At 69.5% G+C, this 56,416-nt stretch carries 53 protein-coding genes, 2 pseudogenes and 2 riboswitches (1 of these 57 cut by a window edge); of the genes and pseudogenes, 37 read left to right on the plus strand and 18 right to left on the minus strand.

Translation table 11 applies throughout. The annotated features are described in order from the left end of the window. Nucleotides 1-2,171 (minus strand): glycogen debranching protein GlgX (gene glgX, locus G5C60_RS08245; RefSeq protein ID WP_165256411.1); only part of this gene is annotated, 2,171 nt, incomplete at its 3' end. A 343-nt stretch (nt 2,172-2,514) separates the two neighbouring features. On the opposite strand from glgX, the gene G5C60_RS08250 reads away from it, so the two are divergent. The 7 genes from G5C60_RS08250 to G5C60_RS08280 all read left to right on the plus strand — a co-directional run bounded on the left by G5C60_RS08250 (nt 2,515) and on the right by G5C60_RS08280 (nt 10,375). Continuing rightward, complete coding sequence (locus G5C60_RS08250; protein ID WP_165256285.1) at nt 2,515-3,747, plus strand: L,D-transpeptidase; 1,233 nt, start codon at nt 2,515-2,517, stop codon at nt 3,745-3,747. Between the two features lie 206 nt (nt 3,748-3,953). Next, entirely contained in the window at nt 3,954-5,222 is a 1,269-nt protein-coding gene (locus tag G5C60_RS08255) for a L,D-transpeptidase (protein ID WP_165256287.1), read from the plus strand. 129 nt (nt 5,223-5,351) lie between these two features. Then, complete coding sequence (locus G5C60_RS08260) at nt 5,352-6,119, plus strand: enoyl-CoA hydratase/isomerase family protein (protein ID WP_165256289.1); 768 nt, start codon at nt 5,352-5,354, stop codon at nt 6,117-6,119. Between the two features lie 388 nt (nt 6,120-6,507). Continuing rightward, nucleotides 6,508-7,011 (plus strand): ATP-binding protein, encoded by a 504-nt coding sequence (locus tag G5C60_RS08265; RefSeq protein WP_165256291.1) that lies wholly within the window; start codon nt 6,508-6,510, stop codon nt 7,009-7,011. Between the two features lie 671 nt (nt 7,012-7,682). Next, nucleotides 7,683-8,450: a polysaccharide deacetylase family protein gene (locus G5C60_RS08270; protein WP_165256293.1), complete on the plus strand. Its 768-nt coding sequence runs from the start codon at nt 7,683-7,685 to the stop codon at nt 8,448-8,450. Then, a complete protein-coding gene (locus G5C60_RS08275; protein ID WP_165256295.1) occupies nt 8,450-9,682 on the plus strand; it encodes a YncE family protein in 1,233 nt (410 codons plus the stop codon). Before G5C60_RS08270 ends, G5C60_RS08275 begins: the two co-directional genes overlap by 1 nt. 90 nt (nt 9,683-9,772) lie before the next feature. Beyond that, nucleotides 9,773-10,375, plus strand: coding sequence for an ADP-ribosyltransferase (locus G5C60_RS08280; protein WP_165256297.1), 603 nt, complete (start codon nt 9,773-9,775; stop codon nt 10,373-10,375). 15 nt (nt 10,376-10,390) lie between these two features. Here G5C60_RS08280 and G5C60_RS08285 read toward each other — a convergent pair whose 3' ends face one another. Then, a complete protein-coding gene (locus G5C60_RS08285; RefSeq protein WP_165256299.1) occupies nt 10,391-11,056 on the minus strand; it encodes a GNAT family N-acetyltransferase in 666 nt (221 codons plus the stop codon). Between the two features lie 56 nt (nt 11,057-11,112). On the opposite strand from G5C60_RS08285, the gene G5C60_RS08290 reads away from it, so the two are divergent. Next, on the plus strand, nt 11,113-12,060 hold the full coding sequence (locus G5C60_RS08290; protein ID WP_165256301.1) for a helix-turn-helix domain-containing protein: 948 nt from the start codon (nt 11,113-11,115) through the stop codon (nt 12,058-12,060). A 55-nt stretch (nt 12,061-12,115) separates the two neighbouring features. Continuing rightward, nucleotides 12,116-12,340, plus strand: coding sequence for an EF-hand domain-containing protein (locus tag G5C60_RS08295; protein ID WP_165256303.1), 225 nt, complete (start codon nt 12,116-12,118; stop codon nt 12,338-12,340). On the opposite strand, the gene G5C60_RS08300 is transcribed toward G5C60_RS08295, so the two are convergent. From G5C60_RS08300 to G5C60_RS08310, 3 genes are all read right to left on the minus strand, one after another. After that, a complete protein-coding gene (locus tag G5C60_RS08300; RefSeq protein WP_165256305.1) occupies nt 12,329-13,573 on the minus strand; it encodes an RNA-guided endonuclease TnpB family protein in 1,245 nt (414 codons plus the stop codon). The two genes, G5C60_RS08295 and G5C60_RS08300, sit on opposite strands and share 12 nt — an antisense overlap. A gap of 252 nt (nt 13,574-13,825) precedes the next feature. Next, the gene (locus G5C60_RS08305; RefSeq protein WP_165256307.1) at nt 13,826-14,272 is read right to left on the minus strand and encodes an NUDIX hydrolase; all 447 of its coding nucleotides are present in this window, start codon (nt 14,270-14,272) and stop codon (nt 13,826-13,828) included. Between the two features lie 169 nt (nt 14,273-14,441). Next, nucleotides 14,442-14,654: a hypothetical protein gene (locus G5C60_RS08310; RefSeq protein ID WP_165256309.1), complete on the minus strand. Its 213-nt coding sequence runs from the start codon at nt 14,652-14,654 to the stop codon at nt 14,442-14,444. A gap of 192 nt (nt 14,655-14,846) precedes the next feature. Between G5C60_RS08310 and G5C60_RS08315 the strand changes: the two are divergent. Both G5C60_RS08315 and G5C60_RS08320 read left to right on the plus strand, forming a co-directional pair. Continuing rightward, nucleotides 14,847-15,591 (plus strand): annotated as a pseudogene (locus tag G5C60_RS08315) (DUF6879 family protein). Nucleotides 15,592-15,601: 10 nt separating this feature from the next. Next, complete coding sequence (locus G5C60_RS08320) at nt 15,602-16,444, plus strand: Scr1 family TA system antitoxin-like transcriptional regulator (RefSeq protein WP_165256311.1); 843 nt, start codon at nt 15,602-15,604, stop codon at nt 16,442-16,444. A gap of 164 nt (nt 16,445-16,608) precedes the next feature. Here the strand turns inward: G5C60_RS08320 and G5C60_RS08325 are convergent, their stop codons facing one another. Next, nucleotides 16,609-17,259, minus strand: coding sequence for a TetR/AcrR family transcriptional regulator (locus G5C60_RS08325; protein ID WP_165256313.1), 651 nt, complete (start codon nt 17,257-17,259; stop codon nt 16,609-16,611). 110 nt (nt 17,260-17,369) lie between these two features. Between G5C60_RS08325 and G5C60_RS08330 the strand changes: the two genes are divergently transcribed. After that, nucleotides 17,370-19,568, plus strand: coding sequence for an MMPL family transporter (locus tag G5C60_RS08330; RefSeq protein ID WP_165256315.1), 2,199 nt, complete (start codon nt 17,370-17,372; stop codon nt 19,566-19,568). 73 nt (nt 19,569-19,641) lie between these two features. On the opposite strand, the pseudogene G5C60_RS51650 reads toward G5C60_RS08330, so the two are convergent. Continuing rightward, nucleotides 19,642-19,982, minus strand: a pseudogene (locus G5C60_RS51650) (helix-turn-helix transcriptional regulator); the annotation flags it as partial. 64 nt (nt 19,983-20,046) lie between these two features. Between G5C60_RS51650 and G5C60_RS51655 the strand changes: the two are divergent. Then, nucleotides 20,047-20,310: a zinc-binding dehydrogenase gene (locus tag G5C60_RS51655; RefSeq protein WP_338145743.1), complete on the plus strand. Its 264-nt coding sequence runs from the start codon at nt 20,047-20,049 to the stop codon at nt 20,308-20,310. On the opposite strand, the gene G5C60_RS08345 is transcribed toward G5C60_RS51655, so the two are convergent. From G5C60_RS08345 to gcvT, 5 genes are all read right to left on the minus strand, one after another. Then, a complete protein-coding gene (locus G5C60_RS08345) occupies nt 20,307-20,864 on the minus strand; it encodes a glycoside hydrolase family 25 protein (protein WP_165256317.1) in 558 nt (185 codons plus the stop codon). The two genes, G5C60_RS51655 and G5C60_RS08345, sit on opposite strands and share 4 nt — an antisense overlap. A gap of 158 nt (nt 20,865-21,022) precedes the next feature. After that, nucleotides 21,023-22,390 (minus strand): L-serine ammonia-lyase, encoded by a 1,368-nt coding sequence (locus G5C60_RS08350; protein ID WP_165256319.1) that lies wholly within the window; start codon nt 22,388-22,390, stop codon nt 21,023-21,025. 129 nt (nt 22,391-22,519) lie between these two features. Next, a complete protein-coding gene (gene glyA / locus G5C60_RS08355; protein WP_165256321.1) occupies nt 22,520-23,782 on the minus strand; it encodes a serine hydroxymethyltransferase in 1,263 nt (420 codons plus the stop codon). Nucleotides 23,783-23,796: 14 nt separating this feature from the next. Next, nucleotides 23,797-24,186 carry a glycine cleavage system protein GcvH gene (gcvH, locus tag G5C60_RS08360; RefSeq protein ID WP_165256323.1) on the minus strand — a complete coding sequence of 130 codons (390 nt, stop codon included), beginning with the start codon at nt 24,184-24,186 and terminating at the stop codon, nt 23,797-23,799. Nucleotides 24,187-24,274: 88 nt separating this feature from the next. Next, nucleotides 24,275-25,402 carry a glycine cleavage system aminomethyltransferase GcvT gene (gene gcvT, locus G5C60_RS08365; RefSeq protein WP_165256325.1) on the minus strand — a complete coding sequence of 376 codons (1,128 nt, stop codon included), beginning with the start codon at nt 25,400-25,402 and terminating at the stop codon, nt 24,275-24,277. 34 nt (nt 25,403-25,436) lie between these two features. Continuing rightward, nucleotides 25,437-25,542: riboswitch (glycine riboswitch) on the minus strand. After that, a riboswitch (glycine riboswitch) is annotated at nt 25,543-25,657 on the minus strand. A 217-nt stretch (nt 25,658-25,874) separates the two neighbouring features. On the opposite strand from gcvT, the gene G5C60_RS08370 reads away from it, so the two are divergent. From G5C60_RS08370 to G5C60_RS08410, 9 genes are all read left to right on the plus strand, one after another. Then, nucleotides 25,875-26,543: an AAA family ATPase gene (locus G5C60_RS08370; RefSeq protein WP_338145738.1), complete on the plus strand. Its 669-nt coding sequence runs from the start codon at nt 25,875-25,877 to the stop codon at nt 26,541-26,543. A gap of 206 nt (nt 26,544-26,749) precedes the next feature. After that, a complete protein-coding gene (locus G5C60_RS08375) occupies nt 26,750-27,535 on the plus strand; it encodes an enhanced serine sensitivity protein SseB (RefSeq protein WP_165256327.1) in 786 nt (261 codons plus the stop codon). 143 nt (nt 27,536-27,678) lie between these two features. Continuing rightward, entirely contained in the window at nt 27,679-28,467 is a 789-nt protein-coding gene (locus G5C60_RS08380) for an enhanced serine sensitivity protein SseB C-terminal domain-containing protein (protein WP_165256329.1), read from the plus strand. 356 nt (nt 28,468-28,823) lie between these two features. Beyond that, on the plus strand, nt 28,824-29,834 hold the full coding sequence (locus tag G5C60_RS08385) for an ABC transporter permease (RefSeq protein WP_165256331.1): 1,011 nt from the start codon (nt 28,824-28,826) through the stop codon (nt 29,832-29,834). Between the two features lie 59 nt (nt 29,835-29,893). Further along, nucleotides 29,894-31,678, plus strand: coding sequence for an ABC transporter substrate-binding protein (locus tag G5C60_RS08390; RefSeq protein ID WP_165256333.1), 1,785 nt, complete (start codon nt 29,894-29,896; stop codon nt 31,676-31,678). Nucleotides 31,679-31,795: 117 nt separating this feature from the next. Then, nucleotides 31,796-32,794 carry an ABC transporter permease subunit gene (locus G5C60_RS08395; protein ID WP_165256417.1) on the plus strand — a complete coding sequence of 333 codons (999 nt, stop codon included), beginning with the start codon at nt 31,796-31,798 and terminating at the stop codon, nt 32,792-32,794. After that, a complete protein-coding gene (locus G5C60_RS08400) occupies nt 32,791-33,888 on the plus strand; it encodes an ABC transporter ATP-binding protein (protein ID WP_165256335.1) in 1,098 nt (365 codons plus the stop codon). The genes G5C60_RS08395 and G5C60_RS08400 overlap by 4 nt, the downstream gene beginning before the upstream one ends. Further along, nucleotides 33,885-35,135, plus strand: a complete 1,251-nt coding sequence (locus G5C60_RS08405; protein ID WP_165256337.1) for an ABC transporter ATP-binding protein — start codon at nt 33,885-33,887, stop codon at nt 35,133-35,135. Before G5C60_RS08400 ends, G5C60_RS08405 begins: the two co-directional genes overlap by 4 nt. Nucleotides 35,136-35,264: 129 nt before the next feature. After that, the gene (locus G5C60_RS08410; protein WP_165256339.1) at nt 35,265-36,116 is read left to right on the plus strand and encodes a thioesterase family protein; all 852 of its coding nucleotides are present in this window, start codon (nt 35,265-35,267) and stop codon (nt 36,114-36,116) included. Here G5C60_RS08410 and G5C60_RS08415 read toward each other — a convergent pair. Then, nucleotides 36,103-36,687: a TIGR03086 family metal-binding protein gene (locus tag G5C60_RS08415; RefSeq protein ID WP_165256341.1), complete on the minus strand. Its 585-nt coding sequence runs from the start codon at nt 36,685-36,687 to the stop codon at nt 36,103-36,105. The two genes, G5C60_RS08410 and G5C60_RS08415, sit on opposite strands and share 14 nt — an antisense overlap. Nucleotides 36,688-36,799: 112 nt before the next feature. Between G5C60_RS08415 and G5C60_RS08420 the strand changes: the two genes are divergently transcribed. Continuing rightward, nucleotides 36,800-37,777 (plus strand): WYL domain-containing protein, encoded by a 978-nt coding sequence (locus G5C60_RS08420; RefSeq protein WP_165256343.1) that lies wholly within the window; start codon nt 36,800-36,802, stop codon nt 37,775-37,777. A gap of 81 nt (nt 37,778-37,858) precedes the next feature. On the opposite strand, the gene G5C60_RS08425 is transcribed toward G5C60_RS08420, so the two are convergent. Next, on the minus strand, nt 37,859-38,476 hold the full coding sequence (locus G5C60_RS08425) for a TetR family transcriptional regulator (protein ID WP_165256345.1): 618 nt from the start codon (nt 38,474-38,476) through the stop codon (nt 37,859-37,861). A gap of 122 nt (nt 38,477-38,598) precedes the next feature. Here G5C60_RS08425 and G5C60_RS08430 point away from each other — a divergent pair, with 122 nt between their 5' ends. The 3 genes from G5C60_RS08430 (at nt 38,599) to G5C60_RS08440 (ending at nt 40,446) form a co-directional block, all read left to right on the plus strand. Beyond that, nucleotides 38,599-38,763: a hypothetical protein gene (locus G5C60_RS08430; protein ID WP_165256347.1), complete on the plus strand. Its 165-nt coding sequence runs from the start codon at nt 38,599-38,601 to the stop codon at nt 38,761-38,763. A gap of 31 nt (nt 38,764-38,794) precedes the next feature. Then, entirely contained in the window at nt 38,795-39,073 is a 279-nt protein-coding gene (locus G5C60_RS08435; RefSeq protein WP_165256349.1) for a DUF4190 domain-containing protein, read from the plus strand. 203 nt (nt 39,074-39,276) lie between these two features. Next, nucleotides 39,277-40,446 carry a cysteine desulfurase family protein gene (locus G5C60_RS08440; RefSeq protein WP_165256351.1) on the plus strand — a complete coding sequence of 390 codons (1,170 nt, stop codon included), beginning with the start codon at nt 39,277-39,279 and terminating at the stop codon, nt 40,444-40,446. A 70-nt stretch (nt 40,447-40,516) separates the two neighbouring features. Here G5C60_RS08440 and G5C60_RS08445 read toward each other — a convergent pair whose 3' ends face one another. Then, entirely contained in the window at nt 40,517-41,236 is a 720-nt protein-coding gene (locus G5C60_RS08445; protein WP_165256353.1) for an N-acetylmuramoyl-L-alanine amidase, read from the minus strand. A 60-nt stretch (nt 41,237-41,296) separates the two neighbouring features. Here G5C60_RS08445 and mnmA point away from each other — a divergent pair, with 60 nt between their 5' ends. Then, nucleotides 41,297-42,427, plus strand: coding sequence for a tRNA 2-thiouridine(34) synthase MnmA (gene mnmA, locus G5C60_RS08450; protein ID WP_165256355.1), 1,131 nt, complete (start codon nt 41,297-41,299; stop codon nt 42,425-42,427). 90 nt (nt 42,428-42,517) lie between these two features. Here mnmA and G5C60_RS08455 read toward each other — a convergent pair whose 3' ends face one another. Continuing rightward, nucleotides 42,518-42,841 (minus strand): DUF427 domain-containing protein, encoded by a 324-nt coding sequence (locus tag G5C60_RS08455; protein WP_165256357.1) that lies wholly within the window; start codon nt 42,839-42,841, stop codon nt 42,518-42,520. 87 nt (nt 42,842-42,928) lie between these two features. Between G5C60_RS08455 and G5C60_RS08460 the strand changes: the two genes are divergently transcribed. From G5C60_RS08460 to gatB, 10 genes are all read left to right on the plus strand, one after another. Continuing rightward, the gene (locus tag G5C60_RS08460) at nt 42,929-43,744 is read left to right on the plus strand and encodes a class I SAM-dependent methyltransferase (protein ID WP_206439239.1); all 816 of its coding nucleotides are present in this window, start codon (nt 42,929-42,931) and stop codon (nt 43,742-43,744) included. After that, nucleotides 43,741-44,280 (plus strand): LOG family protein, encoded by a 540-nt coding sequence (locus G5C60_RS08465; protein WP_165256359.1) that lies wholly within the window; start codon nt 43,741-43,743, stop codon nt 44,278-44,280. The genes G5C60_RS08460 and G5C60_RS08465 overlap by 4 nt, the downstream gene beginning before the upstream one ends. Before the next feature lie 7 nt (nt 44,281-44,287). Then, on the plus strand, nt 44,288-44,986 hold the full coding sequence (locus G5C60_RS08470) for an SDR family oxidoreductase (protein ID WP_165256361.1): 699 nt from the start codon (nt 44,288-44,290) through the stop codon (nt 44,984-44,986). Between the two features lie 61 nt (nt 44,987-45,047). Continuing rightward, nucleotides 45,048-46,067, plus strand: coding sequence for a uroporphyrinogen decarboxylase/cobalamine-independent methonine synthase family protein (locus G5C60_RS08475; protein WP_165256363.1), 1,020 nt, complete (start codon nt 45,048-45,050; stop codon nt 46,065-46,067). Nucleotides 46,068-46,082: 15 nt separating this feature from the next. Further along, a complete protein-coding gene (gene ligA, locus G5C60_RS08480; protein ID WP_338145740.1) occupies nt 46,083-48,299 on the plus strand; it encodes an NAD-dependent DNA ligase LigA in 2,217 nt (738 codons plus the stop codon). A gap of 258 nt (nt 48,300-48,557) precedes the next feature. Further along, nucleotides 48,558-50,810 (plus strand): putative bifunctional diguanylate cyclase/phosphodiesterase, encoded by a 2,253-nt coding sequence (locus G5C60_RS08485; RefSeq protein ID WP_165256365.1) that lies wholly within the window; start codon nt 48,558-48,560, stop codon nt 50,808-50,810. A 199-nt stretch (nt 50,811-51,009) separates the two neighbouring features. After that, on the plus strand, nt 51,010-51,306 hold the full coding sequence (gene gatC / locus G5C60_RS08490; RefSeq protein WP_030258164.1) for an Asp-tRNA(Asn)/Glu-tRNA(Gln) amidotransferase subunit GatC: 297 nt from the start codon (nt 51,010-51,012) through the stop codon (nt 51,304-51,306). Nucleotides 51,307-51,312: 6 nt separating this feature from the next. Further along, nucleotides 51,313-52,818: an Asp-tRNA(Asn)/Glu-tRNA(Gln) amidotransferase subunit GatA gene (gene gatA / locus G5C60_RS08495; RefSeq protein WP_165256367.1), complete on the plus strand. Its 1,506-nt coding sequence runs from the start codon at nt 51,313-51,315 to the stop codon at nt 52,816-52,818. Next, nucleotides 52,815-53,057 carry a hypothetical protein gene (locus G5C60_RS08500; RefSeq protein WP_165256369.1) on the plus strand — a complete coding sequence of 81 codons (243 nt, stop codon included), beginning with the start codon at nt 52,815-52,817 and terminating at the stop codon, nt 53,055-53,057. Before gatA ends, G5C60_RS08500 begins: the two co-directional genes overlap by 4 nt. 15 nt (nt 53,058-53,072) lie before the next feature. Beyond that, complete coding sequence (gatB, locus tag G5C60_RS08505; protein WP_165256371.1) at nt 53,073-54,590, plus strand: Asp-tRNA(Asn)/Glu-tRNA(Gln) amidotransferase subunit GatB; 1,518 nt, start codon at nt 53,073-53,075, stop codon at nt 54,588-54,590. Nucleotides 54,591-54,725: 135 nt separating this feature from the next. Here the strand turns inward: gatB and G5C60_RS08510 are convergent, their stop codons facing one another. Then, nucleotides 54,726-56,111, minus strand: a complete 1,386-nt coding sequence (locus G5C60_RS08510; RefSeq protein WP_165256373.1) for a DHA2 family efflux MFS transporter permease subunit — start codon at nt 56,109-56,111, stop codon at nt 54,726-54,728. Beyond that, on the minus strand, nt 56,108-56,416 hold the 3' portion of the coding sequence (locus G5C60_RS08515) for an NADPH-dependent FMN reductase (protein ID WP_165256375.1). It continues 294 nt past the right edge of the window; the window shows 309 of its 603 coding nt (coding positions 295-603); its start codon lies off the right edge, out of view — the gene reads right to left on this strand; its stop codon occupies nt 56,108-56,110. Before G5C60_RS08515 ends, G5C60_RS08510 begins: the two co-directional genes overlap by 4 nt.

The raw sequence follows: 56,416 nt of genomic DNA on the forward strand, positions 1-56,416 counted from the left end.
GCCCGATGGACCACCCCCGGCGCCTCCCCCTGCTCCTCCCGCGACGTATCCACCACGACCTCGTAACTCTCCGCCCACGGCGCCCCGGGAAGGACGAAGCGAGTAGGCCGATCCCCGGCATGAAGGATCGCGAGAAAACTGTCGTCCGTGATCGGCGCCCCACGCGCGTCCCGGCCAGGGATGTCGCGGCCGGACAAGTACATGCCGAGCGTGGCAGCCGGCGCGTACCAGTCCCCCTCCGTCATCTCCGCCCCCTGCGCCGTGAACCACGCCAAGTCCCGCAAGCCGTCCGTGGACTGGGCCCGCCCGGAGAAGAACGCCCGCCGCCGCAGCACCGGATGCTCATGGCGGAGCGCGATCAGGCGGGACGTCAGGTCGAACAGGGCCCGCCAGCCGGGATCGTCCAGCAGCCCCCAGTCGACCCAGCCGATCTCGTTGTCCTGGCAGTACGCGTTGTTGTTGCCCCGCTGGGTCCGCCCCAGTTCGTCACCCGCGACCAGCATCGGTACGCCCGTGGACAGCAGCAGCGTCGTCAGCAGGTTCCGCAACTGGCGGCGCCGCAGGCCGCGTATGTGGGCGTCGTCCGTCTCCCCCTCCACTCCGCAGTTCCAGGACCGGTTGTCGTCGGTGCCGTCCCGGTTCCCCTCCCCATTGGCCTCGTTGTGCTTGCGCTCGTACGTCACGAGGTCCCGGAGGGTGAAGCCGTCGTGGGCGGTCACGAAGTTCACGGAGGCGTAGGGACGGCGGCCTCCCCAGGCGTACAGGTCGCTGGAGCCCGACAGGCGGTACCCCAGGTCCCGTACATCCGGCAGGGCGCCCCGCCAGAAGTCCCGCACCGCGTTCCGGTAGCGGTCGTTCCACTCCGTCCACAGGGGTGGGAACGCCCCCACCTGATAGCCGCCGGACCCCACGTCCCACGGTTCCGCGATCAGCTTCACGCGCCGCAGGACCGGGTCCTGCGCGATGACGGCGAGGAAGGGGGACAGCATGTCGACGTCGTGCATCGAGCGGGCCAGCGCCGCCGCCAGGTCGAAGCGGAAACCGTCCACCCCCATCTCCGTCACCCAGTAGCGCAGCGAGTCCGTGATCAGGCGCAGGACGTGCGGCTGGACGACGTGCAGGGTGTTGCCGCAGCCCGTGTAGTCCGCGTACCGGCGGGCGTCCTCCTGGAGTCGGTAGTAGCCGCGGTTGTCGATGCCGCGAAGCGACAGCGTCGGGCCCAACTCGCTTGCCTCGGCTGTGTGGTTGTACACCACGTCGAGGATGACCTCGATGCCGGCGGCGTGCAGTGCGCGCACCATGCGCTTGAACTCGCCGACCTGCTGGCCCCTCGTCCCAGAGGCCGCGTAGGCCGCGTGCGGGGCGAAGTAGCCGATGGAGTTGTAGCCCCAGTAGTTCTTCAGTCCCCGCCGCAGCAGATGGTCCTCGTGCGCGAACTGGTGCACGGGCAGGAGCTCGACGGCGGTCACTCCGAGGCGTACGAGATGGTCGATGGCCGCGGGATGCGCCAACCCGGCATACGTGCCCCGCAGTTGCTCGGGAATGTCCGGGTGCAGGCGCGTGAAGCCCCGCACATGCAGCTCGTAGATCACCGAGTCCGCCCACGGCGTCTTCGGGCGGCGGTCGTCCATCCACTCGTCGTCGGCTGCGTCATCGTGGACGACGACGCCCTTCGGGACGTACGGCGCCGAGTCCCGGTCGTCGCGCACGGTGTCGGCGACCTGCTGCTGCGGCCAGTCGCGGACGTGTCCGTACACCTCGGGGGGCAGGCTGAAGTCGCCGTCGACTGCGCGTGCGTACGGGTCGAGGAGGAGCTTGGCGGGGTTCCAGCGGGCGCCGGTCCACGGGTCCCAGCGGCCGTGCACCCGGAAGCCGTACCGCTGCCCGGGCCGCACGCCGGGTACGAAGCCGTGCCAGATCTCGTGGGTCAGTTCGGTGAGCGGCAGCCGCCTCTCGACGCCTTCGTCGCCCGCGTCGTCGAAGAGGCACACCTCGACCGACTCCGCGCCGCCCGCCCACAGCGCGAAGTTGGTGCCCGCGACACCGTCGGGGCCGACCCGGAAGCGCGCCCCCAGCGGGGTCGGGGCCCCGGGCCACACGGGCACGGCAGGCGTCGTACGCGCCGAGCCGTTCAGCACGGCGGACGGCGCCCGGCCTTCGACAGCGGACAGCCCGCTGCCCGAGACGTGCCCCTCCGGAGCGGACAGCCCGTTGCCAGGGACATGCCCCTCCGGAGCAGGCAGCCCGTTGCCAGGGGCCCGCTCCTGCTGACCGGGCAGCCCGGCGCCCGGGGCGCGCCCCTCCTGATCTGCCTCCTGCTCGGGTGCGCTCGACACCTGTTCAACCTCCAGCGGCTCGGTTGAACGGCGCCAAGAAGAGCGTGCAGCGTCCCGGCTGCCGCTCATCGTCGCGTCGTCCTCCCACTGTTCTGCCCAGAGCGGGGCTCGCACTCACGTTTCCCCAGGAAGGGGCACGTCGTTTCCGCAGGAGGGGCACGTCGTTGGGCCCGTCGTGATGGACGCACACAGGCGCGCACGGCGCGCGGGGGTCGCGCTGGCGGCCGTACTGACATGGGCGGGCCTCATGGCCGCGGCCTCGGGATGCACCTCGAACGGGCTCGACAGCATGCTCGGCAAGCCCCGCTCTCCCGAGGACGCGATCGGTGTCTGGCCGGACGACGGCAGCAAGGCCGTACGCCCGGACGAGGAGCTGAAGGTACGGGTGTCGGCCGGGCGCCTGGAGTCCGTGAAGGTCGTCAAGTCCCAGGACGCGCAGGAGTCCCCGGTACCCGGGCACATCGAAGAGGACGGCATGACCTGGCGGCCCGACGGCGACGGCAGGCTGACCCTGGCCGCCAAGTACACGGTGGACGCGGTCGCTCTCGACGGGCACGGGCGGCGGGTGGTGCGGCACGCGACGTTCACGACGTACGTCCCCGACGAGCGGTTCGTCGGATACGTCACCCCCGAGGACCGCTCCACCGTCGGCACGGGCATGATCGTCTCGCTGGATTTCAACCGCGAGATCGAGAACCGCGCGGCCGTCGAGCGCGCGATCGACGTGACGTCAAGACCGGCCGTCGAGATCCGCCCGCACTGGTTCGGCAAGGACCGCCTGGACTTCCGGCCCGAGAAGTACTGGAAGCCGGGCACGAAGGTCACGGTCGGCCTGCGGCTGCGGGACGTCGAGGCGGCGCCCGGCGTGTACGGGCTCCAGCACAGGACCTTCTCCTTCACCGTCGGACGCAGCCAGGTCAGCCTCGTCGACGCCGCCGACCACACCATGGAGGTACGCCGCGACGGCGAGCTCCTCGCCACCGTGCCGATCACCGCGGGCGCTCCCGAGACGACGACGTACAACGGGAAGATGGTGGTCACCGAGATGCACGAGGTGACCCGGATGAACGGCGCCACCGTCGGCTTCAAGGAAGCCGACGGCAAGGGCGAGTACGACATCCCGGACGTCCCGCACGCGATGCGGCTCACCACCTCCGGGACGTTCCTGCACGGCAACTACTGGGCGCGGGGCGTGTTCGGCAGCGCCAATGTCAGCCACGGTTGTGTGGGCCTGCGCGATGTGAAAGGCGGCAGCTCCGCGACCCCGGCGGGCTGGTTCTTCGACCGCAGCCTCGTCGGTGACGTCGTCGAGGTCGTCCACAGCGATGACAAAAAGGTCGCTCCTGACAATGGACTCGGCGGGTGGAACATGGCATGGAAGAAGTGGAAAGCCGGTTCTGCCGTGAGGTAGACGGACATCGGGGGGTATGCGCAGGACAGCCGTGGCGGCGCCCGGACCGAGGTGAACGCGAGATCGCTTTCAGTTGAACTTGGGACTGAACAGTGACAATTACGGGGAGCCACCAATGCTGGTCATATGGTTAATTGACGCGGTGCGCGCGTGGGACGCGCCGCAGTGCGGGCCCGGCTGACGGGCCGTGCGAGGGGAGAAACAACTTGAACGGGCGACCGATATCGGGGGCGTCGGTTGGCGCACGCACCGGGGAGCCGCGGGGGCGCGGCCGGGGCGGACGTACGGGGCTTCTGGCGCTGATACTCGGCGTGCTGCTGCTCGCCGTGACGGCGTGCGGCGGCGGAGGGGGCTCGGACTCCAACTCCGGCTCCGGCGACGGCAAGAAGGGCAAGGGCGGCTCCGACCAGGCCGACACCAAGACCTCACAGGCCGTCGTGACCATAGCGCCCAAGGACAGCGCCGACGACGTGGACACCAGCGGGGCCCTGAAGATATCCGCGGCCAAGGGCAAGCTGACCGAGGTCAAGGTCGAGGACACCAAGGGCAGGCCGGTCGAGGGCAAGATCGCTGACGGCGGGGCGAGTTGGACACCCGCCCACCACCTGGCGTCCGCCACGAAGTACAAGGTCAAGGCGACGGCCAAGGACTCCGAGGGCCGTCAGGCCACCGAGGAGTCCACTTTCACCACGCTGACCCCGAAGAACACCTTCGTCGGCATCTTCACGCCCGAGGACGGTTCCAAGGTCGGCGTCGGGATGCCCTTCTCGCTCAACTTCACCCGGGGCATCACCCACCCCGAGGACGTCGAGAAGGCCATCCGCATCAAGACGGAGCCCGCGGTGGACGTGAAGGGCCACTGGTTCGGCAACGACCGTCTGGACTTCCGTCCGGAGAAATACTGGAAGCCCGGTACGAAGGTGACGGTCGACCTCGACCTCGACGGCGTGAAGGGCCGGCCCGGCGTCTACGGCAAGCAGACCAAGACCGTGGAGTTCACCATCGGCCGCAGCCAGATCTCCACCGTCGACGTCAAGGCCAAGAAGATGACCGTCGAGCGCGACGGCAAGGTCATCAAGACCATCCCGGTCACCACGGGCAAGCCGGGTTACGAGACCTGGAACGGCCAGATGGTCATCAGCGAGCGCCTCGAGATGACCCGTATGAACGGCGACACGGTCGGCTACGGCGGCGAGTACGACATCGAGGACGTCTCGCACGCTCAGCGCCTGTCGACCTCGGGCACCTTCATCCACGGCAACTACTGGGGCGGCGACGCCTTCGGCAACTACAACGCCAGCCACGGCTGCATCGGCCTGCGCGACCTGAAGGGCGGCAGCTCCACGACTCCGGCGGGCTGGTTCTTCGACCGCTCGATGGTCGGCGACGTGGTGATCGTGAAGAACTCCAGGGACCGGATCATCGACCCGGACAACGGGCTCAACGGCTGGAACATGCCCTGGGACAAGTGGTGAGCGACTCCGGTCGTCAGGCGTAGACGACGGGCGGTCGTACGGTGTGGACGACTGCCGGTCGTACGGGCCCGGTGTGCTGTGACTGAGCACACCGGGCCCATTGCCGTTAGTGCCCGTTAACCTTCCCCCATGACTGTGCATCTCGAAGTTGCCGAAGGTGTCGGCACGATCCGTCTCGACCGTCCGCCCATGAACGCGCTGGACGTCGCCACGCAGGACCGGCTCAAGGAGCTCGCGGAGGAGGCCACGCGACGCGAGGACGTGCGCGCGGTGGTCCTCTATGGCGGTGAGAAGGTGTTCGCGGCGGGCGCGGACATCAAGGAGATGCAGGCCATGGACCATACGGCGATGGTCGTACGCTCCCGGGACCTGCAGGACTCCTTCACCGCCGTGGCCCGTATCCCCAAGCCGGTCGTGGCCGCCATCACCGGCTACGCGCTGGGCGGGGGCTGCGAGTTGACGCTGTGCGCCGACTACCGGATCGCGGCGGACAACGCGAAGCTGGGCCAGCCGGAGATCCTGCTCGGGCTGATCCCCGGCGCCGGCGGCACCCAGCGGCTGTCCCGCCTGATCGGGCCGTCGCGCGCCAAGGACCTCATCTTCACCGGCCGCATGGTGAAGGCCGACGAGGCCCTCGCGCTCGGCCTGGTGGACCGGGTCGTGCCCGCCGCCGAGGTGTACGAGCAGGCGCACGCGTGGGCCGCCAAGCTCGCGCAGGGTCCGGCGCTCGCGCTGCGGGCCGCGAAGGAGGCGGTGGACGTGGGTCTCGAGACGGACCTGGAGACCGGGCTCGCGGTGGAACGCAACTGGTTCGCGGGGCTGTTCGCGACGGAGGACCGGGAGCGGGGGATGCGGAGCTTCGTGGAGGAGGGGCCGGGGAAGGCGAAGTTCCTCTGAGTTCCTCTGACGGGACTTCGGATGAGTTCCTCTGACGGGACTTCGGATGAGTTCCTCTGACGGGACTTCGGACCTGGCTGCCGTCGCTTCAGGTGTCGCCGAAGTCACTCATCAAGTACCCCTGATCAACTTGCAGTTGACGCGATGTCTTACCCGGTGTCCCTCAAAGGGGCGGTTTATATGAGCCTTAAGGCAGCCTTAAGGCCGCCTTGTCGGGAGCGGTCGGCGATTGCCCGCAAGTAGGTCATACGTGCAGGTCATGCAGGTTGTCACGTGTCATGAAATGCCTGTGACATATGCCGGTCGGGTGGCTTGGAACGGGAGGTTCCCGGGGGCGTATTCCTCTGGAACCGCCCCGAAGGGGGTTCTGGGCGGCCATGATGGGGTCATGGCGGGGCTGGAGGGTACGGAACAGCCGCGGCGGCACGCGAGTGCGACCGCGGCGCGCTGGTCGCCCGGTGTCGAGGACGAACGCGCGCTGAAGGCGCTGGAGCTGTTCGGCAACCCGACGGAGGCCGAGGTTCCGTTGCCGTCCCGCCCCGAGTCGGCGGCCACCGCGCGTCGGCTGACCCAGGTCGTCGTCCTGCGTGAGTGGGGGCTCTCCCCGAAGATCACCGAGGATGCCGTGCTGCTGGTCTCCGAGTTGGTCGGCAACGCCGTACGGCACACCGGCGCCCGCGTCTTCGGCCTCCGTATGCGCAGCCGCCGGGGCTGGATCCGTATCGAGGTCCGCGATCCGTCCCGTGGGCTGCCCTGTCTCATGCCCGTCCAGGAGATGGACCTCAGCGGCCGCGGCCTGTTCCTAGTCGACAAGCTCTCCGACCGCTGGGGCGTCGACCTGCTGCCCCGCGGCAAGACGACCTGGTTCGAAATGCGCGTCAACGACCACTGACGACTCCGTGGTCGGCCCGGGTGGTCCGCCCGGCGCCCGCCCATCCCGCAAACGCCGGGTGGTCTTGGTCCTGGTGTTGTGCTGAACACTGGGTGGTCCTGGCCCTGGTCCTGCGCGTGTGTCGGTCCCTGTGCTGCGCGACCGCGCGATCCGTACCTTCTGTGTGCTGCGCGCCCGCGTGACCCGCATCTTCTGTGTGCTGCGCGGCCGTGTGACTTGCACTTTCTGTGTGTTGCGCGCCCGCGTGACCGGCACCTTCTGTTGCTGCGCGCCCGCGTGACCCGCATCTTCTGTGTGCTGCGCGGCCGTGTGACCTGCACTTTCTGTGTGTTGCGCGCCCGCGTGACCCGCATCTTCTGTGTGCCGCGCGGCCAGCGCAACCTGCACTTTCTGTGTACTGCGCGCCCGCGTGACCGGCACCTTCTGTTGCCGCGTGCCAGCGCAACCCGCACTTTCCGTGCGCCGCGCGGCCAGCGCAACCCGCACTTTCCGTGCGCCGCGCGGCCAGCGCAACCCGCACTTTCCGTGCGCCGCGCGGCCAGCGCAACCCGCACTTTCCGTGCGCCGCGCGGCCAGCGCAACCCGCACCCTCCGCGTGCCGCGCGGCCCGCGCGACCCGCACCCTCCGTCAAACAGCCCAATGGCCGTCATTCGGCACCAAACGCCTTTAAATGGCACGGGTGACCACGATCGACCGACGTTCGGCCCTCCGGGCGGGTGCGGGACTCGCCGCGGTGGGCGCGCTCGCCGGGTGTTCCGCGACCCGCACCGCCGTCGCGCGCCCCAGCGCCTCGCCGTCCAAGTCCCCGCAGGCGCCCGCACCCCGCGCCTTCCCCCGGTACCCCGTCCAGATCGGGCACGGCCCCCGCGGACAGCCCCGCGTCGCGCTCACCTTCCACGGGCAGGGAGACCCCGCCACCGCCCGCGCGCTGCTCGACGCGGCCGAGAAGGCCGGCGCCCGCGTCACCGTTCTCGCCGTCGGCAACTGGCTCGACGCGCATCCGGAGCTGGCCGGGCGGGTCCTCGACGGCGGACACGACCTCGGCAACCACACCCAGCGTCACCTCGACATCAACGCGCTGCCCGAGGCGGAGGCGTACGCCGAGATCAGCCGGTGCGCCGAGCGGCTGCGCCGGCTCACCGGATCGATCGGCACCTGGTTCCGGCCCTCGCGCGCCGCGCGGGCCTCCCCGCTCGTCGAACGTCTGGCCCGCCGCGTGGGCTACCCGCACGTCCTCGCCTACGACGTCGACTCGCTCGACTTCACCTCGCCGGGCGCCCCGGCCGTCACCCGCAAGATCACCTCCGAGATCCGCAACGGCTCGGTGGTGAGCCTGCACTTCGGGTACACGGACACGGTCGCGGCGCTCCCCGCCGTCCTGGAAGAACTCGACCACCGCGGCCTGCGCGCGGTGACCACCACGGAGTTGCTGAGCTGATGCCCCACACGACGCACCGAAACCTCACCCGGCGCGCCCTGATCGCCGGCGCCGTCCTCGTCGCGGCCCTCGTCGCCTGCGGAACCGAGTCCAAGGACCAGACGAAGGACCAGGCGACCGACCAGACGAAGGACCAGACGCAGAAGGCCCACGGCGCGGACAGGGCCACCAAGCCCGCCGCACCCGCCATGCCCGCGATCAAGGGCCTGCCCGGCATGCCCCCGGTCCTCGACCCCAAGGACGTCTACGCCGCCGACCGCCCCAACAAGCTCTCCCCGGTGGTCAGGAACTTCCCGTCCCGCGTCTACGTCCCCAACACCGAGTCCGACACCGTCTCCGTCATCGACCCCAAGACGTACAAGATCATCGAGACGATCCCCGTCGGCCGCCAGCCCCAACACGTCGTCCCCTCCTGGGACATGAAGACGCTCTGGGTCAACAACAACCGCGGCCACACACTCACCCCCATCGACCCGAAGACCGGCAAGGCGGGCAAGGAGGTCGAGGTGCACGACCCGTACAACCTCTACTTCACGCCGAACGGCAAGCACGCCGTCGTCATGGCCTCCCTCGACCGCGAGCTGGTCTTCCGCCACCCGCACACCATGAAGCGCGTCAAGACCGAACCGGTCAGCTGCTATGGCGTGAACCACGCCGACTTCTCCCTCGACGGCCGCTACTTCATCGTCTCCTGCGAGTTCAGCGGTGAACTCCTCAAGGTCGACACGGAGAAGATGAAGGTCGTCGGCCAGCAGAAGCTGCCCTTCGACGGGGCCATGCCGCAGGACGTGAAGATCTCGCCGGACGGCAAGAAGTTCTACATCGCCGACATGATGGCCGACGGCATGTGGGTGCTCGACGGCGAGAAGTTCGACACCCCGAAGCTCCTGCCCACCGGCAAGGGCACCCACGGCCTGTATGTCGGCCGCGACTCCCGCGAGATGTACGTCTCCAACCGAGGCGAGGGCACCGTCTCCGTCTTCGACTTCACCAAGAACAAACTCACCAAGAAGTGGCACCTGCCCGACGGCGGCAGCCCCGACATGGGCGGCGTCTCGGCCGACGGCAAGGTCCTCTGGCTCTCCGGGCGCTACGACTCCGAGGTGTACGCCATCGACACCCGCACCGGCACCCAGCTCGCCCGCATCCCGGTCGGCGCCGGCCCGCACGGCCTCGCGGTCTACCCGCAGCCGGGCCGCTACTCGCTCGGACACACGGGCATCTTCCGGTGAGGCAACGGCAGTTGACCTCTCGCACCTGACACGCCGCCGTACGAGTGACGGTCCACGGCCCGTCGCCGCAGAACCGAGATCGTGCTCCTCATGATCACAACTCGCCTGCGGCGGCGGGCCGCCGCCGTCCTCCTGTCCTTCTCGGCCGTCTTCGCCACCTCGGCCGCGACACTCCCGGCCACCGCGCCGGTCAAGACCGCCGCCGCCCCCGCCTGCACCCGGTTCGACAACCCGGTCCACGCGGCCGCCGACCCCCGCGTGGACGTCGACCGCATCACGCCCGAGCCCGTCTGGCGCAAGACCTGCGGGACGCTCTACCGCAGCGACAGCCGCGGCCCCTCCGTCGTCTTCGAGCAGGGCTTCCGGCCGAGGGACGTGGTGAACGGCCAGTACGACATCGAGAAGTACGTCCTCGTCAACCAGTCCTCGCCGTACGTCTCCACGTCCTACGACCACGACCTCTACAAAACGTGGTGGAAGAGCGGATACAACTACTACATCGACGCCCCCGGCGGCGTGGACGTCAACAAGACCATCGGCGACACCCACAAGTGGGCCGACCAGGTCGAGGTCGCCTTCCCCGGCGGTATCGCGCGGCAGTACATCATCGGCGTCTGCCCGGTCGACAAGAAGACCAAGACCGAGATCATGAGCGACTGCGAGAGCAACCCGCACTACAAGCCCTGGCACTGAGCGAACCTCCGCGCCTCAGGGCGCGATGAGCAGCGCCTCCGCCCCCACCGGGCGGTATCCGGCCGCCTGGAACGCCCGTACGCTGCGGGCGTTCCCGGCGGCCAGCTGGGCCCAGACCGGCTCGCCCGCGCTCAGCTGCCGCGCCGCCGAGGCGAGCGCCCGGCCCAGCCCCCGGTGCCGTACCCCCTCGTCCACCTCAATGGCCGCCTCCAGGCGCCCGGCGACCCCGCGGCCCAGGACGAGTACGCCACCGTCGGCGGCCCACACGCGCACGTCGTCGCGACGCTTGCGGGCGCGGGCGACCCGGGGGTGGTCGGGATCGTCGAGTTCGGACAGCGCGAGCGGCGGCGGACCCGGCAGGGGTGGCGCGACGGTCAGCAGATCGATGGTGTCCGTCGTACGACCCGTACGGTCCATGAAGGCGGCGAGGAACCGCGGGTTCATGGTCGCCGCGAGGGCATCGCAGTCCAGGGACCGCAGCAGCGTACGTACCCACTTGGGATCCTCGTCCGTGAAGACGACGGAGTGCGCGGTGAAGGCGATGACGCCCGCGTCCCGGTGACCGTGCTGCGGCACGATTGTGGTGCCGCCGTCCGCCGGCGGGAACTCACCACGGGCCGCCGCGTCGAGAATGCCCCGCAGAGTCCGCTCCGTGTGCTCCCTGTGCTCCGCGTGCTCCATGTGAATGCCCCTCCGCCTCTTGAGCCTCCACCCGCTGGAAGGCTCAGACTCGACGCATGCTGCGTTTTCAAGGGGGACATCCCCCAGGCCGCCCGTACGACGGCACCGGGCTGCTCACCATCGGGCAGCTCTCCCGGAACACCGGCCTGTCGGTGCGCACCATCCGTTACTGGTCCGATGCGGGTGTCCTGCCACCTGCGACCCGCTCGTCCGGCGGCTACCGACTGTACGACGCCGCCGCCGTGGCCCGACTCGAACTCGTCCGTACGCTACGGGAGTTGGGCCTCGGCCTGGACGACGTACGCCGGGTGATGGCGGGCGAGACGACGGTCGCGGAGGTGGCGGCCACGCATGTGGCGGCGCTGGACGCGCAGATCCGCGCCCTGAAGGTGACCCGGGCGGTGCTGTCCACCGTGGCGCGACGCGGCTCGACCGCGGAGGAGATGACACTCATGAACAAACTTGCTCGGCTGTCCGCCGCCGAGCGGAGGCGGATCATCGAGGAGTTCGTGGACGAGGTGTTCAGCGGCCTCGATGCCGCGGACCCCGCGATCCGCAAGCGGATGTGGCACACCTTCGTCGACCTGCCCGACGACCCGACCTCCGAGCAGGTCGACGCGTGGGTGGAGCTGGCCGAGCTGATGCAGGATCCGGAGTTCCGGGCGCGGATGCGGCAGGCGATCGAGTTCAACGCCCGCGGCCGGGGGCCGGACACCCCGGAAGGCGCCTCGCTCTGGTTCGCCAAGCGTCTGGTCGGGCTGGTGGGCCGGGCCCGCGAGCGGGGCATTGCCCCGGCCACCCCCGAGGCCACCGCCGTCCTGGACGAACTCCTCGGCGACCAGGACCGGGGCGCGGTCCTGGAGAGGCTGGAGGCGGGCTCCTGGACGGAGGCCGTCCGCTACCGCGAACTGGCCGCGATCATCAGAGGCCAGGAACCCAAGCCGGCGCACACCGAGGAGTTCGCCTGGGTGGTCGCCGCGCTCCGTGCTCAGCCAGCCGGTTAATCTGACCCGGACAGCAAGGCATGGTCGACAGCGACACAGCACGAAGGGGCACCCGGTGGCGGACATCGAGGAAGCACGTAAGCAGTTCCAGCGGATTGACACGGATGGCGACGGCTTCATCACCGCCGCCGAGTTCAAGACCGCCTTGGCCCAGGGCGGCGACTGGAACGTCACCGAGTCCGTGGCGGAGTCCGTGATCGCCGACCGTGACCTCAACGGCGACAAGCTTCTCTCGTTCGACGAGTTCTGGAACTACGTCAACAACCCGTCACGGAAGTGACGGGCTTGCACAACGGGCATCACTGGGTGTGATGCTGCGTTTGCGTCCAGCCCCACCCCGGCGGTGCTGCCGGGGTGGGGCAGGGGCCGTTGACTGGGCCCCGCGTCGCCACAACTCCCACGCGCGTGCGCGGATGTTGCGGGAGCCGTTCCGGTCTGCGTGATCAACGAATCCGCAGTTCCGGCATGCGAACCAGGCCTGGGAGACCCGGTTCGCCTTGTCGATGTGGCCGCATTCGGCGCAGGTGCGGGAGGTGTACGCCGGATCGACGTGCACCACCGGTACCCCGGCCTTGCGGGCCTTGTACGCGATGAACTGCCCCAGCTGGGCGAAGCCCCAGCTGTGCAGGGTGGCCCGTTGGGGCTTGCGAAGCCGTACCCGTTCGCGGATCCCTGTGAGGTCTTCCAGGGCGATCCCGCGACCGGTGCGTTCTGCCTCGGCCACCACATGTTTCGCGATCTTGTGGTTGATGTCCTTCGCCCGCCGCGCCTCCTTGCGCCGCCGCTTCTTCAGCCGGCGCTTGGCGGACGGGGTGTTCTTCTTCTGCAGCTTGGTCCGGAGTTTCCGTTCCCGGACCCGGACGCGGTAGAGCTCGCGCCCGGCCATGATCTCGCCATCACTCGTGGTGGCGATGTTCACGATGCCCAGGTCGATGCCGAGGAAGTCCACCGGATCCGAATTCAGGGCCTGCTCGGGGACCTCGCAGGTCGCGTTCAGGAACCACATGCCGTCCCGCTCCAGCAGGTCGGACTCGCCCTGGCGGTACAGCGCCAGGGTGGCCAGTTGCTCGGGCGAGGCGGTGAACGCCACATCCTTGACCCGCCCGGAGACCGTCCAGATCGATACCTGCCGCTCGGTGATCTGCCAGGACAGCATCCGGTCGTCGTAGGGCTGCGCGCCCTGAGGGCGGAAGACGATGGGCTTCTCGGTCGCCCGGCGGTAGCGCTTGGAGCCGGGCCGGCCCAGGTTTCCGGCCTTCAGGTTCGCTCTGAGCGTGGTGTACGCGTCGCACGTCTTCTTGATGACGTGCTGGGCCGCCTGCGCGCCCAGCTGCCACCGGGTCTTCACCTCGCTGTAGGCGAGCTTGCGCAGCGCGAAGTTGTTCTTCACATCTTTTTCGAAGGCGAGGCGGCTGGCCCAGGTGGCGGCCTCGTTGCAGGCGTGCAGGGTCGCCTCGAGTGCCGCCGCCTGTACGGGCGTCGGCAGCAGCTTCACTTGCACCACGAGCTTCACAACCGGGACGCTACCCGGCCGCCCGTGGGCCTCGCATTCGAACACGGGAAACTTCCGCCTGCCCGGCTCTCCGCGCTGGATGCCGCCGCGGTGCTCCGCACCGCTCGCGCGGGGATGTGATTCCTCCCGGCCTGAACGCCCGGGGGACTGCTGTCGGGCGGCCGACGCAATTCTCGGTGTTCGGGCAGGGCGGAGACCAGCGCGGTGGTCTGGTTCTCCAGAGGCAGCCCCTACGACACCACGAGTTCAACCTCAGTAACTCCGGCCATCCTCTGCGAGCAGCAGGGCCAATGGTCCGGTCGGGAGCAGGAATCGGCCGTGTACGGCCGCCTTGATGGCGTCGGCCATGGGCCACCAGGACAGCTTGAAGTCCGCCTCGGTTGGGGTGAGTTGCTGTGAGCCGCAGGTGAGTGAGGTGGCCTCGAAGAGGTGCACGCGTGCGGCCGAGTCGAGCGTGATGGCGTAGGAACCGAGGGGTCTCCAGGTCACAGCGGTGATGCCGGACTCCTCCAGAAGTTCCCGGCGGGCGCACTGCTCAGGGGTTTCCCCGTCTTCTCTGCGCCCGCCGGGAAGGAAGAGGAACTCACCGCCGTGCCGGGGAAAATGCGCGCTCAGGATGGCCACGAGGCCGACCGAGTCGCGGGCCACCACGACGGAGGCATCGCGGGTGGGCCCGCGGCTCTGGACGTCGTCACTCATGCCACGCGGGCGTAGCGAGGATCAGCTCACCCAGGCGGCGAACGGCACGTTCATGACCCTGCTGAAGGGCCGCGGCTTGCGGGCCCGTCGTACACCCACACGTCCACCACGCGGCCAGGGCGAGAGCCGGTGTCGATCCACCGCTGCTCGATGTGTTTGCCCGTCGCCATCAGTGCACTCCCGAGGCGTGGTCCCGGATCTCGGTGGCGTGCCTGGCCGCCTGCGTGATGTCGCCCTTGTTCCTCGCGGCGGTGAGCTGCCTCCAATTCGCCTGACACACATCGCAGTTGGGGTCCGGTGCACAGTCCAGCAGCCAGGCGTTGAACCCCACCGGGACGTCGATGGGCGGCTCTTGAGTGGTCTGCTGCTTTGACGACGCCATGTGGAAGCTCCCCGGCTCGGCTGTGGTCGATGAACTGGACGCTAGGGAGAGGGCGTTGGGAGCCGCTACGCAATGTTCTCCCTTTGCGACGACTTGTTCGCGTAAGTTCTCACGCAGCGCTCCGTGCGGTGTGGTGCGGGGCGCCCAGGCCCGGTGATGCTGGAGGCCATCGCGAACGAGAGGGGCGACCAGATGCCGCGTCGACTGCGCTTCAACGGGACGGACAGCAAGAATGGTGCATGTCCCGCCGTGCACGAGGACATCGACTCGGGCGAGATCATCGTTCAGGGGGCGCCGGTCACCGATCCCGAGGACATCGCCCAGTTGCAGCACTTCGGCCCGTCGGACGCTGCGGTGGCCGTACCGCGCGAACTCCTCGTGAACCACGGACCCAAGGAGGTCACCCGCGTGCCCAAGCTGATCGACCTGGAAGAGTTCGGCAAGCTCTTCGAGACGTTCGAGCACTCGGCGTGGCATCTGGAGACACGGCGCGGCTACGCGTCCGACCGTGACGACGACTACCGCGTCTTCACGGAGACCGGCTCGGCTCCCTGCGACCTCGACAGCGACTGGTGCAGGAACATCCTCCGTTAGACAGCGGCCGGGAAGACGGTCGGCAGGGTCCGCGTCGTCGACGACCCGCCCACCCAGGGGCAGTTGTTCCTCCTGGATTACGCGAAGTGCAACGCGGCCACCGGTGAGGACGTACGGAACCTGTGGCGTGCGGACTTCGACCGGCTGTGCCTCCCCGCCGAGGACTGGTGGATCTTTGACTCGCGCCTGGTCGCACTCCTGCACTTCGACGAGGCGGACGTTCTGCTCAACGTCGAGGTGATCACGGAGCCCGCCGAGGTGCTGCCAGGTGCGCGACGCCGCGATGCATCACGCCGTTCCCTACGACCAGTTCGCCGCCCAGGTGGCTTCGACCGACCAGTGAAATGTGACCGGTGAGCACGGACTTTCAACAGGCTCGGGAAGCCCTGGGAGCACGGCTGAGAGCCCTGCGGCTCGGGTGCCCTGAAGGACGGCTCACCGGCACACAGCTCGCTCAGCGTCTCGGCTGGGCGCACTCGAAGATCTACAAGCTGGAGAACGGGCAGCAGACCGCGACACCGGCAGACCTCCGGGCCTGGGCGGAAGGCGTCGGACAGCCGGAAGCGTACGTCGAGCTGGAAGGTCGGCTGAGAGGCTTCGAGTCCCACATCCGGTCATGGCGGCGGCAGTTGGCCGTGGGACACCGGCCTGTGCAGGAGACCTGGAACACGGAGGTCTCCAGGTCCGCCGTCATCCATGCCTGGGAAGAGGCCGTTGTCGCAGGCATGTTGCAGACCGCCGACTACGCACGGCACCTCTTCCTGCGGTACGCGGACATGCACGGCACGAAGCGCGACACCGAGGAGGCGGTCCGGGCCAGACTGAAGCGTCAGGAATGGCTCTACGAATCGGGCAAGAAGTTCCGCGTCCTCATGTGGGAGGCGGCACTTCACGCCCAGCTCTGCCCGCCCTCCGTTCTCGCCGCCCAGCTCGACCGGCTCATAGGTGTCGTCGGTCTTGACACCGTGGAAATCGGAATCATCCCCCTGGGCGCTCCGCTGAAGATCCCGGCCGCCAACGGGTTCTGGGTGCTGGATGACAGGCTCGTCATTGCCGAGGACTGGCACGCGGAACTCTGGCTGGACGACCAGGACAGCGTCACCACGTACATGCGGGTCTGGAAGACGCTCCGCAAGTCCGCAGTCTTCGGCGCCGACGCTCAGCGGGTGATCAGCCGGACGCGGCAGACGCTGTGATCACCAAGCACAGCTCACCGCTGGTTCGTACGCCGTGTTCAGAGACCACGGTTCGCCCGTGATGGCGGTACCGCGCCCGTAAGGGGCGCGACCCACCTTCACCGGCCCGCGCCCGCGGCGGAGCCGCATATCGACACAGCATCACCGTTCTTCCAGCGGAGCGTTCAGCGGACAAGCCCCGCCACGATCGTCGTGAGCGTGCGCTCGACGACCGCGTCGCGCTGGTCGGCGGGGAGGCGGGCCAGCGGGCCGTCGAGGATGAGCAGCGAGAGGCCATGGACGGCCGACCAGGCGGCGACCTCGGCCGCGGGCCGGTTCTCCGGCCGCATCCGGCCCGTGGCCACGAGCGCGTCGAGCGTGTCCGAGAGCTCCACGAACGCCGCGAGCGACGGCCTGTCGTCGGGGGCCTCGAGGCCGGTGAAGTCGTCGGCCTCCTCCGGGGTCGTGCGGCAGAAGGCGGTGCGGTAGAGCCCCGGGTGCTCGATCGCGAACCGTACATACCCGCGCCCGATCGCCTCGGTCCTGCGAACGGCCTCCTCCCCGGGGTCGTCGAGCTGGGGCAGCGCAGCCACGGCCTTGGCCATCGACGCGGCGATCGCCTGCTGGCCGCGGACCTTCACGGCATGGAGGAGATCTCCCTGGCCGCTGAAGTGGCGGTACGCGGCGGTGGGTGACACGCCGACGCTGCGGGCCGCCTCGCGCAGGACGACCCGCTCGGGGCCGCCCTCGGCCGCGAGTTCCACGGCGGCCCCGATCAGCGCGTTGCGGAGATCGCCGTGGTGGTAGCGGGTCTTGCCGCCAGTGATCGGTCCCATGACTCCATCCTGCCCGAAAACTCCATCCTTCTTCGAAAGCTGAAGTTGACGCCGTTAACATCCTGTGTCATCGTCAATGTTAACAGCATAAACATCTGGGGGCGATCACCATGTTCGATCGAATTGCCGAGCTGGCCCTCCACCGGGGCCGATTCGTACTGACACTGACCGTGCTGGCCGTGGTCGCCATGGGGGCCATCGGCTTCGGGGCGTTCGGCAAGCTCCTGGGCGGCGGCTTCGAGGATCCGAACGCGCCCTCGACCCACGCCCAGGAGCTCATCGACGAGAAGTTCGGCGGCGAGACCAATCTGGTCCTGCTGGTGCGGGCCGACGACGGCGACCTCGGCTCTCCCGCCGCCGAACGCGCGGGCCGCACGCTCACCTCGGAGCTCAAGGGCGAGCCCACCGTGGCGAACGTGATCTCGTACTGGGACACCGGCGCCGCCACGCTGACCTCCCGGGACGGCGACGCGGCGCTGGTGCTGGCCCACGTCAAGGGCGACGACACCGAGCAGGGGGACAACGCCTCGGCGCTCATCGACGCGTACACCGGCGACCGGAACGGGCTGACCGTGCAGGCCGGCGGAGAGGCCGCGGTCGGCGACGAAGTTCCCACCCAGGTCGCCAAGGACCTCGCGTTGGCCGAGACGATCGCCGTGCCTCTGATCCTCATCCTGCTCGTGATGGCCTTCGGCAGCATCGTCGCGGCGCTGCTGCCCCTGGTCATCGGGCTGATCGCGATCGTCGGCACCTTCGCCGAGCTCTATGTGCTCGGCAGCATCACCAACGTGTCGGTGTTCTCGATCAACCTCACCACCGCCCTCGGCCTCGGCCTCGGCATCGACTACGCCCTGCTCATGATCAGCCGGTTCCGCGAGCACCTCGCGGAGGGCGCCGACGTTCCCGAGGCACTCCGGCACACTGTACGGACGGCCGGGCGGACCATCGTCTTCTCGGCGGCGACCGTCGCCGCCGCGCTGGCCGCCCTGCTGGTCTTCCCGCAGTTCTTCCTGCGCTCCTTCGCCTACGCGGGCATCGGCGTGGTGGTCATCGCCGCCGTCAGTGCCCTGCTCGTCGTCCCGGCGCTGCTCGCCGTGCTCGGCCACCGGGTCAACAGCGGCCGCCTGCCCTGGGCGCAGACCGTACGCAGCGCCGAGGCGCCCTTCTGGGGCCGGCTGGCCCGCACGGTCATGCGCAGGCCCGCGCTGACCGCGCTGCCGGTCCTCGGGATCCTGCTGCTCGCCGCGAGTCCGCTGCTCGGTGTCACCTTCGGCACGCCGGACGAGCGGGTGCTGCCGGAGAGCGCCCAGAGCCGGCAGGTCGCCACCACGGTGCAGCGCGACTTCACGGGCAGCGACGAGTCGGCGGTGCAGATCGTCACGACCGGGCCCGTGGCCGCGGACGGGCTGCGCTCGTACGCGACCGAGCTGTCGCGGCTCGACGGCGCCGTGCGGGTCGAGACGTCCGCCGGCACGTTCAGTGAGGGCCGCGCCACCCCGCCAGGCCCCGCGAATGCCGCACTGGGCCGGCCCGACGCCCAGCGGATCACGGTCGTCACCGGCCTCACCCCCAAGTCCGACGAAGCCCAGGGCCTGGTCAAGGACGTACGGGCGGTGGATCCGCCGGCCGGGACGGAGACGCTGGTCGGCGGCACCGACGCGCGGCTCGTCGACTCCAAGGACTCGATCGCCGACCGGCTCCCGGCCGCCATCGCTCTCGTGGCGGGCACCACGTTTCTCATCCTCTTCCTGTTCACCGGCAGCGTGGTCCAGCCACTGCGGGCGCTGGTCCTCAACGCCGTCAGCCTCACCGCGGCCATCGGCGTGATGGTGTGGATCTTCCAGGACGGCCATCTGTCCTCCCTGCTCGGCTTCACTCCGCAGCCGATGGACACCTCCATGACGGTGCTCATGTTCTGCATCGCCTTCGGCCTGTCCATGGACTACGAGGTCTTCGTGACCAGCCGGATCAAGGAGCTGCACGACGCGGGCGCCGACACGGAGACCGCCGTCACCAGCGGGCTCTCGCACACCGGTCGAATCGTGACCATGGCCGCCGGGCTGCTCGCGGTGAGCTTCTTCGCCTTCGGCACGGCTCAGGTCAGCTTCATCCAGATGTTCGGGCTCGGCAGCGGCCTGGCGATCCTGATCGACGCGGTGGCCGTACGCGGGGTACTGGTACCGGCGGCCATGCGCCTCCTCGGCCGTACGGCCTGGTACGCGCCGAAGCCGCTGCGCGCGGTGCACGGCCGGCTGGGCCTCACGGAGGGCGCGCCCACCGAGGAGAAGCGGACGCCCGCCAAGGTCTGATCCCTCTGACGGCGCACAGTCGACGCAGGCGCTCGGCCGGGAATCCCGGTCGAGCGCCTCTACCGCGGAGCCCCTAGGACGCCCGTCTCCGGTACTGGCCCGGTGCCACCCCGTACTCCCGCTTGAAGGCCTTGGCGAAGGCGAACTCCGAGGTGTAGCCCGTGCGTTGGGCCACCGTGCGCAGCGGGGCGTCCTGTTCGCGCAACAGGAGGCCCGCCGTCGTCATGCGCCACCAGGTCAGATACGCGAGCGGGGAGCGGCCCACCAGCGTGGTGAACCGGCGGGCGAACGCCGCTCGGGACAGACCGCCGAGCGCGCCCAGCTCCTCCACCGTCCACGGATGCGCCGGATCGCCGTGGACCGCGCCCAGCGCCCACCCACCGACGGATCCGACAGAGCCGCCGACCAGCTCGTCGGCGGGGCGATCGGCGGCCCCGCCTTCCGCCCACTCGGCGACGTCCTCGCCGACGGAAGCGCGATCGTCGTCTACGGCTGGCTCGACCGACGCCTCGCCGAGATCCCCTGGACCTGGCCCTTCACCCTCCACACGTACGCGAACTTCCCCCGCACCACGACTCCGGGCGGACGCCGCCGCTCTACGGCCTTCCTGAACGCCGGCCTGCGCGACGGCGGTCTCCGGCCGGTGATCGCCGAGGTCTTCGACGGCCTCGACGACATCCAGGAGGCCCACCGCCTGATGGAGAGCAACCGGCACACGGGCAAGATCGTGGTGCGGGTCTAGCCGCCCTGGGCCCATTCCTTCAGCGCGGCCTTGCTCGCGAAATCCGCCACGTTCTTGTCCAGCGGATTGTCCGTGTACTGGTGGAAGCGCCACTTGGCCTGGATGCGGGGCTTGCCGGCGGTCACGTAGTCGGCGATCCAGAGGCCGTCGCCCGCGTATGAGGTCGTGTCGACGTTCAGCCAGTAATTTCTGTTCGCGTAGAGGATCACCCGGTGATTGGGCCGCAGTTCCTTCACCTTCCGGATGAAGCGGTCCTTTTCCGAGTTGCTGGCGTGGGTGCCCTCGCTCGTCGTCTCCCAGTCGACGGCGAGGATGTCGCCGGCCTTTTCCGGGGCCTTGCTGACGAAGTACTCGGCCTGGGCCGTGAGGTTGCCGGGCCAGAGGAAGTGGTAGAAGCCGACGACGCAGCCGGCATCGCGGGCGGTCCTCACCTGGGCGCCGAGCTTGGGGTTGACGTACGAACGACCCTCCGTCGCCTTGACGAAGACGAAGGACAGGCCGTCGGTGTCGAACGAGGACGACTGGTGGGAGCTGACATCGATGCCGCGCAGCATGGGGGGACCTCCGTGCGGTGGGGGAGAGGGAAGCGTGAGCCAGGGAACCAGCAACTACCTTGCTTTTTCCCTTACTTCACCGGTCCCCACCCTCGCACGAGTGATCGACGTCAATCTCGGCGGGTTGAGAAATCATCTCCGCAATCGTCTCCGCGGGCTCAGCACTCGATGATGTTCACCGCGAGCCCGCCCCGTGCCGTCTCCTTGTACTTGACGCTCATGTCCGCCCCCGTGTCCTTCATGGTCTTGATGACCTTGTCGAGGGACACCTTGTGGGAGCCGTCGCCGCGCATGGCCATCCTCGCCGCCGTCACGGCCTTGGCGGCGGCCATGCCGTTGCGTTCGATGCAGGGGATCTGGACGAGGCCGCCGACGGGGTCGCAGGTGAGGCCGAGGTTGTGTTCCATGCCGATCTCGGCGGCGTTCTCGACCTGTTCGGGAGAGCCGCCCAGGACCTCGGCGAGCGCGCCCGCCGCCATGGAGCAGGCCGAGCCGACCTCGCCCTGGCAGCCGACCTCGGCACCGGAGATGGAGGCGTTCTCCTTGAAGAGCATGCCGATGGCTCCGGCGGCCAGCAGGAAGCGGACCACGCCGTCCTCGTCCGCGCCGGGCACGAAGTTGATGTAGTAGTGCAGGACCGCCGGGATGATGCCCGCCGCGCCGTTGGTCGGGGCGGTGACGACCCGGCCGCCCGCCGCGTTCTCCTCGTTCACGGCCATCGCGTAGAGCGTGATCCACTCCATGGCGTGGGCCAACGGGTCGCCCTCGGCCCGGAGTTGGCGTGCCGACATGGCCGCCCTGCGGCGGACCTTCAGGCCGCCGGGCAGGATGCCCTCGCGGGACATGCCGCGTGAGACGCACGCCTGCATCACGCGCCAGATGGCCAGCAGGCCCTCGCGGACCTCGTCCTCGGTCCGCCAGGCCCGCTCGTTCTCCAGCATCAGGGAGGAGATCGACAGGCCCGTCTCCTTCGTCAGGCGCAGCAACTCGTCGCCCGTGCGGAACGGGTACTTCAGCGCTGTGTCGTCGAGCTTGATCCGGTCCGCGCCGACCGCTTCCTCGTCGACGACGAAGCCGCCGCCCACGGAGTAGTACGTCTTCGAGAGGAGTTCGGCGCCCGAAGCGTCGTACGCCCAGAGCGTCATGCCGTTCGCGTGGTACGGCAGAGTCCTGCGGCGGTGGAGGATCAGGTCGTCGTCGAAGGAGAAGGGGATCCGGTGCTCGCCGAGCAGTTTCAGGAGGCTCTGTGAGCGGATCGCGTCCACCCGCTCGTCCGCCGTCTCCACGTCGACCGTTCGCGGGGACTCGCCCTCCAGGCCGAGCAGCACCGCCTTCGGGGTTCCGTGGCCGTGCCCGGTCGCGCCGAGGGACCCGTACAGTTCGGCGCGTATCGAGGCGGTGGGGGCCAGCAGGCCCTCGTTCTTCAGGCGGCGGGCGAACATCCGTGCCGCGCGCATCGGGCCGACCGTGTGGGAGCTGGACGGACCGATGCCGATCGAGAAAAGGTCGAAGACCGAGATGGCCACGGTGACTCCTCACAACGGGGTGGAACCGGGGTGGAACATGAGCCGGGGCACCGCGCACGTGCCTCCAGTGTGCGTGGTGCCCCGAAGAATCCGTACGGAACGTACGAGAATCCGTACGGAACGTACGAACTACTTCAGGCCGGCGTACAGCGGGTGCTTGTCGGCCAGAGCGGACACCCGGGCCTTCAGGGACTCCGCGTCGTAGGCGGGCTTCAGCGCCTCGGCGATGATGTCCGCGACCTCGGCGAAGTCCTCGGTCCGGAAACCGCGGGTCGCCAGGGCGGGCGTACCGATGCGGAGGCCGGAGGTGACCATCGGCGGGCGCGGGTCGTTCGGGACGGCGTTGCGGTTGACCGTGATGCCGACCTCGTGGAGGCGGTCCTCGGCCTGCTGCCCGTCGAGTTCGGAGTGGCGCAGGTCGACGAGGACGAGGTGGACGTCCGTGCCGCCGGACAGTACCGAGACACCGGCCGAGGTGACGTCGTCCCGCATCAGGCGCTCGGCGAGGATCCGCGCGCCCTCCAGAGTCCGCCGCTGGCGCTCCTTGAACTCCTCCGAGGCCGCGACCTTGAAGGAGACGGCCTTGGCCGCGATCACGTGCTCCAGCGGACCGCCCTGCTGACCCGGGAAGACGGCCGAGTTGATCTTCTTGGCCAGTTCCGCCGTCGACAGGATCACGCCACCACGCGGACCGCCCAGCGTCTTGTGGGTGGTGGTCGTGACGACGTGGGCGTGCGGGACGGGGTTCGGGTGCAGCCCCGCCGCCACCAGGCCCGCGAAGTGCGCCATGTCCACCATCAGGTACGCGCCGACCTCGTCGGCGATCCGTCGGAAGGCCGCGAAGTCCAGCTGACGCGGGTACGCCGACCAGCCGGCCACGATCAGCTTCGGCTTGGACTCCTTGGCCAGCTTCTCGACCTCGGCCATGTCGACCTGGCCGGTCTCGTCGTCCACGTGGTACGCGACCACGTTGTAGAGCTTGCCGGAGAAGTTGATCTTCATGCCGTGGGTCAGGTGCCCGCCGTGGGCGAGGTTCAGGCCCATGATCGTGTCGCCTGGCTTGAGCAGCGCGAACATCGCGGCGGCGTTGGCCTGGGCGCCCGAGTGCGGCTGCACGTTGGCGTGTTCGGCGCCGAAGAGCTCCTTGATCCGCTCGATGGCGATCCGCTCGACGACGTCGACGTGCTCGCAGCCGCCGTAGTAGCGGCGGCCCGGGTAGCCCTCGGCGTACTTGTTGGTGAGGACCGAGCCCTGGGCCTCCATGACCGCGACCGGAGCGAAGTTCTCGGAGGCGATCATTTCCAGGGTGGACTGCTGACGGTTCAGCTCGGCGTCGACGGCGGCGGCGACGTCCGGGTCGAGTTCATGCAGGGGCTGGTTCAGAAGCGACATCAGTCAGGAGTCCTTCAGGAGCTGGAGTCGGAGCCGGAGAATTCGGTGTACTCGTCCGCGGAGAGCAGGTCCTTCGGCTCCTCGGCGGCGCGTACCTTGAACAGCCAGCCGCCCTCGAACGGGGCGGTGTTCACCAGTGCCGGGTCGTCCACGACGTCCTGGTTGATCTCGGTGATCTCACCGGTGACGGGCGAGTACAGATCGCTGACCGACTTCGTCGACTCCAGCTCGCCACAGGTCTCGCCTGCGGTGACCGTGTCGCCGACCTCGGGGAGCTGGACGTAGACGACGTCGCCGAGCGCGTTGGCCGCGAACTCGGTGATGCCGACCGTCGAGACGCCGTCCTCGGCGACCGACAGCCACTCGTGCTCCTTGCTGTAGCGCAGCTGCTGGGGGTTGCTCATGGCCTGAATTCTCCTGTACGCGGGGGAGTGCTGATGACAGTGCTTATGACGCGGAGGTCGGTGGTGAGCTGGGCGGATGTGCCCTGTGTCACTTCTGGCGCTTGTAGAACGGCAGCGCCACGACCTCGTACGGCTCGTGGCTGCCCCGGATGTCCACGCCGACGCCGGGCGTGCCGGGCGCGGAGTGCGCGGCGTCGACGTACGCCATCGCGATCGGCTTGCCGAGGGTCGGCGAGGGAGCGCCGGAGGTGATCTCGCCGATGACCTTGCCGTCGGCGACGACGTCGTATCCGGCGCGCGGGACGCGGCGGCCCTCGGCGATCAGGCCGACGAGGACGCGCGGCGGGTTCTTCGCGGCGCGGTCGGCGGCTTCGGCGAGCGCCTCGCGCCCCACGAAGTCGCCCTCCTTCTCGAACTTCACGACCCGGCCGAGCCCCGCGTCGAACGGCGTCAGCGAGGTGCTCAGCTCATGCCCGTACAGCGGCATGCCCGCCTCCAGACGCAGCGTGTCGCGGCAGGAGAGGCCGCACGGGACGAGCCCGACCGGGGTGCCCGCCTCGGTCAGCGCCCGCCACAGCTGCTCGGCGTCGGCCGGGGCGACGAACAACTCGAAGCCGTCCTCGCCGGTGTAGCCGGTGCGCGCGATCAGGGCAGGGACGCCGACGACCGTGCCGGGCAGGCCCGCGTAGTACTTGAGGCCGTCCAGGTCCGCGTCGGTCAGCGACTTCAGGATGCCGGGGGACTCGGGGCCCTGGACGGCGAGGAGGGCGTACGCCTCGCGGTCGTCCCGGACGTCGGCGTCGAAGCCCTCGGCACGCTCCACGAGCGCGTCGAGAACCACCTGGGCGTTGGAGGCGTTCGCGACCACCATGTATTCGGTGTCGGCGAGCCGGTACACGATCAGGTCGTCGAGGATGCCGCCGTCCTCGCGGCAGATCATGGTGTAGCGGGCGCGGCCCACCTTCACGCCCCCGATGTTGCCGACCAGCGCGAAGTCGAGCAGCGCGGTGGCCTGCGGCCCGGTGACCGTGATCTCGCCCATGTGGGAGAGGTCGAAGAGACCCGCCTTCGTACGTACGGCGATGTGCTCGTCGCGCTCCGAGCCGTACCGCAGGGGCATGTCCCAGCCGGCGAAGTCGGTCATCGTCGCGCCGAGCGAGCGATGCAGGGAATCGAGGGCGGTGCGGCGTGGTTCAACGGGCGTGTTACTGCTCATCGGTGGGGCTCCCAAGGCATGACGGCGAGGTCGTTCCTCCCCATCTGTCATCGAACCTGAGAGGTTCACCATGACCTGAAGGGTCGATGGTTTGCACCTTGGGTGGAGCCACCGGTCAGCGGCTCGCTTTTCAGATGTGCCTCGCCCGCGCGGTAACGGGGCCTGAGAGATTCAAGGGAGGGACTTGCTCCTTCGGCGCCCGGGAACCCGTACACGTGCGTGTACATGTCTCCGGAACTCTCCCGCGCGGATTCAAGCGGCCGGTATGCAGTTGGCGCGCACATCATTGCACGCATCGGACCGGCGCGGCAGGGGAGTCCTCCACAGGGGCCGCACAGTGTTCACAGGCGTCCACAGTGATCTGTGACGGGCCTGTGGCAGACCAAGAACAGAAACGAGGGGTCTCGCGCATTACCTTCTCTTTACACTCGACGGGGATGGGTCTCCCGACCCCAAGGGGAGGACAATCAGCGTGAACAGGACCACGGCGTACGCGACGAGTGCGGCAGTCGCACTGCCCGAGCAGCCCGCTGTCCCGACCAGGGAGGCGTGCGGCCCGCTCCCGGCGCCCGTCGTCCGCGATCTGCGGGAGCGCGCGGGACACAGTCCGCACGGCCTCCGCTTCGGCGCGGCCGACCTCGTCGTGGTCACGGGACTCCCGGGCAGCGGCAAGTCGACCCTGATGCGCCGCGCCGTGACGGGCGCCCGCATCGACTCGCAGGACACACGTGACCGCTGGGACCGCCGGATGCCGCGCTTTCTGCCGTACGCGGTCTACCGCCCCCTCGTGCGCCTCGCGCACTACACGGGACTGCGCCGCGCCCTGCGCTCCGGCGAGGGCGTCGTCGTGCACGACTGCGGCACACAGGCCTGGGTGCGCAACTGGATCGCCCGCGAGGCCAGGCGCAGGGGCGGCACCCTGCACCTGCTGCTGCTGGACGTCCCGCCGGACACGGCCTTGGACGGCCAGCGCGAGCGCGGCCGCGGCGTCTCGAGGTACGCCTTCGCCCGGCACCGCGCCGCGGTGGCCCGGCTGCTGCGCTCCGTCGAGAAGGGCGACCTGCCGGAGGGCTGCGGCTCGGCCGTGCTCATCGACCGGGCCGCGGCGGACGTGCTGCGGCGGATCGACTTCGGTGACTGAGCGCTCCGCTGGGTGAGGCGGTTTGACGCTGCGGGTCCGTTGTGGCTGGTCGCGCAGTTCCCCGCGCCCCTAAAGGAAGGCCTGCGGCCTCCTTTAGGGGCGCGGGAGCGCACCGGACTTCGGTAAGTGCGCTCAGGCGGGCGCTAGGGTTTTCCGCGCAGCGGTTGCTGCCGCGGCAGTGGTTTTCGAGCAGGTGGTAGAGGCAGATGGACATCCCGGCACAGGCGCACCCCCATCCGCACGTCGGCTGGCCCGCCAACGAGCTGGAGGAGGTGCTCGCCGCATCCCTCGGCATCCCCGATCCCGCAGGGCGCTCGGCGGGGGCCCGGATCGTGGAGGTCCTCGGGCGCAGTTTCCTCTGGGTGCCGCTGCCGAACGGCGGCGGCCCGCACAGCGGCCCGCTCGGCCTGCCCACCATGGAGCTCGACGGACAGGCGTACGTCCCGGTCTTCAGCTCGGCGCAGCAGTTCCGGCAGATCGTCGGCGACCACATGTCGTACACGATCGCGCCCGCCGTCGAGTTCGCACGCGGACTGCCGCCGCAGGTGGGCATCGCGGTGAACCCGGACGGCACGGTCGGCGTACCGCTGCCGCCGCCCGCCGTCGCCGAGCTGTGCCGGGCCGGGCGGACCGAGCTGGACGGTCCCGTGAGCGGCGGCCGGGTCCGGCTGTTCGAGCCCGACTGGCAGGAGGACCCGGTGGACTTCCTGGCCGCCGCGTCGTCCGAGTTCGCGGGCACCGGCGTCGTGCTCAGCGCCCGCCGCTGCCTCGCCGCCATCGAGACCGCCGACCCGGTCCTGTTCATCGGCGTGGAACTGACCTCGTGGGAGGCGGGTGCCCGAGCGCTTCCGCTCGACGCGCTGGGCCGGGCCCTGGGCCGAGCGCCGGTGAAGTGGCCGGTGAACACCGTCTTCCTGGACGCGGCGGCCCAGGATCCGGTATGCGCCTGGCTGCGGCAAAAGGTGCGCCCGTTCTACCAACAGGGCTACTAGAGCGGCGCGGGGAACTGCGCGCTCAGCCACATTCGACCCGCAGTCCGCGGAACTACATGGAGCCCCGAGCTCCAAACGGCTCTCCCAGCGGAGCGCCTAAGCTGGTTTCATATCCGGGTCAACTTCACGAAGGGGCGGTACAGGTGAGCGCCAGCGGCATCGCGGCCGGGCAGGTCGAGCACATGCTGCGCCAGGTGACGCCCGGGCGTTACGACGCCTACGAGGCGCTCCTGCGGGCGCTCGCCACGCCCTCGGCGGGCCAGGTCTGGATGCTGCTCTGGCACGGCCAGTCCGGCTCACCCGACGCCCAGTACGGGAACATGGAGGTCGAGGGCTTCAGTTACGCGCCCTGCGTGACCTCCGCGCAGGAGCTGTCGGCCAGTGGCTGGAACCGTTCGTACGAGGTCGTCGACGGCCTCGACGTGGCCCGCACCCTCTACCCCGACCACTACGGCCTGTGGCTCAACCCGCACGCGCCCGGCGGCGGCGTCGGCATCCCCTGGCTGGATCTGCGCCGCATCGCCACCGGCCTGGAGCGGCAGCCGGCGGGCCCTCTCCGGATGGCCGAGCCGGGCATCGAGCTCCCGCAGTTCTACGCCTTCCTCGCGCAGAACGCGCACCGCACCGCCGCCGTGCGCTCGCTGCGCCGCGCCTGGGTGCAGCCCGCACTCGGGGCGCCTTATCTGGCCATCGGCCTCGACGTGTACGACACGAGCCCGCCCGCCGTGGACTCGGTCCGGGCGATGATGCAGCAGTCCATCGGCGCCGTGCCGGACGGGCTGCCGGTGTCGACCGTCGCGATGTCCGACGAGTACGACCCGGTCGCCATGTGGATGCGGGCCAACGCGCGCCCGTTCTACGACCGCGAGGCCCACGCGGCACCCGCCCAGGCGCCTGTGGCGGGCGGTTACGGCTACCCGGACGCGTACTGAACCCGCGCTGAACCCGCGCTGAAACAGCGTCACTGAACCCGCCGCACCCAACCGCATTGCCACCCGGTCCCTTTCGGGTTTATTGTCCGGATCTACGCGGGTAAACGGAGCGTGTGACCCTTGCGTATCAACTGTCCCGTGTCCGCACCTCGTTACCCGCCGTTCGGATAACGGAACCCCCCAGACAGCATCACGTTTAGGCATCCATTCACCGCCAGGTCTGGCAACAGATCGCTGAACCGTTGAAGACTCCGGCTTCGGGGGTGTTCGCCCCTGTTGTACGACGGACTGATCACGCCGCTTACAAGCGGCATGTGGGGGCCGGCTACCGCCGGTTGAGAGGGGTCGCTGCCACAATGACGGCACCATTGCACGAGCCGACCGCGGAAGCGGCCCCGAGCGCTGCCGAGGAGGCGGTGCTCGCCGGCTCCGCCGAGGCGAAGGCGGTCCAGGGGCGTTCCCTCGGCCGGATCGCCTGGGAGCGCCTCAAGCGCGACAAGCTGGCCCTCACGGGCGGCATCGTGGTGCTCGTACTGATCGCGATCGCGCTGCTCGCACCAGTGATCACGGACCTGGTCGGGCAGGACCCCGAGACGCACCACGAGGACCTGATCGACCCCCTCTTCTCGACCCCCAAGGGGTCCTGGGGCGGCATCAGCGCGGACCACCCCTTCGGCGTCGAACCGGTCAACGGGCGTGACGTGTTCGCGCGGGTCGTCTACGGCGCCCGTATCTCGCTCCTGGTCGGCTTCCTGTCCGCCCTGGTCGCGGTCGTGCTCGGCACCGTTCTCGGTGTGCTCGCCGGCTACTTCGGCGGCTGGCTGGACGCGGTCATCAGCCGTGTGATGGACGGTCTGCTGGCGTTCCCGCAGCTGCTGTTCATCATCGCGCTGGTCTCGGTCATGCCGAACGAGATGCTGGGCCTCACCGGCACGGGCGTACGCCTCTTCGTGATGATCCTGGTGATCGGCTTCTTCGGCTGGCCCTATGTCGGACGCGTGGTGCGCGGCCAGACGCTCTCGCTGCGCGAGCGCGAGTACGTCGAGGCCGCCCGCAGTCTCGGGGCGGGGAGGCTGTACATCCTGTTCAAGGAGCTGCTGCCCAACCTCGTCGCGCCCATCATCGTGTACACGACGATGATGATCCCGACCAACATCCTCACCGAAGCGGCACTCAGCTTCCTGGGCGTGGGCGTGAAGCCGCCCACGGCCTCTTGGGGACAAATGCTCTCGAGCGCGATCGACTACTACGACTCGGACCCCATGTACATGGTGATCCCGGGCGTAGCGATCTTCATCACCGTGCTTGCCTTCAACCTTTTCGGCGACGGCGTGCGCGATGCGCTGGACCCGAAGGGGTCTCGCTGAACTGCCGTACCCCCAGGGCCCGTCACGTCGACGGGCCGCTACACACACGGAGGATCCGAGTGACTACCCAACGCACCACAGGGCGGCGTAAGCAGGCCGTGGCCGCCGCAGGCGTGGTCGCCGCGCTGCTGGCCACGGCGGCGTGCGGCGGCGGCAACGACGACAACGGTTCGGACGGCGGCGCAGCCGGCTTCGACGCCGCGAACAACAAGGTCGCGCAGGCGTCCGAGGCCAAGAAGGGCGGCGAGCTGAAGTTCGCCGGCGTCCAGGACGCCGACTCGTGGGACACCACGCGCGGTTACTACGGCTTCGCCTGGAACTTCATGCGGTACTACAGCCGCACTCTGGTGACCGGCAAGACGGAGCCCGGGGCCAAGGGCGCCGAGGTCACCCCCGACCTCGCCACCAGCACGGGGAAGATCACCAACGACGGCAAGACGTACACGTACACGCTGCGGGACGGGGTGACCTGGGAGGACGGCAAGCCGATCACCTCCAAGGACGTCAAGTACGGCATCGAGCGCGTGTGGGCACAGGACGTGCTGTCCGGCGGTCCCGTCTATCTGAAGGACATGCTCGACCCCAAGGGCGAGTACAAGGGCCCCTACAAGGACACGTCCCCGGACAAGCTGGGTCTCAAGGCGATCGAGACGCCGGACGACAAGACCATCGTCTTCAATCTCCCCGCGGCCAACTCGGACTTCGAGGACGTCCTCGCGATGGCCTCGGCGGCCCCGGTCCGCCAGGACAAGGACACCAAGTCGAAGTACGGCCTGAAGCCGTTCTCGTCCGGCCCGTACAAGTTCCAGTCGTACACGCCGAACAAGAAGCTGGTCCTGGTCCGCAACGAGAACTGGAAGCAGGCCTCGGACCCGGTCCGCAAGGCGTACCCGGACAAGATCTCGCTGACGCTGTTCACCAACGCCAATGACATGGACCAGCGTCTGATCAACGGCGACTACGACCTGGACATCAACCAGACCGGTATGTCCCCGCAGGGTCGCACCACCGCCCTGAAGGAGCACAAGGGCAATCTGGACAACCCGGTCTCCGGCTACATCCGCTACGCGGTGTTCCCGCAGAGCGTGAAGCCGTTCGACAACATCGAGTGCCGCAAGGCCGTGATCTACGGCGCCGACCACGAGTCGCTGCAGACCGCCCGCGGCGGCCCGGTCGCCGGTGGCGACATCGGCACCAACATGCTGCCGCCGTCCGTGCCGGGCGCCGAGGGCCAGAAGTACGACCCGTACGAGATGGCCGGTGCGAACAAGAAGGGCAACGTCGCCAAGGCCAAGGAAGCGCTGAAGGCCTGCGGCAAGCCGAACGGCTTCAAGACCACCATCGCGGTCCGCAACAACAAGCCGGTCGAGGTGGCCACCGCCGAGTCCCTTCAGGCGTCGCTGAAGAAGATCGGCATCGACGTCGAGATCGACCAGTACGACGGTGCGCAGAGCACGGGCATCATCGGCAGCCCCTCGAACGTGGTGAAGAAGGGCTACGGCATCATCATCATGGGCTGGGGTCCGGACTTCCCGACCGTCCAGGGCTACGGTCTGCCCCTGTGGAGCAGCAAGTACATCCTTGAGAGCGGCAACAACAACTTCGCCCTGATCAAGGACAAGGCCATCGACGGCCTCTTCGCCGACTACGTCACCGAGCTGGACGACGCGAAGAAGGAGCAGATCGCCTCGGAGATCAACCACAAGGTCATGGAGGGCGGCTACTACCTGCCCTTCGTCTTCGAGAAGTTCCTCAACTGGCGCAGCAACAACCTGGCGAACGTCTACACGACCGACAACTACAGCGGTCAGTACGACTTCGTGAACCTGGGTCTGAAGAAGTAAATCCGACCGGCGCACCCGCCATACGGCACGAAAGGCAGGTGAAGGCCGGCGCGGCGTGAACCGCGGGCCACCGGGAGACCTCCGGTGGCCCGCGGCCCCGCCGCCGGGCCGAGAGCAGTGCTCGCTTACCTCATCAGGCGGCTCTTCGCCGCCGCAGTGATGCTGGTGGTCATCATCCTGGTGGTCTTCTGCATCTTCTTCCTCGTCCCCCGGTGGGCGGGCGTGGACCCGGCCACGATGTTCGTCGGCAAGCAGGCCGACCCGGCGGCTCTCGAGGGCGTGCGCCAGAAGCTGGGCCTCGGCGATCCGATCCTCGTCCAGGTCTGGGAGTTCTTCAGGGGACTCTTCGTCGGACGCACGTACACGGGCGGCGGGGACGTCACTGAGTGCGGGGCGCCGTGCTTCGGCTACTCCTTCAAGAACGAGCAGGCCATCTGGCCGGTGCTCACCGACCGCTTCCCAGTGACCCTGGCCCTCGCGCTCGGTGCCGCCGTACTGTGGCTGATCTTCGGTGTCGCGGCGGGTGTGCTCTCCGCGCTCAAGCGCGGCTCCCTGTGGGACCGCGGAGCGATGGTCGTCGCCCTCGGCGGCGTCTCGCTCCCCATCTACTTCACCGGCCTGCTGTCGCTGGCGATCTTCAGCTACGGACTCGGCTGGATCGACGCCCAGTACGTCCCCATCGAGGAAAGCTTCACCGGCTGGCTGGGCGGCATGATCCTGCCCTGGATCACCCTCGCCTTCCTCTATGCGGCGATGTACGCCCGGATCACCAGAGCCACCATGCTGGAGATCATGGGCGAGGACTACATCCGCACCGCCCGCGCCAAGGGCCTGCGTGAGCCGGTTGTCATAGGCAAGCACGCCATGCGCTCCACCATGACGCCGATCCTGACCATGCTCGGCATGGACCTCGGCGCCCTGATCGGCGGCGCGATCCTGACCGAGACCACGTTCAGCCTGCCGGGCCTCGGCGCCGCCGTGCTCAAGGCGATCAGCGACAAGGACCTGCCCGTCATCCTGGGCGTCACGCTGATCACCTCGCTCGCGGTGATCGTCGCCAACCTCGTCGTGGACATTCTGTACGCCGTGATCGACCCCCGAGTGAGGCTCGCATGACCGAACTCAGCAAGAGTGGGGCGGCCGTGGGCGAGCCCGTCAAGGACTCGCCCGCCCCGTCCGCCTTCCTCGAAGTCCGCGACCTGAAGGTGCACTTCCCGACCGACGACGGCCTGGTCAAGTCCGTCGACGGGCTGAGCTTCTCGCTGGAGAAGGGCAAGACCCTCGGCATCGTGGGCGAGTCCGGCTCCGGCAAGTCGGTGACCTCGCTCGGCATCATGGGCCTGCACACCACCGGCCAGTACGGCAAGCGCAAGGCGCAGATCTCCGGCGAGATCTGGCTGGACGGCACGGAACTGCTCACCGCCGACCCCGACCACGTACGCAAGCTGCGCGGCCGCGAGATGGCGATGATCTTCCAGGACCCGCTGTCGGCGCTGCACCCGTACTACACGATCGGCCACCAGATCGTGGAGGCGTACCGCATCCACCACGACGTCGACAAGAAGACCGCGCGGCGGCGCGCGATCGAGATGCTCGACCGCGTGGGCATTCCGCAGCCGGACAAGCGGGTCGACGGCTACCCGCACGAGTTCTCCGGCGGGATGCGCCAGCGCGCGATGATCGCGATGTCGCTGGTCAACAACCCCGAGCTGCTCATCGCGGACGAGCCGACGACCGCCCTGGACGTGACCGTCCAGGCGCAGATCCTCGACCTCATCCGGGACCTGCAGAAGGAGTTCGGCTCCGCGGTCATCATCATCACCCACGACCTGGGCGTCGTCGCCGAGCTCTCCGACGACATCCTGGTGATGTACGGCGGCCGCTGCGTCGAGCGCGGCCCGGCCGAGAAGGTCTTCTACGAGCCCCGGCACCCCTACACCTGGGGCCTGCTGGGCTCGATGCCGCGCCTCGACCGTGAGCAGCAGGAGCGGCTCATCCCGGTCAAGGGCTCCCCGCCCTCGCTGATCAACATCCCGTCGGGCTGCGCCTTCAACCCGCGCTGCCCGTACGCGGACGTCCCCAAGGACAACGTCACCCGCACGGTCCGCCCCGAGCTGGCCGAGGTCGGCGGCCGGCACTGGGCCGCCTGCCATATGACGCAGGAGCAGCGGGAGCGTATCTGGACCGAAGAGATTGCGCCCAAGCTGTGAGTGAGAAACCCGAGGACGCGGCAGTGACCACATCCGCAGAGAGCGACGGCCCGGGCCCGAAGACGGCCCCGGGCGCGACCCTCACCAAGGACGCCGCCCCCGGCGAGACCCTGCTGAAGGTGACCGGGCTCCAGAAGCACTTCCCGATCCGCAAGGGCCTGCTCCAGCGGCAGGTCGGCGCGGTGCGGGCGGTGGACGGCATCGACTTCGAGGTGAAGTCCGGCGAGACCCTGGGCGTCGTCGGCGAGTCGGGCTGCGGCAAGTCGACGATGGGCCGGCTGATCACCCGGCTGCTCGAACCGACCGCGGGCACCGTGGAGTTCCAGGGACGGGACATCACGCACCTGGGCGTCAGCGGCATGCGCCCGATGCGCCGTGACGTCCAGATGATCTTCCAGGACCCGTACTCGTCGCTGAACCCGCGTCACACGATCGGCACCATCATCGGGGCCCCCTTCAAGCTCCAGGGCGTCACGCCCGAGGGCGGCATCAAGAAGGAGGTCCAGCGGCTGCTGGAGGTCGTCGGCCTCAACCCCGAGCACTACAACCGCTATCCGCACGAGTTCTCCGGCGGCCAGCGCCAGCGCATCGGCATCGCCCGTGCGCTCGCGCTCAGCCCGAAGCTGGTCGTGGCGGACGAGCCGGTCTCCGCCCTGGACGTGTCGATCCAGGCGCAGGTCGTGAACCTGCTGGACGACCTCCAGCAGGAGCTGGGCCTGACATACGTGATCATCGCGCACGACCTGTCCGTCGTACGCCATGTCTCGGACCGTATCGCGGTGATGTACCTCGGCAAGATCGTCGAGCTCGCGGACCGCGAGTCGCTCTACAAGGCGCCGATGCACCCGTACACCAAGGCGCTGATGTCGGCCGTGCCGATCCCGGACCCCCGGCGCCGGGCGGCCAAGAGCGAGCGCATCCTGCTCAAGGGCGATGTGCCCTCGCCGATCTCGCCGCCGAGCGGCTGCCGCTTCCACACCCGGTGCTGGAAGGCCACGCAGATCTGCACGACCGTCGAGCCGCCGCTCCTGGAGCTGAAGACCGGTCAGCAGGTGGCCTGCCACCACCCGGAGAACGCGGCGGACCAGGCACCGCAGGACACCGTGCTGCTGTCGGCGGCCAAGGAGGCGGTCGAGCTGGTGCCGGACGCGGTGGTGGCCGCGGACGCCGCCGAGAAGGCTCGGGCGGCGGCCACGGCCTCCGAGGAATCCGAGGCTCCCAAGGACTCCAAGGCCCCCAAGGAGTAGTTTCCGCACCATCACGGAAGCGGGAGAGCGCACCTGCGCTCTCCCGCTTCCGTGTCAGCGGTGTGAGATGTCACGCGGCTGAAACGCCCAAAGCTACTGCTTAGTAATTTTCTGTTGTACCGTTCAGCCATGTCAGAAGCAGCTCTCGTACAGGCAACGATCGGCGACAGCGAGTTCGACCGCGACACCGCGGTCACCCTGCGCGCACCCGGCGTCTACGACATCGACCTGTCCGCCGGTTGGACGATCATCAACGCCGTCAACGGCGGTTACCTGCTGGCCGTTCTGGGCCGCGCGCTCGCGGACGCCCTGCCGCACGGCGACCCGTTCACGATCTCCGCGCACTACCTGACGGCGTCTCAGCCGGGCCCGGCGGTCGTCCGCACGGATGTCGTACGGACCGGTCGCACGCTGTCGACGGGCCAGGCGTCCCTGTTCCAGTACGACGACGAAGGCCGGGAGACCGAACGGATCCGCGTCCTCGCTTCGTACGGCGATCTCGACGCGCTCCCCGACGACGTACGGACATCGGCGAAGCCGCCCGTGATTCCGCCCCTGGAGCAGTGCTTCGGTCCTGCCGATTCGCCGGCTCCCGTCCCCGGCAGTTCCGCCATCACCGACCGGCTGATGCTCAAGCTCGACCCCTCCACCCTGGGCTGGGCGCTCGGATCGCCGTCCGGCAAGGGCGAGATGCGGGCCTGGTTCGGGCTCGCGGACGGCCGGGACGCCGACCCGTTCTCGCTGCTCCTGGCGGTGGACGCGCTGCCGCCCACCGCCTTCGAGCTCGGGATCTCCGGCTGGGTGCCGACGGTCGAACTGACCGTGCACATACGGTGCCGTCCGGCGCCGGGCCCGCTGCGAGTGTCGATCACCACCCGCAATCTCGCCGGGGGCTTCCTGGAGGAGGACGCCGAGGTCTGGGACAGCGCGGACCGGCTGGTGGCACAGTCCCGGCAGCTCGCGCGGGTCAGGCTGGCGTGAGGGGCCTGCGGCCCAGCCAGGCCGCCAACTGCCCGTAGACATCCGCCCCTTCGGGGACCGGCTGGACCGAGCCGAAGGGGACGGTGTCGTCCCGCTGCCCGTCGGGCAGCATGCGCCGGGCGAGGGCGAGCGCGAACTCGGCCAGTTCCGGGTCGAGTCCGAGGGGGCGGCCCAGGGCCTCGGACAGGTCCCAGGTGTGGGCGACCGTCTCCAGGACGTACGCGGACAGGGCGTTGCGGCCGGGCATCTCGCCGAACGGCATGCGCATCACCGTGTCCAGGCGGTCGTCGGGCGCCCAGGCCTCGAGGGCACGCGCCCTGGCCTCGTCGTACGCGGCCGTCCAGCCGTCGTCCGGCACGTCGTCGACGAACGGCCGTACGGCGAGCGCGTCGCCGCCCTCGGCGACGATCGCGAGGCGGCGGGTGCTGCCGGCCAGATGGCTCAGCAGCGTGCGCACGTCGAACTCGGTACAGGGCGTGGGGCCGTCGAGCTGATCGGCGCGTACGGTCTTCACCAGCGCGGCGGCCTGCTCGGCGGCGCGGGCGAACAAGGGGCGGGGGTCGGTGGTCATGACGGTCCTCTCCGGGATGTCCGTGCGTGTCGGTGGATGGAGCATCGCCGGATAACCTGACAGCTGCCGTCAGCATTTGCCACGGCTTCCCGCCCGGCGGGATCCTGGTGCCGTGAAATCCGACCGCCTGCTGTCGATCCTGCTGCTCCTGCAGACCCGCGGCCGCGTCCCCGCCCGTGAACTCGCCGACCGGCTCGAGGTGTCGGTCCGTACGATCTACCGCGACGTCGAGGCCCTGTCGGCCGCCGGAGTCCCGGTGTACGCCGAACGCGGGCGGCACGGCGGCATCGAACTGCTCGCCGGGTTCCGTACGGACGTCACCGGACTGACCGCCGACGAGTCCCGCGCGCTGTTCATCCTCGCCGCGCAGGGCGCGCACGCCGCGCTCGGTCTCGACGAGGCGCTCGGTTCGGCGCTGCGCAAGGTGATGGCCGCGCTGCCGGTCCCGCACCGCCCGGCCGCCGAGGTGACCTCCCGCCGCATCCTGGTCGACGCCACACGCTGGAAGGGCGGGCCGCTGAGGGCGGTCGACCTCGACACACTCCAGGAAGCGGTGTTCGCCGACCGGCGCCTTCATCTGTCGTACCGGCACAGCGACGAGAAGGAGACGCGGACGTACACCGTCGAGCCCTACGGCCTCGTCTCCAAGGGGGGCATCTGGTACCTGGTCGCCGACCGGCGGGGGAAACCGCGGCTCTTCCGCGCCGACCGGGTGCGGTCGGCACGGCTGCTGGACGAGCCGGTGCGGCGCCGGCCGGGCGTCGAACTCGCCGACGCCTGGGAGGTGCTGCGCCGCCAGGTCGAGGAGCGGCCCGACGGGCTCGACGTCACGGTACGGGTGCGGCGCGACCGGCTCGACATGTTCGAGCGCCTGCTCGCCTCCTCCCTGGCGGCGCTGCCGGACGACGACGGACACAGCGAGTGGGTGACCGCGCGGCTGACGTTCGGTTTCGTCGGCGAGGCCCGCCAGCTGCTGCAGTTCGCCGACCGGGTGGAGGTCATCTCCCCGCCCGAGGTGCGCGAGGAACTGGCCGGGGTGGCGGCCTCTGTCGCGGAGCTGTACCAGCGGGTCAGCCCGGGGCCGGCGTGAAGCCCCTGGTCAGCGTGGTCGCTTGAGGCGCACTTTGGCCCGGCTGAGGGCGCGTACGACAGCTTCGTACGCGCCCTTTCGTCACCCTGTCCAGTGCCGGCGGCCGATGCTGATCAGGCGCATTCGGCGGGTTGCCACCCGGGTGACCCGGTCCTGCTCCTCGGGGGACGCCTCCAGGAGGTTGGAGGCGGTCATCAGCATCTGGTCGACGTACAGGCCCGCGAGCATCAGCAGGTCGTCGTCGCTCCACCCGGCCGATTCCGGGTGCTGGGCCAGCGCGGTCTTCACCTCGTCGGTGAACCGGTCCAGTTGCGCCGCGATCGCGGCCCTGACCTGCTGGACTCCGCCATTCCGCTCGCGCGCGATAAAGCGGATGTGTGCGGGGTACTCGCGTACGTGACGGGCGATCAGGTCCACGGCGCGCTCTATGCGTTCGTCGCCGTCGCCGGCCGCGGACACCGTGCCGGCGATCATCGGGTGCAGGCTGCCCAGCGCCTCCTCGACCAGGGCCACGCCGAGATCCGCCGTCGAGTGGAAGTGCCGGTAGAAGGCGGTCGGGGCGACGCCCACGGCCCGGGTGACCTCGCGCAGGCCCAGGCTGCTGAGACTCTGCTCCTCCAACAGACCCAACGCGGCGTCCAGGAACGCCTGCCTCGTCTTCTGTTTCTGGGCCTGTCGGACGCCGAGGGTGTGACTCATGCCATGCAGTTAACAACTGTTCTCTGTCAATTGTGAAGTCATGGGACGCGCTAGACTGGGAAGTCAGTGAACAAGTGTAACTACAACCGTTCACCGATTTATCGTCAACGGGAGGCATTCACATGCTGTTCCTCGTAGCGGCACTCCTGCTGCTGGGCGTCATCCTGGGCCCCGTGGCCCACGCGCCGCTCTCCTTCACGCTGGTCGCCGCCGCGGTCATCGGCATCTGGCTGGCCGTCTTCGCGGTCCGCGAGCGTCACTCGCATCGGCGACACACCACCAACTGACCGCGTTTCTCCGCCTGTTGGGAGCAGACTCATGCAACTCACCACCGCCGCGCCCCAGCGCCGCCACGCCGCCCGTCGCGACGCCGACGGCATGGCTGTGGCGTCCTTCATCCTCGGCCTCGTCGGCCTGCTGGTCTTCAATGTCTTCCTCGGCCCCACCGCCATCGTCCTGGCATCGATGGCCCTCCACCGCGACACCACGCGGCGCGGCCGCGCCTACCTGGGCCTGGGCCTGGGCGTCGCCGATCTCCTGGTCCTCGCGGCGTTCATGTCGGCGGACAGCACGATGTCGTGGAGCTTCGGCAACTGAGGGCTGCCGCCGGCACGCCGCCCTGCCGGCGGCGTGCCGCAGGGCGACGGGGGAGGGTGGGCACAGCCGACAACGCCGGGCTCCCTCGCTGAACGGTCCGGCCGCAGCAAAGGCAAGGCGCACTCGGTGCCACGTACCGGCTACCGGTAAAGCCTCCAGCCCGACCGAACCAAAAAATAGCGGGCTCTAGAATTGAGCCCACCATGGCATACCTCGACCACGCCGCGACCACCCCGATGCTCCCGGAGGCGGTCGAGGCAATGACCGCCCAGCTGAGCGCAACTGGCAACGCTTCCTCCTTGCACGCCGCCGGCCGCCGCGCGCGGCGAACCGTCGAGGAAGCCCGCGAAACCCTGGCGGAAGCCCTGGGCGCACGCCCCAGCGAGGTGGTCTTCACCTCCGGCGGCACCGAGGCCGACAACCTCGCCGTGAAGGGCCTGTACTGGTCCCGCCGCGCCGCAGAACCGGCCCGCACCCGGATTCTGGCCAGCCCCGTCGAGCACCACGCCGTCCTCGACGCCGTGCACTGGCTCGGCGAACACGAGGGCGCCACGGTCGAGTACCTCCCGGTCGACCCGTACGGCCGCATCCACCCCGAAGCCCTGCGCGAGGCCATCGCACGCAACCCCGACGACGTCGCCCTCACCACGGTCATGTGGGCGAACAACGAGATCGGTACGGTCATGCCGGTTCGCGAACTCGCCGACGTCGCCGCCGAGTTCGACATCCCGCTGCACGCCGACGCGGTCCAGGCCTTCGGCCAGCTCCCCGTCGACTTCGGCGCCTCCGGGCTCGCCGCGATGTCCGTCTCGGGCCACAAGATCGGCGGCCCGTACGGCATCGGCGCGCTGCTCCTCGGCCGCGAGTACACCCCCGTACCGGTCCTGCACGGCGGTGGCCAGGAGCGTCACGTCCGCTCCGGCACCCTGGACGTGCCCGCCGTCGCCGCGTTCGCCGTCGCCGGCCGGACCGCAGCCGAGCAGCGCGAGTGGTTCGTCCGCGAGATCGGCGGGCTGCGCGACGACCTGGTCGACGCCGTGCGCAAGGCCGTCCCGGACGCCATCCTCGGCGGCGACCCCGTCGGCGAGGGCCGCCTTCCCGCGAACGCCCACTTCACGTTCCCCGGCTGCGAGGGCGACTCGCTGCTGCTGCTCCTGGACGCCCAGGGCATCGAGTGCTCCACGGGCTCGGCGTGCACGGCGGGTGTGGCCCAGCCCAGCCATGTGCTGCTCGCCACGGGCACCGACCCGGACCTGGCCCGCGGCACCCTCCGCTTCTCCCTCGGCCATACCTCCACGGAGGCGGACGTGGAAGCGGTGGCCCGGGCGATCGGCCCGGCGGTGGAACGGGCTCGGACGGCGGGGCTCAGCTGAGCAGGCCAGCCGGCCTCGGCTGAGCAGGCCAGCCGGTCTCAGCCGGGTGGTCCAGCCGGCCTCAGCTGACTCAGCCGGCCTTCCGGCCTGCCTGTGCGGTTGCCTCCGGCGCGGCTGACGCCTGTGCCGTACTCGCCTTCCGTACGAGCGGTATGTACCGGTCCCAGTCCCAGTGCGGCCCCGGGTCCGTGTGGTCCGTGCCCGGCACCTCGACGTGGCCGATGATGTGCTCGCGGTCGACCGGTATGTCGTAGCGGGCGCACACCCGTGCCGTCAGGCGTGCCGACGCGGCGTACATCGCGTCCGTGAAGTCCTCCGGCCGGTCCACGAAGCCCTCGTGCTCGATGCCGACACTGCGTTCGTTGTAGTCGCGGTTCCCGGCGTGGAAGGCCACGTCCAGCTCGCGGATCATCTGCGTGATGTGGCCGTCCTTGCGGACGATGTAGTGCGCGGCCGCGCCGTGCCCCGGGTCCTGGAAGACCTTCACCGCGCTGTTGAAACTGCCCTGCGTGACATGGATGATCACGCGGTCTATGACGTAGTCCTCGGGACGGTCCGCCATCCGCCAGTTCGCCGACGAGGCTGCCACCCAGCGGGCGCCGCGGAAGTCGACCGCGCCCGTCTTGCGCGGCTTCTCCATGCCGGGCATGCGCCACCACATGCGAGACAGGTCGTCCCACGCGAGCGCGGCGGTGCCCGCCGCGGCCGCGACGCCACCGATGAGCAGCGCCCGCCGCCCGATGCGCCGGTCCGCGTCCCCTGCTGCCCTGTGGCTGCTCGTCTCGCCCATGCGCTCTCCAACGGATACTCGCGGGCTCCGGTTCCCGCGGACCCTTACCCTTGAAGGGTTATGACTGAGATCTCGCAGCGCCCTCGCCCCCTCCGCGTACTGGCCGCCATGTCCGGCGGCGTGGACTCCGCCGTCGCCGCCGCCCGCGCCGCGGAGGCCGGGCACGACGTGACCGGTGTCCACCTCGCCCTCTCGGCGAACCCGCAATCGTTCCGCACGGGCGCGCGCGGCTGTTGCACCATCGAGGACTCCCGCGACGCCCGCCGCGCCGCGGACGTGATCGGCATCCCGTTCTACGTCTGGGACCTCGCCGAGCGTTTCCGCGAGGACGTGGTCGAGGACTTCGTCGCCGAGTACGAGGCCGGGCGCACCCCGAACCCGTGCCTGCGCTGCAACGAGAAGATCAAGTTCGCGGCCCTGCTCGACAAGGCCCTCGCCCTCGGCTTCGACGCGGTCTGCACCGGTCACTACGCCAAGGTGATCGTGAACGAGGACGGCACACGCGAACTGCACCGGGCCTCCGACATGGCCAAGGACCAGTCGTACGTCCTCGGAGTCCTCGACGACCGCCAGCTCGCGCACGCGCTGTTCCCCCTCGGTGACACGGTCACGACCAAGGACGAGATCCGCGCCGAGGCCGAGCGCCGGGGCCTCGCCGTCGCCAAGAAGCCGGACTCGCACGACATCTGCTTCATCGCCGACGGCGACACCCAGGGCTTCCTGGCGGGCCGGCTCGGCAAGTCCGAGGGCGACATCGTGGACGAGTCCGGCGCGGTCGTCGGCACGCACGAGGGTGCGTACGGCTTCACGATCGGCCAGCGCAAGGGGCTCCGTATCGGCACTCCCGCCCCGGACGGCAAGCCGCGGTACGTCCTCGACATCTCGCCGGTGAACAACACGGTGACGGTCGGCCCGGCGGCGGCTCTGGACGTCAGCGCCCTGACGGCGATCAAGCCCCGCTGGTGCGGCGCGGCCCCGACAGGACCGGGTACGTACACGGCGCAGTTGCGCGCCCACGGGGGCGAGACGACGGTCACGGCGGAGTTCGTCGACGGCGCGCTGGAGGTCACCTTCGCCGAGCCGGTCCGGGGCGTTGCTCCCGGGCAGGCGGTGGTGCTGTACGACGGGACGCGCGTGGTGGGGTCGGCGACGATCGCGACGACCACGCGCGCGACGACAGCGGTGGGCTGAGCCGGCTGGGCGCACGCGCGCGGTACCGCGCGCGTGCGCTTGAACAGTTCCACGACTGTGTGGGCTGCCGGGCGGCCCGGAATTCATCGGTCAGATGACTTCTACTTCGTAGAAGCACACGTGGTCCTTGATCTCCGCGACCTCCGGCTTCGGGTCGGGGTATGTCCAGACAAGGTCGGGTGCGTCCGGCAGTGACCAGTAGGACGCGTCGCCCTTGAACGGGCAGTGGGTGTGGGTCTCCGACGGCGTCAGCAGATCGACGCGTACGTCCTCCATGGGGAGGTAGTAGCGTACGGGCAAACCCGTCTCGCGCAGCAGCAGCGGGCGTGTGCTCTCCGCGAGCACCTGCCCGTCGTGCACCACGCGTACGTGCTCGGTGCCCTGCTCGATGGTGATGCGGTGGCCTGCGGTCACGTTCCGTCTCCTCGGGTAGCGGTCTCACCGGATACAGCGCAGGCTGCTGTCGTGTTCTTCCCTGGTTTCTTCCCGACGGAGGTCCTCATGGGAGCCACGCGCCTGACCCGCAACCGCAAGAGCCTTGCCCATCAGGTGCGTTACGCGCTGCGACACCCCGAGAAGGTGCCCGTGTACGCCCGCCGGGCCGCGCGTGACGCCTGGCTGCGGCTCAGATACCGCGACCACGTCGCGTACTACCGGGCTGTCATGGCCTCCGACGCGGCGCGCAGCACCGAAGCGGCGGTGGGCCACAACCCGTCACGCGACCGGTGGACACAGATCGGCCGGATGCAGTTCGACTACCTGGTGCGGCACGGACTGAAGCCGCAGCACAGGATGCTGGAGATCGGCTGCGGGAACCTGCGCGCCGGGCGGCTGTTCATCGACTACCTGGAGAGCGGCAACTACTACGGGATCGACATCTCGCCGGACATCCTGATCGCGGCCCAGGACACCGTCGTACGGGAAGGCCTCCAGGCCAAGCTGCCCCATCTGACGCTCACGGACGATCTGACCTTCGCCTTCCTGCCCGACGCCTGCTTCGACGTGGTGCACGCGCACAGTGTGTTCTCTCATTCGCCGCCGGACGTCATCGAGCAGTGCCTCGCCCACGTCGGGCGTGTCCTCGCGCCCGGCGGGTTCTTCGACTTCACCTTCGACCGGACCGAGGGCAGAGAACACCAGGTGCTGCACGAGGACTTCTATTACCGCACCGACACGCTGGTCCAACTGGCCGCGAAGCATGGCCTCTCGGCCCGTTTCATGGACGACTGGGAGGCGCTTCCGCACCGCCAGTCGAAGCTCCGAGTGACCGCAACGGCCCACGCGGTGTCAGATGCTGCCCGTACCGTGAAGCCATGAACATCTGCGTCTTCCTCTCGGCCGCCGACCTCGACGAGCGCTACACGCGCCCCGCCCGCGAGTTCGCCGAACTGCTCGGCAAGGGCGGGCACACCCTGGTGTGGGGCGGTTCGGACGTCGGACTCATGAAGGTCGTCGCCGACGGCGTGCAGGAGGCGGGCGGACGGCTGCTCGGTGTCTCCGTGGAGTTCCTCGCGGCCAAGGCGCGGCCGGACGCCGACGAGATGATCGTCGCGCGTGACCTCGCCGAGCGTAAGGCGCTGCTTCTGGAGAAGGCCGACGCGGTGGTGATCATGGTCGGCGGGACCGGCACGCTGGACGAGGCGACCGACATCCTGGAGCTGAAGAAGCACGGCCACACCACCAAGCCGGTGGTGCTGCTCAACACGGCGGGCTTCTACGACGGTCTCAAGGAGCAGTTCCGGCGGATGGAGGACGAGGGCTTCCTGCCGGTTCCGCTGACCGAGCTGGTGTTCTTCGCGGAAGAGCCGGTGGGGGCGCTGGCGTACCTGGAGGAGTCGGTCGGAAACCAGTGATGCGAGCATGGCGGGCATGGCTACACATGTGATCACCGGGGCCGGTTCCGGCATCGGCGCGGCCGTCGCCCGCCGCCTCCACGCGCGCGGGGACGAGCTCGTGCTGCACGCGCGCGACGCGGGCCGCGCGAAGGAGCTGGCCGCCGAGTTCCCGGGGGCCAGGACCCTGGTCGGCGACCTCGCGGATCCGGACCGGCTGTCCTGGGCCTTCTCGCACCAGACGCTGCCCGACCGGGTCGACTCGCTCATGCACATCGCGGGCGTCATCGACCTAGGCCCGGTCGGCGAGTTGACCCCCAAGACCTGGCGCCACCAGCTGAACGTCAACCTGATCGCGCCCGCCGAGCTGACCCGCCACTTCCTGCCCCAACTCCGCGTTGCCCAGGGGCATGTGATCTTCGTCAACTCCGGTTCCGGCCTCAACGCCGGCCGCGAATGGTCCGCGTACGCCGCCTCCAAGCACGGTCTGAAGGCCCTCGCCGACTCCCTGCGCCACGAGGAGCACGCGAACGGCGTACGCGTCACCTCGGTCTATCCGGGCCGTACCACGAGCCCCATGCAGGCCAAGGTCCACCAGCAGGAGGGCAAGGAGTACGACCCCTCGAAGTGGATCGACCCCGAGTCGGTGGCGACGACGATCCTGATGGCCCTGGACCTGCCCCGGGACGCGGAGGTCAACGACCTGACGGTGCGGCCGGGGCGCTGACCCGGGCCACGACGATTCCGTACGGATTCCGTACGCTTCCGGGGTGAGCGACACTTCCCGAGTGAGCGAAAACAGCGAGTTCAGGCCCGGCCCGGCGACCGGGATCGGGTCGATGCCGGGCGAGGACGCCCGGGAGACCGCCAAGACCGTGACCGGGACCTTCGAGGGGCCGGAGACCGGGATGCCGTATCTGGCGGAGCTGCCCGCCCGGGGGCCCGGCGCCGACATGATCGGGCGGACCGCCGGGATGCTGGTCGAGCTGTACGCGCGCGTGGAGCCCAGCGGATGGCGGATCGGGGACCGGCCGGGGCGGGACACCCGGCGGGCCAGGGCCTGGCTCCGTCAGGATCTCGACGCGGTGGAGGAGTTCACGCAGGGGTACGAGGGGCCGCTGAAGGTGCAGGCGGTGGGGCCCTGGACGCTCGCGGCGGCCCTGGAGCTCAAGAACGGCGAGTCGGCGCTGTCCGACGCCGGTGCCTGCCGGGATCTCGCCGGATCGCTCGCCGAGGGACTGCGGGCGCATCTGGAGGACGTACGGCGGCGGGTGCCCGGCGCCGAGATCGTGCTGCAACTCGACGAGCCCTCGCTCGTCTCCGTGCTGCGCGGCCAGGTGAGGACCGCGAGCGGTTACCGCACCCACCGGGCCGTGGACCGCCAGGTCGCCGAGGGAACGCTGCGGGACGTCGTCGGTGTGCAGGACGGCGGGCCCGTCGTCCTGCACACATGTGCCCCCGACGTTCCGTTCGCCCTGCTGCGCCGGGCCGGAGCCGCGGCGATCTCCTTCGACTTCACGCTCCTCACCGAGCGTGACGACGACGCGATCGGGGAATCAGTGGAAGGAGGCACGAAGCTGTTCGCAGGCGTCGTGCCGGGCACGGACAGCCCATTGTCAGACCCTGCCGGTAGCGTCATGGGTGTCAGGACGTTGTGGCGCAGGCTGGGGCTGAATCCGGGGCTTCTCGCGGAGGCGGTCACGGTCACTCCGACGTGCGGGCTCGCGGGCGCTTCCCCCGAGTACGCGCGCCGGGCGCTCGCCCACTGCGTCCAGGCGGCGAGATCCCTCGCGGACAACCCAGAGTAACGGGAGGACAATACGGTGGCCGGCGACAAGGACGCACAGACTGCTCAGACTGCCTCGGCTGCGGGGCCCGTGCCCGCCGAGGCACGGGAGAAGCACGCGCAGCTCGCTGAGCAGATCGAGGAGCACCGCTTCCGGTATTACGTGAATGCCGCGCCGGTCGTCAGCGACGCGGAATTCGACCGGCTTCTGCGCGCCCTGGAGGCCCTGGAGGACGAGTATCCCGAGCTCCGCACCCCCGACTCGCCGACCCAGAAGGTCGCGGGGGCGTACGAAACGGAGTTCACGGCCGTCCAGCACCGCGAGCGCATGCTCTCCCTGGACAACGCCTTCGACGACGAGGAGCTGGCGGCCTGGGCCGACCGTGTCGCGAAGGAGGTCGGCACGTCCGACCACCACTTCCTGTGCGAGCTGAAGGTCGACGGCCTCGCGGTCAACCTCACCTACGAGCACGGCCGCCTCACACGCGCGGCGACCCGCGGCGACGGCCGCACGGGCGAGGACATCACGCCGAACGTACGCACGATCGCCGAGGTCCCGGACCGCCTCAGAGGCGATCGCATCCCCGACCTCGTGGAGATCCGCGGCGAGGTCTACTTCCCGATGGAGAAGTTCGAGGAGCTCAACGCGCGTCTGGTGGAGGGCGGCGACAAGCCCTTCGCCAACCCGCGCAACGCGGCGGCGGGTTCACTTCGTCAGAAGGACCCCCGCGTCAGCGCCACCCGCCCGCTGCACATGGTCGTGCACGGCATCGGCGCCAGAGAGGGCTTCGACGGACTCGACCGGCTCTCACAGGCCTATGACCTGCTGCGCGAATGGGGCCTGCCGACGACCCCGTACAGCAAGGTGGTCGACGACCTCGACGGCGTACGGGAGTTCATCGCGTACTACGGAGACAACCGCCACTCCGTGCAGCACGAGATCGACGGCGTCGTCGTGAAGCTCGACGAGATCCCCCTCCAGGGCCGCCTCGGCTCGACCTCGCGGGCCCCGCGCTGGGCGATCGCGTGGAAGTACGCGCCGGAGGAGGTCAACACCAAGCTGGTCAACATCCGCGTCGGCGTGGGCCGCACGGGCCGCGTCACGCCGTATGCCCAGGTGGAGCCGGTCACCGTCGCCGGCTCCGAGGTCGAGTTCGCGACGCTGCACAACCAGGACGTGGTCAAGGCCAAGGGCGTCCTCATCGGCGACACGGTGGTGCTGCGCAAGGCAGGTGACGTCATCCCGGAGATCCTCGGCCCGGTCGTGGACCTGCGCGACGGCAGCGAGCGGGAGTTCGTGATGCCGTCCGAGTGCCCCGAGTGCGGTACGCCGCTGCGGCCGATGAAGGAGGGCGACGTCGACCTGCGCTGCCCGAACGCGCGTACGTGCCCGGCCCAGTTGCGCGAGCGCCTCTTCTACCTGGCGGGACGCAAGGCGCTGGACATCGAGAACTTCGGCTATGTCGCCGCCGCCGCGCTGACCAAGCCTCTGGAGCCGGCCGAGCCGCCTCTGCAGGACGAGGGCGATCTCTTCGACCTCACCATCGAGCAGTTGCTGCCCATCAAGGCGTACGTCCTCGACCAGGACAGCGGGTTGCCGAAGCGGGACCCGAAAACGGGCGAGGAGAAGATCGCCACGGTCTTCGCCAACCAGCAGGGCGAACCCAAGAAGAACGCGCTGGCCATGCTGGAGAACATCGCCGCCGCCAAGAGCCGTCCGCTCGCCCGGGTGCTCACCGGGTTGTCGATCCGTCATGTCGGGCCGGTCGCGGCCGAGGCGCTGGCCCGCGGGTTCCGCTCGATCGACAGGATCGAGCAGGCCACGGAGGAGGAGCTGGCCGCCACCGAGGGCGTCGGCCCGATCATCGCCGCCTCCCTCAAGGAATGGTTCGGGGTGGACTGGCATCAGGAGATCCTGCGCAAGTGGCGGGCCGCCGGTGTCCGGATGGCGGAAGAGAGCTCCGGCGAGGACGAGGGACCGCGCCCGCTCGAAGGGCTCACCGTCGTCGTCACCGGAACGCTCGAACATCACACGCGGGACGTTGCGAAAGAGCAACTTCAAAGCCGGGGCGCGAAAGTAACCGGTTCGGTTTCGAAGAAGACTTCATTCGTAGTCGTTGGCGATAATCCTGGATCGAAGTACGACAAGGCCATGCAGCTCAAAGTGCCGGTTCTGAACGAGGAGGGCTTTGTCGTTCTGCTCGAACAAGGACCGGACGCGGCTGCTGAAGTCGCGCTTCCGACCGAGGAGTAGCGGTTGAAGGCCACCCGATCGGCGCATACCAGATGCATACGGGAGGCCGGGTCGCATTCGGGCAACCGTGGACGACCGCTGCCCGTAGAAGCCTTCTGCGGCCTACTGTTGAGATGTGCGCCTGCCGTGCCCAGCTGCGGTTGGGGCATTCCCTGCTCGTCAAGAGTGAGGGAAGGGTTTTCAGACGCGGTGCCGTTGAGGGTGTGTCGGGCATCGGGCCGCGTGGCGTGGGCACCGCCGGCTGTGAGAGGGACGGGAATGGATTCGACCGAGAGCGCCGCCCCGGACTCACGGCTGCGCCCGCGCTGGGTGACCGGTATGCGGCGATGGGGGTCGTCCCTGAGCGCCGCCGGACAGCGCACCGCGGTGGACGGGCACGGGCCCGGCGGGGACGCGCGCGGGCAGGGCCAGGTGAGCACCGGCTCGGGGCACGGCATGCCCGGTCATGAATCCGAGCGGCAGTCGTTCTGGCCCACGCTGCCCACGGCGGTCGTCGCGGCGGCCGGGTTCGTCCTGGGCGCGGGCTTCTTCCGGGGATTCACCGGGCATCAGGCGCTCTTTCCGTCCGGTTCCGCCGGCTGGTCGCTGGCCGTGCTGGTCGGCATCATCGTCGGCCATCTGGTGGCGCTCGGCCGTGCCCGCTGGTGGGGCGGTACGGGCTCCGGCGCGGCCCTCACACTCGCGGTTCTGCTGCTGTACGGCTGGGTGCCCGCCGGAATGGTCAGCCTGACCGTCGTCGTACTCGTCGGCATCGCCCGCCGCCATCGCTGGCGGCAGGGCGTGCTGCACGGAGCGGTGGACATTCTCGGCATCGGCGGCGGTGCGCTGGTGCTGGCCGTGTTCGGCCGGGTCCCGTCCGTGGAGAAGCCCTGGGACCCGGAGACCTGGACCGTCTACACCGCGCCCGAGGTGGTGTTGGTGGCGGTGGCGTATCTCGCGGTGACGCGCGCGCTCCTCTGGTACCTCCATGCGCCCCGCGCCGGTGTGCCGACGGTCGCCCGTACGGCCCTGGTCAGACAGGGGCTCGTCGCCGTGGCGCTGCTCGGTATCGCCCCGCTGATCTGCGTCGTCGCGATGTCCCTCCCCATCCTGCTGCCGCTCTTCTCGATCCCGCTCATAGCGCTCGACTTCAGTCTGTGGATAGCCCGTGCCCGGGCCGAGGAGCAGTTGCGCGACCCGCTCACGGGGCTGCCCAACCGCCAGTGGCTCCTCGAACGGACATGGACGGCGCTGGACGATGCCGAGCGGATCGGTGCGCGTTCCGCACTCATGCTGATCGACCTGGATCGCTTCCGGTCCGTGAATGACACGCTGGGGCATCTCGCGGGGGACAGGCTGCTGTTGCAGATAGCGGATCGGTTGCGGCTGGCGTTGCCGCGCGGAGCGGAGGCCGCGCGGCTCGGTGGTGACGAGTTCGCCGTGTTACTGCCCGTCGCCGACTCGACGACGTCCGCCACACGGGTCGCCCGGGGCCTCGTCGCCGCGCTGGGCTCACCGCTCGACCTCGACGGGCTCACCCTCGTCCTGGAGGCCAGTGCCGGGCTCGCCGTGTTCCCCGACCACGCGCTGGACGCGGAGGGGCTGCTGCGACGGGCGGACGTCGCGATGTACCAGGCGAAGCGGGACCGTACGGGGGTGGAGGTGTACGAGTCCAAGCGGGACTCCAACACCCCTGACCGGCTCGGGCTGTTGGGGGATCTGCGCCGGGCTCTGGACGCCGGGGACGTCGAGCTGCACTACCAGCCGAAGGTGCGGTTCGACGGGCAGGTGGCCGGGCTCGAGGCGCTCGTACGGTGGGTGCATCCCGAGCGGGGGAAGGTGCCGCCGGACGAGTTCATAGCCATCGCCGAGTCGTCCGGGCTGATGCCGCATCTCACCGAGTACGTGCTGGAGACGGCGCTCGGGCAGGTAGCCCGGTGGCGGGCGCAGGGACTGCATGTTCCGGTGGCCGTCAATGTGTCGCCGCGGGATGTGCACACGCCCGGGTTCGCGGGGTCGGTCGCGGCGCGGCTCGCCCGCCACGGAGTTCCCGCGGGGGCCTTGCAGCTGGAGATAACCGAGCATGTGCTGCTCGAGGATCCGCAGCGGGCCGCGGACACGCTGGCCGCGCTGACCGGGCACGGCGTGAAGATGTCGCTCGACGACTTCGGCACCGGGTACTCCTCGTTGGTGCACCTGCGCCGGCTTCCCGTGAGCGAGCTGAAGATCGACCGGTCCTTCGTGGCCCGGCTGGCCGTCGACACGGAGGATGCCGAGATCGTTCGCTGCACCGTCGATCTCGCTCATTCACTGGGGCTTCTCGTCGTCGCCGAGGGCGTGGAGGACGACGAGACGTGGGAGCGGCTTCGGGATCTTGGCTGCGACGCAGTTCAGGGCTGGCTCGTCGCCGCCGCCATGCCCGCCGAGGAGACGACCGCATGGCTCAGGGCCCGCGGGTCCCGCGGCTGGCAGCGGCCCAGGGCGGCGTTGCCCGCGGCCGCGGCGGACGATCCTGGGCGGGTCATCAACTGAGGGCGAGGGACGGTGGCGGTCCGGCACCACCCGTGACGGACAGTTGCCGGGTGCGGGTCTTCTTACGGTGGTTCGCCGGCGTCGGCGACCACGGGCGGGTGCCTCTGCATGGTGTGTGAGAGAAACCCGTGCGCGGGCACCCGCGCCCGCGCCATAGGATTGGGCCAAACCACACACACTCACCCCTGAGGATCGCTGCATGCCTGGCATCACGCGCGAGGAGGTCGCTCACCTCGCACGGCTGGCGCGTCTGGAGCTGAAGGACGAAGAGCTCGATCACTTCGCCGGTCAGCTGGACGACATCATCGGCGCGGTCGCCCGCGTCAGCGAGGTCGCCGACCAAGACGTACCGCCGACCTCCCACCCGCTGCCGCTGACGAACGTCATGCGCGCGGACGAGGTCCGTCCGTCGCTCACCCCCGAGCAGGCGCTCTCCGGTGCCCCTGCCCAGGAGCAGCAGCGTTTCAAGGTGCCTCAGATCCTGGGGGAGGAGTAATCCGACATGACGGACAGTAACGTCACCATCATCAAGCTGACCGCCGCCGAGATCGCGCAGAAGATCGCCGCGGGCGAGCTCACGGCCGTGCAGGTCACCGAGGCCCACCTCGCCCGTATCGAGGCCGTCGACGAGAAGGTGCACGCCTTCCTGCACATCGACCGGGAAGGGGCGCTGGCCCAGGCCCGTGCCATCGACGAGAAGCGGGCCAAGGGTGAGAAGCTCGGTCCCCTCGCCGGTGTGCCGCTCGCGCTCAAGGACATCTTCACCACCGAGGGGATCCCGACCACCGTCGGTTCGAAGATCCTCGAGGGCTGGATTCCGCCGTACGACGCCACCGTCACCCAGAAGCTGAAGGCCGCCGGCGTCGTCATCCTCGGCAAGACCAACATGGACGAGTTCGCCATGGGGTCCAGTACGGAGAACAGCGCGTTCGGGCCCACCGGCAACCCGTGGGACCTGACCAGGATTCCCGGCGGCTCCGGCGGCGGATCCTCCGCCGCCCTCGCCTCCTTCCAGGCGCCCCTCGCCATCGGCACCGACACCGGCGGCTCCATCCGCCAGCCCGCCGCCGTCACCGGCACGGTCGGCGTGAAGCCGACGTACGGCGGCGTGTCCCGGTACGGCATGGTGGCGTTCTCGTCCTCCCTCGACCAGGGCGGCCCCTGCGCCCGTACGGTCCTGGACGCGGCCCTCCTCCACGAGGTCATCGCCGGTCACGACCCCCTCGACTCGACCTCCATCGACGCGCCCGTACCGCCCGTCGTCGAGGCCGCCCGCAACGGCAGCGTGGCGGGCATGCGCGTGGGCGTCGTCAAGCAGTTCCGCGGCGAGGGCTACCAGGCCGGTGTCGTGCAGCGCTTCGACGAGTCGGTCGCGCTCCTCAAGGAGCTGGGTGCCGAGATCGTCGAGCTGGACTGCCCGTCCTTCGACCTGGCCCTGTCGGCGTACTACCTGATCGCGCCGTCCGAGTGCTCCTCCAACCTCGCCCGCTTCGACGGCCTGCGCTACGGCCTGCGCACCGGCGACGACGGCAGCCGCTCCGCCGAGGACGTCACCTCCCTCACCCGCGAGGCGGGCTTCGGCGACGAGGTCAAGCGCCGCGTCATGCTCGGCACGTACGCCCTGTCGAGCGGCTACTACGACGCGTACTACGGCAGCGCCCAGAAGGTCCGTACGCTCATTACGCGGGACTTCGAGAAGTCCTTCGAGCAGGTCGACGTCATCGTCTCGCCGACGACCCCGACCACCGCCTTCCCGATCGGCGAGCGTGCCGACGACCCGATGGCGATGTACCTCGCGGACCTGTGCACCATCCCGACCAACCTGGCGGGCAACGCCGCCATGTCGCTGCCCTGCGGCCTCGCGCCGGAGGACAACCTCCCGGTCGGTCTGCAGATCATCGCCCCCGCGATGCAGGACGACCGCCTGTACAAGGTGGGCGCCGCGGTCGAGGCCGCGTTCGTGGAACGCTGGGGTCACCCGCTGATCGAGGAGGCTCCGTCGCTGTGAGCAAGGCACTGTCGAAGGCCAAGGGCTTCAAGAAGTCGAAGTCCGGCACGTACCTGTCCATCGCCACCACCGCGTTCGGCGCGATCGGTGTCGCCAAGCAGATCAAGAAGGCCCGCGTCGAGAACGACACACTCCGGCTCGTCGACGCCGTGGTGACCGCCGCCGGTGTCGTCACCGGCCTCGCACTGCTCTACCGCGAGCTGAAGCGGCTGGGCGACGACGACGTCCTGCTGGGCTGAGAGGGAAAGTTCACCGTGACTGTCACGACCACGACTGACCTGGTGTCGTACGAGGACGCGCTGGCGTCGTACGACCCCGTCATGGGCCTGGAGGTCCATGTCGAACTCGGCACCAAGACCAAGATGTTCTGCGGATGTTCGACCGAGCTGGGCGCCGAGCCCAACTCGCAGACCTGCCCGACCTGCCTCGGCATGCCCGGCTCGCTCCCGGTCATGAACGCGACCGGTGTCGAGTCCGCGATCAAGATCGGTCTCGCGCTGAACTGCGAGATCGCCGAGTGGTGCCGTTTCGCCCGGAAGAACTACTTCTATCCGGACATGCCGAAGAACTTCCAGACCTCCCAGTACGACGAGCCGATCGCCTTCAACGGCTATCTGGACGTCCAGCTGGAGGACGGCGAGATCTTCCGTGTGGAGATCGAGCGCGCCCACATGGAGGAGGACACCGGCAAGTCCACACACGTGGGCGGCGCGACGGGCCGAATCCACGGCGCCTCGCACTCGCTCCTCGACTACAACCGCGCCGGCATCCCGCTCATCGAGATCGTCACCAAGCCGATCGAGGGAGCGGGGGAGCGCGCGCCCGAGGTCGCCAAGGCGTACGTCGCCGAACTGCGCGAGCTCATCAAGGCGCTCGGCGTCTCCGAGGCCCGCATGGAGATGGGCCAGATGCGCTGCGACGTGAACCTGTCGCTGCGCCCCAACGGCACCGAGAAGTTCGGCACGCGCTCCGAGACGAAGAACGTCAACTCGCTGCGTTCGGTGGAGCGTGCCTGCCGGTACGAGATCCAGCGGCACGCCGCCGTCCTGAACAGCGGCGGCACGATCATCCAGGAGACCCGCCACTTCCACGAGGACACGGGCTCCACGACCTCCGGCCGCGTGAAGGAAGAGGCGGAGGACTACCGCTACTTCCCCGAGCCGGACCTCGTTCCCGTCGCTCCGACCCGCGAGTGGGTCGAGGAACTGCGGGCGGGCCTGCCCGAGCTGCCGCGGGTGCGCCGCAACCGGCTGCGCGAGGAGTGGGGCATCTCCGAGCACGACATGCAGTCGATCCTGAACGCGGGCGCGGTCGACCTGATCGCCGCCACGATCGAGTCGGGTGCCGACTCGGTCTCGGCGCGCAAGTGGTGGATGGGCGAAATGGCCCGGAACGCCAACGAGTCGGGGCGCCCGATCGACGAACTGCCGATCACGCCCGAGCAGGTCGCCCGTGTGACCACGCTGGTCAAGGAGGGCTCCCTCAACGACAAGCTGGCCCGTCAGGTCATCGAAGGCGTTCTCGCGGGCGAAGGCACCCCGGACGAGGTCGTCGAGAAGCGCGGCCTGAAGGTCGTCTCGGACGAGGGCGCCCTGACGGCCGCCGTCGAGGAGGCCATCGCCGGCAACCCGGCCATCGCGGACAAGATCCGCGGCGGCAAGGTGGCCGCCGCGGGCGCGCTGGTGGGCGCGGTCATGAAGGCCACGCGGGGCCAGGCCGACGCGGCCCGTGTCAAGGAACTGATCCTGGAGAAGCTGGGCGTCGAGGGCTGAGCGCTCCGCTGGAAGTGCGGTCCGGAATCTGCGGACCGTCTGTGGCTGGTCGCGCAGTTCCCGCGCCCCTTACGGGGCGCACGTCTGAACGCCGGTCGGGCTGGAACACCCCAGCCCGACCGGCGTTTCTGTGACTCAGGGCCGGCGGTTCGGCAGCCGTAGCGCCATCGGCAACGCCAGCGCCATCAACCCCACCCCGCACAGCAGCGTCGTACGGAACCCGTCCGTCGCCGTCAGCAGCAGGGCCGCGAGCGCCGTGCCGACGGACGCGGCCATCTGCGAGATGATGTTCAACGCCGTGCTGCCGGCGGCGACTTCGCTGTCCGCGAGGCCGCGTGTGGCCGAGGCCATGACCGGCATGTTGGTCATGCCGACGCCGGTGCCCATGACGGCGAGCGAGGCGACCAGGCGCCAGTACGGGGTGTCCGGCCCGGCCTGAACCGCGAAGGCGAGGAAGCCCGCGGCGGCGACCAGGATGCCGGGCACGACGATCGCTCGGGTCGCGACACGGTCCGAGATACGGCTGGAGAACTGCATCACCGTGCCGCTGAACAGGAACTGAGGAGCCATCAGCAGCCCGGCCTCCGTCGCGGACAGGCCGCGTCCCTGCTGCCAGTACAGCGGTACGAGGATCATCGAACCGAAGTACGCCGCCGAGAACGGAACCATCGTCGCCACCGCCCGGCCGAACGACGCCCTGCTCAGCAGCCGCAGGTCGAGCAGCGGATGCGGTGCCCGCAGCGCCCGTACCGCGAAGGCCGCCACCAGCGCCGTACCCACGACGATCGGGACGACGACCCCGGCGTCGCCGAAGCCGCCGCGCTCACCGCCCAGCGTCAGTCCGTACAGCAGGGCGGCGAGGCCCGGGGAGAGCGTCAGCAGACCGGCCAGGTCCAGCGGGCGGTGGAGCCGCTCGTCGTCGCCGCGCAGGACGCGGGCGCCGAGGAGCAGGGTCAGGGCGCCGACGGGGACGTTGACGAAGAAGATCCAGCGCCAGGAGAGCGCGTCGGTGAAGACGCCGCCGAGGATCGGTCCCGCCATCGGGCCGATGAGGACGGGGATGCCGAGGATGCCCATCATCGTGCCCTTGCGCTCCGGCGGGGCGGCGCGCAGGACCACGGTCATCGCGACCGGCACGATCATGCCGCCGCCGAGTCCCTGGAGCACCCGGAAGGTGATCAGCGAACCCGCGTTCCAGGCAAGGCCCGTGAGCCCCGAGCCGAGGGTGAAGAGCGTGACGGCGGTGAGGAAGACCCGCTTCGCGCCGTACCGGCCCACCGCCCACGCGGTGACCGGGATGACGGTCGCCAGCGCGAGCGAGTAGCCGGTCACCGTCCACTGGACCACGGACAGCGGTGCGTCGAAGGCGCGTGACAGATGGCCGAGGGCGACATTGACGATGGTCATGTCGAGCACCGTCATGAACGAGCCGAGGACCACGACGCCCGCGACGGCCAGGACGTTCCGGGGTATGGCGGGGACCGGTGAACTCCCGGTCTCCGTCGGCAGCGTGGCGCTCATCGCGCGCCGTACGGTGCCGCGGCGCGGCCCGCTCGCAACGTACGCCCCCACCAGGTCAGCTGGTCCAGCATGCCCTTGCCGGCGCCCTCGGGGATGTCGGGCCGCAGCAGCGAGCCGTCCTCCGCGAAGTTCTCCCCCGCCCTGTGGAAGCTGACCGAGTCCCGCATCGTCACGGCGTGCAACTCGGCGAAGACGAGCCGCAGTTGCTCGACCGCGCGCAGACCGCCGCCCATCCCTCCGTACGACACGAAGCCGACCGGCTTGGCCTGCCACTGCGTGTAGTGCAGGTCGATGGCGTTCTTCAG

The organism is Streptomyces scabichelini, from assembly GCF_011045015.1.
GTDB lineage: Bacteria > Actinomycetota > Actinomycetes > Streptomycetales > Streptomycetaceae > Streptomyces > Streptomyces scabichelini.

Excerpts from the sequence above, each read along its gene's own strand:
- G5C60_RS08250 (WP_165256285.1), top strand. The coding sequence starts at position 2,515 with ATGGACGCACACAGGCGCGCACGGCGCGCGGGGGTCGCGCTGGCGGCC.
- G5C60_RS08260 (WP_165256289.1), top strand. The coding sequence starts at position 5,352 with ATGACTGTGCATCTCGAAGTTGCCGAAGGTGTCGGCACGATCCGTCTC.
- G5C60_RS08265 (WP_165256291.1), top strand. The coding sequence starts at position 6,508 with ATGGCGGGGCTGGAGGGTACGGAACAGCCGCGGCGGCACGCGAGTGCG.
- G5C60_RS08270 (WP_165256293.1), top strand. The coding sequence starts at position 7,683 with ATGGCACGGGTGACCACGATCGACCGACGTTCGGCCCTCCGGGCGGGT.
- G5C60_RS08275 (WP_165256295.1), top strand. The coding sequence starts at position 8,450 with ATGCCCCACACGACGCACCGAAACCTCACCCGGCGCGCCCTGATCGCC.
- G5C60_RS08280 (WP_165256297.1), top strand. The coding sequence starts at position 9,773 with ATGATCACAACTCGCCTGCGGCGGCGGGCCGCCGCCGTCCTCCTGTCC.
- G5C60_RS08285 (WP_165256299.1), bottom strand. The coding sequence starts at position 11,056 with ATGGAGCACGCGGAGCACAGGGAGCACACGGAGCGGACTCTGCGGGGC.
- G5C60_RS08290 (WP_165256301.1), top strand. The coding sequence starts at position 11,113 with ATGCTGCGTTTTCAAGGGGGACATCCCCCAGGCCGCCCGTACGACGGC.
- G5C60_RS08305 (WP_165256307.1), bottom strand. The coding sequence starts at position 14,272 with ATGAGTGACGACGTCCAGAGCCGCGGGCCCACCCGCGATGCCTCCGTC.
- G5C60_RS08310 (WP_165256309.1), bottom strand. The coding sequence starts at position 14,654 with ATGGCGTCGTCAAAGCAGCAGACCACTCAAGAGCCGCCCATCGACGTC.
- G5C60_RS08325 (WP_165256313.1), bottom strand. The coding sequence starts at position 17,259 with ATGGGACCGATCACTGGCGGCAAGACCCGCTACCACCACGGCGATCTC.
- G5C60_RS08330 (WP_165256315.1), top strand. The coding sequence starts at position 17,370 with ATGTTCGATCGAATTGCCGAGCTGGCCCTCCACCGGGGCCGATTCGTA.
- G5C60_RS08345 (WP_165256317.1), bottom strand. The coding sequence starts at position 20,864 with ATGCTGCGCGGCATCGATGTCAGCTCCCACCAGTCGTCCTCGTTCGAC.
- glyA (WP_165256321.1), bottom strand. The coding sequence starts at position 23,782 with ATGTCGCTTCTGAACCAGCCCCTGCATGAACTCGACCCGGACGTCGCC.
- gcvH (WP_165256323.1), bottom strand. The coding sequence starts at position 24,186 with ATGAGCAACCCCCAGCAGCTGCGCTACAGCAAGGAGCACGAGTGGCTG.
- gcvT (WP_165256325.1), bottom strand. The coding sequence starts at position 25,402 with ATGAGCAGTAACACGCCCGTTGAACCACGCCGCACCGCCCTCGATTCC.
- G5C60_RS08375 (WP_165256327.1), top strand. The coding sequence starts at position 26,750 with ATGGACATCCCGGCACAGGCGCACCCCCATCCGCACGTCGGCTGGCCC.
- G5C60_RS08385 (WP_165256331.1), top strand. The coding sequence starts at position 28,824 with ATGACGGCACCATTGCACGAGCCGACCGCGGAAGCGGCCCCGAGCGCT.
- G5C60_RS08400 (WP_165256335.1), top strand. The coding sequence starts at position 32,791 with ATGACCGAACTCAGCAAGAGTGGGGCGGCCGTGGGCGAGCCCGTCAAG.
- G5C60_RS08410 (WP_165256339.1), top strand. The coding sequence starts at position 35,265 with ATGTCAGAAGCAGCTCTCGTACAGGCAACGATCGGCGACAGCGAGTTC.
- G5C60_RS08415 (WP_165256341.1), bottom strand. The coding sequence starts at position 36,687 with ATGACCACCGACCCCCGCCCCTTGTTCGCCCGCGCCGCCGAGCAGGCC.
- G5C60_RS08425 (WP_165256345.1), bottom strand. The coding sequence starts at position 38,476 with ATGAGTCACACCCTCGGCGTCCGACAGGCCCAGAAACAGAAGACGAGG.
- G5C60_RS08430 (WP_165256347.1), top strand. The coding sequence starts at position 38,599 with ATGCTGTTCCTCGTAGCGGCACTCCTGCTGCTGGGCGTCATCCTGGGC.
- G5C60_RS08435 (WP_165256349.1), top strand. The coding sequence starts at position 38,795 with ATGCAACTCACCACCGCCGCGCCCCAGCGCCGCCACGCCGCCCGTCGC.
- G5C60_RS08440 (WP_165256351.1), top strand. The coding sequence starts at position 39,277 with ATGGCATACCTCGACCACGCCGCGACCACCCCGATGCTCCCGGAGGCG.
- G5C60_RS08445 (WP_165256353.1), bottom strand. The coding sequence starts at position 41,236 with ATGGGCGAGACGAGCAGCCACAGGGCAGCAGGGGACGCGGACCGGCGC.
- mnmA (WP_165256355.1), top strand. The coding sequence starts at position 41,297 with ATGACTGAGATCTCGCAGCGCCCTCGCCCCCTCCGCGTACTGGCCGCC.
- G5C60_RS08460 (WP_206439239.1), top strand. The coding sequence starts at position 42,929 with ATGGGAGCCACGCGCCTGACCCGCAACCGCAAGAGCCTTGCCCATCAG.
- G5C60_RS08465 (WP_165256359.1), top strand. The coding sequence starts at position 43,741 with ATGAACATCTGCGTCTTCCTCTCGGCCGCCGACCTCGACGAGCGCTAC.
- G5C60_RS08470 (WP_165256361.1), top strand. The coding sequence starts at position 44,288 with ATGGCGGGCATGGCTACACATGTGATCACCGGGGCCGGTTCCGGCATC.
- G5C60_RS08485 (WP_165256365.1), top strand. The coding sequence starts at position 48,558 with ATGGATTCGACCGAGAGCGCCGCCCCGGACTCACGGCTGCGCCCGCGC.
- gatC (WP_030258164.1), top strand. The coding sequence starts at position 51,010 with ATGCCTGGCATCACGCGCGAGGAGGTCGCTCACCTCGCACGGCTGGCG.
- gatA (WP_165256367.1), top strand. The coding sequence starts at position 51,313 with ATGACGGACAGTAACGTCACCATCATCAAGCTGACCGCCGCCGAGATC.
- G5C60_RS08510 (WP_165256373.1), bottom strand. The coding sequence starts at position 56,111 with ATGAGCGCCACGCTGCCGACGGAGACCGGGAGTTCACCGGTCCCCGCC.